Source organism: Methylocaldum sp. (genome assembly GCF_035627495.1).
Lineage (GTDB): Bacteria > Pseudomonadota > Gammaproteobacteria > Methylococcales > Methylococcaceae > Methylocaldum.
Map to the genome: position 1 here is coordinate 57,672 of NZ_DASPLO010000158.1, position 57,671 is coordinate 115,342.

General features: G+C 59.2%; 48 protein-coding genes (2 of these 48 cut by a window edge). 38 read left to right on the top strand and 10 right to left on the bottom strand.

Annotated features, from left to right (window positions below; translation table 11 throughout):
- On the bottom strand, window positions 1–133 hold the 5' portion of the coding sequence (locus tag VEB01_RS13430; protein ID WP_324876243.1) for a hypothetical protein. 227 nt of this gene lie to the left of the window's left edge; only the first 133 of its 360 coding nucleotides appear in the window; its start codon is at window positions 131–133; its stop codon lies beyond the left edge, outside the window.
- A 244-nt stretch (window positions 134–377) separates the two neighbouring features.
- Window positions 378–1,013 carry a DUF2076 domain-containing protein gene (locus tag VEB01_RS13435; RefSeq protein ID WP_324876245.1) on the bottom strand — a complete coding sequence of 212 codons (636 nt, stop codon included), beginning with the start codon at window positions 1,011–1,013 and terminating at the stop codon, window positions 378–380.
- Between the two features lie 127 nt (window positions 1,014–1,140).
- Between VEB01_RS13435 and VEB01_RS13440 the strand changes: the two genes are divergently transcribed.
- From VEB01_RS13440 to VEB01_RS13490, 11 genes are all read left to right on the top strand, one after another.
- Entirely contained in the window at window positions 1,141–1,836 is a 696-nt protein-coding gene (locus tag VEB01_RS13440; protein WP_324876247.1) for an SDR family oxidoreductase, read from the top strand.
- 169 nt (window positions 1,837–2,005) lie between these two features.
- Window positions 2,006–2,377, top strand: a complete 372-nt coding sequence (locus VEB01_RS13445; RefSeq protein ID WP_324876248.1) for an exosortase system-associated protein, TIGR04073 family — start codon at window positions 2,006–2,008, stop codon at window positions 2,375–2,377.
- 272 nt (window positions 2,378–2,649) lie between these two features.
- Entirely contained in the window at window positions 2,650–2,850 is a 201-nt protein-coding gene (locus tag VEB01_RS13450) for a hypothetical protein (RefSeq protein WP_324876249.1), read from the top strand.
- The gene (locus VEB01_RS13455; RefSeq protein WP_324876251.1) at window positions 2,843–5,476 is read left to right on the top strand and encodes a PAS domain S-box protein; all 2,634 of its coding nucleotides are present in this window, start codon (window positions 2,843–2,845) and stop codon (window positions 5,474–5,476) included. Before VEB01_RS13450 ends, VEB01_RS13455 begins: the two co-directional genes overlap by 8 nt.
- 480 nt (window positions 5,477–5,956) lie before the next feature.
- Window positions 5,957–6,316: a c-type cytochrome gene (locus VEB01_RS13460; protein ID WP_324876253.1), complete on the top strand. Its 360-nt coding sequence runs from the start codon at window positions 5,957–5,959 to the stop codon at window positions 6,314–6,316.
- A 228-nt stretch (window positions 6,317–6,544) separates the two neighbouring features.
- Complete coding sequence (locus VEB01_RS13465) at window positions 6,545–8,080, top strand: sensor histidine kinase (protein WP_324876255.1); 1,536 nt, start codon at window positions 6,545–6,547, stop codon at window positions 8,078–8,080.
- A 276-nt stretch (window positions 8,081–8,356) separates the two neighbouring features.
- Entirely contained in the window at window positions 8,357–8,695 is a 339-nt protein-coding gene (locus tag VEB01_RS13470; RefSeq protein WP_324876256.1) for a hypothetical protein, read from the top strand.
- Window positions 8,696–8,961: 266 nt separating this feature from the next.
- A complete protein-coding gene (locus tag VEB01_RS13475) occupies window positions 8,962–10,263 on the top strand; it encodes an ABC transporter substrate-binding protein (protein ID WP_324876258.1) in 1,302 nt (433 codons plus the stop codon).
- A 1-nt stretch (window position 10,264) separates the two neighbouring features.
- Window positions 10,265–11,158 carry a carbohydrate ABC transporter permease gene (locus tag VEB01_RS13480; protein WP_324876260.1) on the top strand — a complete coding sequence of 298 codons (894 nt, stop codon included), beginning with the start codon at window positions 10,265–10,267 and terminating at the stop codon, window positions 11,156–11,158.
- Entirely contained in the window at window positions 11,155–11,988 is an 834-nt protein-coding gene (locus VEB01_RS13485) for a carbohydrate ABC transporter permease (protein ID WP_324876262.1), read from the top strand. The genes VEB01_RS13480 and VEB01_RS13485 overlap by 4 nt, the downstream gene beginning before the upstream one ends.
- 34 nt (window positions 11,989–12,022) lie before the next feature.
- The gene (locus VEB01_RS13490; RefSeq protein WP_324876264.1) at window positions 12,023–12,166 is read left to right on the top strand and encodes a hypothetical protein; all 144 of its coding nucleotides are present in this window, start codon (window positions 12,023–12,025) and stop codon (window positions 12,164–12,166) included.
- Here the strand turns inward: VEB01_RS13490 and VEB01_RS13495 are convergent.
- The 3 genes from VEB01_RS13495 to VEB01_RS13505 all read right to left on the bottom strand — a co-directional run bounded on the left by VEB01_RS13495 (window position 12,145) and on the right by VEB01_RS13505 (window position 13,848).
- Window positions 12,145–12,498 carry a hypothetical protein gene (locus VEB01_RS13495; RefSeq protein ID WP_324876266.1) on the bottom strand — a complete coding sequence of 118 codons (354 nt, stop codon included), beginning with the start codon at window positions 12,496–12,498 and terminating at the stop codon, window positions 12,145–12,147. The two genes, VEB01_RS13490 and VEB01_RS13495, sit on opposite strands and share 22 nt — an antisense overlap.
- 85 nt (window positions 12,499–12,583) lie before the next feature.
- Window positions 12,584–13,258, bottom strand: a complete 675-nt coding sequence (locus tag VEB01_RS13500; protein WP_324876268.1) for a Crp/Fnr family transcriptional regulator — start codon at window positions 13,256–13,258, stop codon at window positions 12,584–12,586.
- Window positions 13,259–13,320: 62 nt separating this feature from the next.
- Window positions 13,321–13,848, bottom strand: coding sequence for an REP-associated tyrosine transposase (locus tag VEB01_RS13505; protein WP_324876270.1), 528 nt, complete (start codon window positions 13,846–13,848; stop codon window positions 13,321–13,323).
- Window positions 13,849–14,209: 361 nt separating this feature from the next.
- Here VEB01_RS13505 and VEB01_RS13510 point away from each other — a divergent pair, with 361 nt between their 5' ends.
- The 24 genes from VEB01_RS13510 (at window position 14,210) to VEB01_RS13625 (ending at window position 47,378) form a co-directional block, all read left to right on the top strand.
- Window positions 14,210–15,034, top strand: a complete 825-nt coding sequence (locus VEB01_RS13510) for an SDR family oxidoreductase (RefSeq protein WP_324876272.1) — start codon at window positions 14,210–14,212, stop codon at window positions 15,032–15,034.
- Window positions 15,035–15,215: 181 nt separating this feature from the next.
- Window positions 15,216–17,261 (top strand): amylo-alpha-1,6-glucosidase, encoded by a 2,046-nt coding sequence (locus tag VEB01_RS13515; protein ID WP_324876274.1) that lies wholly within the window; start codon window positions 15,216–15,218, stop codon window positions 17,259–17,261.
- 253 nt (window positions 17,262–17,514) lie between these two features.
- Window positions 17,515–18,447, top strand: a complete 933-nt coding sequence (gene msrP, locus VEB01_RS13520) for a protein-methionine-sulfoxide reductase catalytic subunit MsrP (RefSeq protein WP_324876276.1) — start codon at window positions 17,515–17,517, stop codon at window positions 18,445–18,447.
- Window positions 18,448–18,899: 452 nt separating this feature from the next.
- Entirely contained in the window at window positions 18,900–19,589 is a 690-nt protein-coding gene (locus VEB01_RS13525; RefSeq protein ID WP_324876278.1) for a protein-methionine-sulfoxide reductase heme-binding subunit MsrQ, read from the top strand.
- Between the two features lie 233 nt (window positions 19,590–19,822).
- Window positions 19,823–22,942 carry a response regulator gene (locus VEB01_RS13530; protein WP_324876280.1) on the top strand — a complete coding sequence of 1,040 codons (3,120 nt, stop codon included), beginning with the start codon at window positions 19,823–19,825 and terminating at the stop codon, window positions 22,940–22,942.
- Window positions 22,943–22,950: 8 nt separating this feature from the next.
- Window positions 22,951–23,769 (top strand): CheR family methyltransferase, encoded by an 819-nt coding sequence (locus tag VEB01_RS13535; protein ID WP_324876367.1) that lies wholly within the window; start codon window positions 22,951–22,953, stop codon window positions 23,767–23,769.
- A 29-nt stretch (window positions 23,770–23,798) separates the two neighbouring features.
- The gene (locus VEB01_RS13540; RefSeq protein WP_324876282.1) at window positions 23,799–24,395 is read left to right on the top strand and encodes a chemotaxis protein CheB; all 597 of its coding nucleotides are present in this window, start codon (window positions 23,799–23,801) and stop codon (window positions 24,393–24,395) included.
- Window positions 24,392–25,546, top strand: coding sequence for a sensor histidine kinase (locus tag VEB01_RS13545; protein WP_324876283.1), 1,155 nt, complete (start codon window positions 24,392–24,394; stop codon window positions 25,544–25,546). The genes VEB01_RS13540 and VEB01_RS13545 overlap by 4 nt, the downstream gene beginning before the upstream one ends.
- A gap of 289 nt (window positions 25,547–25,835) precedes the next feature.
- Window positions 25,836–26,705 (top strand): SDR family NAD(P)-dependent oxidoreductase, encoded by an 870-nt coding sequence (locus tag VEB01_RS13550; protein ID WP_324876285.1) that lies wholly within the window; start codon window positions 25,836–25,838, stop codon window positions 26,703–26,705.
- Between the two features lie 470 nt (window positions 26,706–27,175).
- Window positions 27,176–28,831, top strand: coding sequence for a sensor histidine kinase (locus VEB01_RS13555; protein ID WP_324876287.1), 1,656 nt, complete (start codon window positions 27,176–27,178; stop codon window positions 28,829–28,831).
- A 242-nt stretch (window positions 28,832–29,073) separates the two neighbouring features.
- The gene (locus tag VEB01_RS13560) at window positions 29,074–29,793 is read left to right on the top strand and encodes a response regulator transcription factor (RefSeq protein WP_324876289.1); all 720 of its coding nucleotides are present in this window, start codon (window positions 29,074–29,076) and stop codon (window positions 29,791–29,793) included.
- A 178-nt stretch (window positions 29,794–29,971) separates the two neighbouring features.
- On the top strand, window positions 29,972–31,789 hold the full coding sequence (locus VEB01_RS13565; protein WP_324876291.1) for an autotransporter family protein: 1,818 nt from the start codon (window positions 29,972–29,974) through the stop codon (window positions 31,787–31,789).
- A gap of 122 nt (window positions 31,790–31,911) precedes the next feature.
- Window positions 31,912–32,430 carry an REP-associated tyrosine transposase gene (locus tag VEB01_RS13570; protein WP_324876293.1) on the top strand — a complete coding sequence of 173 codons (519 nt, stop codon included), beginning with the start codon at window positions 31,912–31,914 and terminating at the stop codon, window positions 32,428–32,430.
- Between the two features lie 363 nt (window positions 32,431–32,793).
- A complete protein-coding gene (locus VEB01_RS13575; RefSeq protein WP_324876295.1) occupies window positions 32,794–34,221 on the top strand; it encodes an undecaprenyl-phosphate glucose phosphotransferase in 1,428 nt (475 codons plus the stop codon).
- 31 nt (window positions 34,222–34,252) lie between these two features.
- A complete protein-coding gene (locus VEB01_RS13580) occupies window positions 34,253–35,401 on the top strand; it encodes a polysaccharide biosynthesis/export family protein (RefSeq protein ID WP_324876296.1) in 1,149 nt (382 codons plus the stop codon).
- Window positions 35,402–35,542: 141 nt separating this feature from the next.
- Window positions 35,543–37,783 carry a polysaccharide biosynthesis tyrosine autokinase gene (locus tag VEB01_RS13585; RefSeq protein ID WP_324876298.1) on the top strand — a complete coding sequence of 747 codons (2,241 nt, stop codon included), beginning with the start codon at window positions 35,543–35,545 and terminating at the stop codon, window positions 37,781–37,783.
- A gap of 632 nt (window positions 37,784–38,415) precedes the next feature.
- Window positions 38,416–39,672, top strand: a complete 1,257-nt coding sequence (locus VEB01_RS13590) for an O-antigen ligase family protein (protein ID WP_324876300.1) — start codon at window positions 38,416–38,418, stop codon at window positions 39,670–39,672.
- Window positions 39,662–40,990 carry a lipopolysaccharide biosynthesis protein gene (locus tag VEB01_RS13595; protein ID WP_324876302.1) on the top strand — a complete coding sequence of 443 codons (1,329 nt, stop codon included), beginning with the start codon at window positions 39,662–39,664 and terminating at the stop codon, window positions 40,988–40,990. Before VEB01_RS13590 ends, VEB01_RS13595 begins: the two co-directional genes overlap by 11 nt.
- A complete protein-coding gene (locus VEB01_RS13600) occupies window positions 40,991–41,986 on the top strand; it encodes a class I SAM-dependent methyltransferase (protein ID WP_324876304.1) in 996 nt (331 codons plus the stop codon). It begins immediately after the preceding gene.
- A gap of 35 nt (window positions 41,987–42,021) precedes the next feature.
- Complete coding sequence (locus tag VEB01_RS13605; protein ID WP_324876305.1) at window positions 42,022–42,861, top strand: glycosyltransferase family 2 protein; 840 nt, start codon at window positions 42,022–42,024, stop codon at window positions 42,859–42,861.
- Window positions 42,862–42,881: 20 nt separating this feature from the next.
- Entirely contained in the window at window positions 42,882–43,736 is an 855-nt protein-coding gene (locus tag VEB01_RS13610; RefSeq protein ID WP_324876307.1) for a glycosyltransferase family 2 protein, read from the top strand.
- A 4-nt stretch (window positions 43,737–43,740) separates the two neighbouring features.
- A complete protein-coding gene (locus tag VEB01_RS13615) occupies window positions 43,741–44,961 on the top strand; it encodes a glycosyltransferase family 4 protein (protein WP_324876309.1) in 1,221 nt (406 codons plus the stop codon).
- 177 nt (window positions 44,962–45,138) lie between these two features.
- Complete coding sequence (locus VEB01_RS13620) at window positions 45,139–46,065, top strand: glycosyltransferase family 2 protein (RefSeq protein WP_324876311.1); 927 nt, start codon at window positions 45,139–45,141, stop codon at window positions 46,063–46,065.
- Window positions 46,066–46,091: 26 nt separating this feature from the next.
- Window positions 46,092–47,378: a HEAT repeat domain-containing protein gene (locus VEB01_RS13625; protein WP_324876313.1), complete on the top strand. Its 1,287-nt coding sequence runs from the start codon at window positions 46,092–46,094 to the stop codon at window positions 47,376–47,378.
- 154 nt (window positions 47,379–47,532) lie between these two features.
- Here the strand turns inward: VEB01_RS13625 and fae are convergent, their stop codons facing one another.
- The 3 genes from fae to VEB01_RS13640 all read right to left on the bottom strand — a co-directional run bounded on the left by fae (window position 47,533) and on the right by VEB01_RS13640 (window position 50,515).
- Entirely contained in the window at window positions 47,533–48,057 is a 525-nt protein-coding gene (gene fae / locus VEB01_RS13630) for a formaldehyde-activating enzyme (protein WP_324876315.1), read from the bottom strand.
- A gap of 260 nt (window positions 48,058–48,317) precedes the next feature.
- Window positions 48,318–49,094 (bottom strand): hypothetical protein, encoded by a 777-nt coding sequence (locus VEB01_RS13635; RefSeq protein WP_324876317.1) that lies wholly within the window; start codon window positions 49,092–49,094, stop codon window positions 48,318–48,320.
- 203 nt (window positions 49,095–49,297) lie between these two features.
- Complete coding sequence (locus VEB01_RS13640; protein WP_324876319.1) at window positions 49,298–50,515, bottom strand: TolB family protein; 1,218 nt, start codon at window positions 50,513–50,515, stop codon at window positions 49,298–49,300.
- A 364-nt stretch (window positions 50,516–50,879) separates the two neighbouring features.
- Here VEB01_RS13640 and VEB01_RS13645 point away from each other — a divergent pair, with 364 nt between their 5' ends.
- Window positions 50,880–51,404: an REP-associated tyrosine transposase gene (locus tag VEB01_RS13645; protein ID WP_324876321.1), complete on the top strand. Its 525-nt coding sequence runs from the start codon at window positions 50,880–50,882 to the stop codon at window positions 51,402–51,404.
- Window positions 51,405–51,468: 64 nt separating this feature from the next.
- Here the strand turns inward: VEB01_RS13645 and VEB01_RS13650 are convergent, their stop codons facing one another.
- Window positions 51,469–51,957 (bottom strand): hypothetical protein, encoded by a 489-nt coding sequence (locus VEB01_RS13650; RefSeq protein WP_324876322.1) that lies wholly within the window; start codon window positions 51,955–51,957, stop codon window positions 51,469–51,471.
- Window positions 51,958–52,129: 172 nt separating this feature from the next.
- Complete coding sequence (locus tag VEB01_RS13655; RefSeq protein WP_324876323.1) at window positions 52,130–55,819, bottom strand: hypothetical protein; 3,690 nt, start codon at window positions 55,817–55,819, stop codon at window positions 52,130–52,132.
- A gap of 156 nt (window positions 55,820–55,975) precedes the next feature.
- On the opposite strand from VEB01_RS13655, the gene VEB01_RS13660 reads away from it, so the two are divergent.
- Together VEB01_RS13660 and VEB01_RS13665 are read left to right on the top strand one after the other, a co-directional pair.
- Window positions 55,976–57,451, top strand: coding sequence for a sensor histidine kinase (locus VEB01_RS13660; protein ID WP_324876325.1), 1,476 nt, complete (start codon window positions 55,976–55,978; stop codon window positions 57,449–57,451).
- Window positions 57,452–57,671, top strand: the beginning of a protein-coding gene (locus tag VEB01_RS13665) for a hypothetical protein (protein ID WP_324876327.1). It continues 392 nt past the right edge of the window; 220 of the gene's 612 nt are visible here — the first part of the coding sequence; its start codon is at window positions 57,452–57,454; the stop codon falls past the right edge of the window. It begins immediately after the preceding gene.

Here is a 57,671-nt window from a genome sequence, read left to right on the forward strand (position 1 = left end):
AAATCAGGAATCCGGGACGGCGCGTCAGCTTGCCCCAGGCAAAAAGCGCGGCATAAGAGGCGCCGGCGAGGATGATCGCAGCGGCTGAGAAGACGTTGAGAAAGAAATCCTTAAGCTCGACCGGTTCTATCATCGGCGGCGGATCTTCCCGTAATGATCAGAGTGTGGAGGGCCTCATACTAGGCTAGTCGACATTTTTCCATGGAAGCGGACTCGGAGAAAAAGATGTGTTTTTTGGCGCGCAACGCCCGCGATTCGTTCGCCGTGTACCGCCGTCGAATGGCCCAGCTGGAATGCTTCTGTCAGAGGTCGGCGCCACCCCTAATCGAGCGGCGCCGTGAGCGTATCTGTTTGCGTGTGTTTAACCGAGTCGAAGGCTACACGTCCAAGGATCCGTCGTTGTCATAGTCGTCGAATCCCTCGCTCGAGTCGTCGAAGTCGGCCTGTTCGAATCCCGGATCGGCAGCCGGCTCGTCGGTGTTGTAGTACTCGTTGATGGTGATGTTTTCGACGTTTTCAGGAGTTGTCGACGCCGAATCGAGGAATCCGCCACCGGAGCCGTGGTGCAAAAGACTTTCGATGCCCTGGAACAGGAATGCGCCGCCCGCGATCCCGGCCGCGGTCGCTGCCGCCGTGCCTAAAAAGCTCATGCCGGCGCTTGGCCCGGCCATATTCGGAGCATGGGGCGATGCCGGCGGACCGCCTGCGGGCGGTACGGGCGCCGCGCGGCTCGGGGATGCGTTCCAAGGGTCCGTGCCCAGAAAACCGCCGCCCTGAGAGCTCTTCGACTGTAACTGGTTGATCTGGTTTTGCAGTTGCGCGATTTGGGCTTTGGCGGCATTCAGCGCTTGCTCCTGCAACAGCGCTTTCTGCACGAGCAGATAAGTCGCATCCGGCTGCTGCGCGACGGCTTGATTGATTAGGGTATCGGCTTCGGGATCTTTGCCGGATCCTTTAACCTGCTTGAGCTGATCGAGAAAATCGGTCAGCAGACGTCGTTCTTCGGTGTGCATTAAGATCTCCACATGGATTAGGTCGGGGTGTCGCTGAGTTGGGGATTTATCGGGTATTTTACAAGGTCCAATGAGCGGCGCCGCTATCGGGCGCCAGTTTTATAGACAGCTTCCAAGGAGAATCAGCATGGCTACCGTACTGGTAACCGGCGCCAATCGCGGCATCGGCCTTGAATTTTGCAGGCAATACGCGGAAGCGGGCTGGAAGGTCCTCGCGTGTTGCCGCCGTCCGGAGAAAGCTTCGGATTTGAACGGCTTGGCCGTTCATCATCCGTCGGTTTCCATCCATCAGTTAGACCTCGGCAGTTTCGATCAGATCGATGCGTTGGCCCATGCCTTGGCGTCCGAGTCGATTGACGTGTTGATCAACAACGCGGGAATCTATGGCGACTCAAGCCGGAATGCGTTAGGTGCGTTGGATTACGAGCATTGGGCACGGGTTCTGAAGATCAATGCCCTGGCACCCGTCAAGATGACCGAGGCGTTTCTTCCCCATCTTTTGCGCAGTGAACGCAAGTTGGTCGCGGCGATAACCAGCCTCATGGGCAGCATGGGCGACAACACGAGCGGCGGCTCGATCATGTACCGCTCCAGTAAAGCCGCGCTGAATGCCGCCATGAAGAGTCTCTCGATCGATCTCGAGGACCGCGGCATAGGGGTGTTGATCCTGCATCCCGGCTGGGTCAAAACCGATATGGGCGGGTCGAACGCGCCGACCTCGCCGGTTGAAAGCGTCGCGGGCCTGCGGCGGGTGATTGACGGGTTTGGGTCCGGCGATTCGGGACGGTTCCTGGATTTTCGCGGCCGTGAGCTGCCCTGGTAGAGACGGCGACAAGGCCGCAGGTTCATGGGGATTATTTGAAAAAAAACAGACCTTTGCCTACGCTTGATGCAGCGAGAGAACTTCGGAACGAGGCAAGCTTCGAGAGTCAATGAGCTTTCTCGTAGCCGTGGTCGCGAAAAATCAACACTCAGCCATCAAGGGGCCACTCATGTCGAGATCAATAAGAACCATTTTCCTTTCGGCGACGGCGGCATTATTTATGTCGTCCACGTCGATGGCCTCGGACAATTACGGTCGTGACGTCGCCGTGAAGCTGGGTTCGGGACTGAGCAATCTGGCCTTGGCATGGGTCGAGTTTCCCAAGAACATCATCAACACCACGAACGAAACCAATGTGACATTCGGATTTGCCGGCGGCGTTCTCAAAGGCGGTTTGCACACCCTAGGCCGTATCGCATCCGGCGTAGTCGATGTCATTACCTTTCCGTTGCCCACTCAACCGATTGCAAACCCGACTTTCGTCTGGGAGAACTTCAACGTCGAAACCCAATATGGCCCCGTCTTTCAATTGAAAGACTAACTCTGAGCGCGGCGGGCTTCTCGTTAAGGCCCGCCTTTTTTTGGGCAAGAGTGGTGCGGAAAGCAAGATCACATCTCAACCCAGTCCGTTTCATTCATTACCTTTCCAGCGTTATTTCCGGGTTCCCCCCAGGCGGAGATCTTCGCCAGAATTGATAAACCTCGATCGAAATCATAACGGCCCTGACGAGTCCAAGAAGATAAGGGACAACCTACGGCGTCGATTACCCGAAAATCGCTATCAACCTGGAATTCGAGCGGATTCTAGGTTGATTGAAATCGCCGTCTAAAACAGGGACTCCGGGAATTCCTGGATCTGCATCGGCTGATCCGGTTTTTAATTTTGTTTATGCGCCGGGCGTGATACTCGACTCCGATCCTGGACGGGCGGACGGTTTTCTTTACGATGAGTTGGTATATGCCAAAGGAAAAAAAGGGCAATCCGGCATCAATGTTCCTAAACGGGATGTCTGAATTTAAATCAATCGATCGCTTTACCCGAACATTGCTGGACGGCTTCGACGATGCCGTGTGCATGCTCGACGACGCGGGCCGCCTCATCTTCATGAATCGGGCGGCGGAGAGGCTATTCGGTTATTCCGAAGAAGAGCTTCGTGGCCGGCCGGTGTTTTCGGAACTGGAGGTGCGGGCGGAATCCATGCCGCTTCGATGGGGCCGCAAGTCTCCATCGATTGCGCAGGAACGTTTTTTCCATGCCGACGAGACCCGGTTCCGCCGTAAGGACGGGACGGTATTCGCCGCCCGCTACAGGCTGACGCCCTTAAAGGAAGGTGACGTCCGTTTACATCTTCTTCACCTTACCTGTACCGGGCCGCATGTGATAAGCGATACCGCACTCGATACGGAGTCAAACCTCAAGGCGATACTCGACACCATCAGCGATGGGGTCATCGTCATTGACGAGGTCGGGATTATTCAATTGCTCAACCCGGCCGCCGAGCGATTGTTCGGATACAAACGGGAAGAGTTGATCGGGGAGAATGTCAAACGACTCATGCCTTCGCCGTATCGTGAAGAACACGACGGCTATCTCGCCAATTATCGTAAAACCGGCATAAGAAAGATTATCGGCACCGGCCGGGAAGTCGCCGGTCAGCGCAAGGACGGCAGCGTCTTCCCGATGTATCTATCCATCGGCGAACTTCGGCAAGCGAATCGCCGGTTATTCGTCGGCATCACCCATGATTTGACCCGGCGAAAACAGAACGAGGAATATCTATCGATTCTCTCCGGGGCGGTGGAGCAAAGCCCGAACGCGATCATGATCGCCGACCTCGAAGGGCGGATCACCTTTGTGAACCGGGCGTTTTGCCGCCTGACCGGCTACAGTATCGACGAAGTCATCGGACAGAACCCGCGCCTGTTGCAATCGGGCCAGACGCCTCCGGGAATTTACCGGCGGCTGTGGGAGATGATTCAGGCGGGCAATGAGTGGCAAGGAGAGATCCAGGACCGGAAAAAATCGGGCGAGCTGTATTGGGCTTTGGAAACGATCACGCCGATTTGCGATGGCGCCGGAAAAATCGCCCGTTATCTCGCAACCCAACGGGACATCACCGAGCAGAAGCGCAATAAGGAAGCGTTACAGGAAAGCGAGGAGCGCTTTCGGCAAGTCGCCGAAATGGTCGGGGAGTGGTTATGGGAGCAGGACTCCGAAGGCCGCTACGTTTACAGCAGCGGCTCGGTCTACGCCATTCTGGGCTTGAAACCCGAGGAAATCATCGGCAAGCGCTATTTGGATCTCCTGACGCCCGAGGATCGCCAGCACTGGACCGGTACTTTGCCGCCGACCAAGCGCGTTCACGAGTCCTTTTACAAGTTGATCAATCATTACCGTCACCGCGACGGGCACGAAGTTTTTACCGAATCCACCGGAGCGCCGATATTCGACGAGCAAGGCCGCGTCATCAAGTGGCGCGGCATGGATTTGGATATTACGGCACGCAAGCGGTTCGAGGACACGCTACGGCTGCGCGAGCGGGCCATCGAAGCGGCGAGCGTCGGGATCGTGATCGCCGACGCTCGGCAGCCGCACTATCCGAATATCTACGTCAATCCGGCGTTGAGTCGGATTACCGGCTACTCGCAGGAGGACCTGCTGGGACGGAACCTCAAGATACTGCAGGGTCCGGAAACCGAGGAGACCGCCAAAGAAGAGATTCGCGAAGCCTTGCAGCAAGGGACCAGTTGCGAGGTCGTGCTACGAAATTACCGCAAGGACGGGACGCCTTTTTGGAATGAGCTGCTGCTCTCGCCGGTTCGGGATAATCAAGGTACCGTGACCCATTACATCGGCATCCAAACCGATGTGACCGAGCGTCGGCGGGCGGAAGAAGAACGGCATGAGCTCGAAATCGCCAAGCACATTCAGCTCTCGCTGCTCCCGAAAAAACCGCTGAATCTCCCGGGTGCCGAGATCGCGGGTGTCTGCGTGCCGGCAACCCACGTCGGCGGCGATTATTTCGATTATTTCCATTACGACGACAACGCCGACATCGTCATCGCCGATGTATCGGGCCACAGTGTGGGCGCCGCCCTCATCATGACCGAGATGCGCAGCACCTTGAAGGCCGAGACCCGCAAGACGCCGGACAACCCGTCGCCGCAGAGCACCGCCGAGGTTTTGCGCGCGCTCAACCAGTTGCTCTACGAAGACTTGAGCGCGGCAGAGCTTTTCATCACGATGTTTTACGTGAAATACGATCTCGAAAAGCGCGTGCTGCGCTATGCCAATGCCGGCCATAACCGTGCTTTATTGCTGAGACAGAGCGACTGGATCTGTAGCGAGCTGGATGCGGACGGATTGATTCTCGGCGTCAAGCGAGACGTGATTTTCGAGGAGAAAACACTGATCCTGGAGCCGGGCGACCGATTACTGCTCTACACCGACGGGGTGATCGAGGCGCAAAACGAACAGGGAGAATTCTTCGGTATCTCTCGATTGTGCAACGTCTTCTCCGCCGATCGCTCGGAATCGCCGGAAACGACCATCGGAAAACTGTTGGATGAGCTGCGGGCATTCTGCGGCAAGAGCGAATTCGAAGATGACATCACCATGGTGATCTTGCAGGTTCGCTGAGACGCTGAATTTCGATGGGTACACCCCGCTTTGTCCGGCTCCGAAATCCCAATCTCGCCGAGCGTCAAAACAGTACCGGTGCCGGAAACGCTGAGCCCTTCGACCACGCTCAGGACAAGCTTGTTCCGGTCTACAGAGACGCCTCATTCAATCAATATAGCCTTCGTAGGCCGGGATAAGGCGTTAGCCATTCCCGGCGTTCGAGTGCCGTATCGATCACTGACGCTTTCATATCCAAGAAACCGCCATACCGTAGTAAAAAATGCTGTAATGATCCGGGCTTATCACTTGAAGCTCTGAAGAAATGTAGAAACCGTTCGTGTTGAGCCCTTCGACTGCGCTCAGGATGAACTCCGCGAAGCGGCGTCGAAACACGAAAATCCGACACTTCGACGCCGCGCTAGCGCGCTACGCTCAGGGCGAACGGATTGGTTCAGAGCTTCCTTAACTTAACTTTACCGCGATTCACTTCTTATGCGCATGGCACCAAATCGCTCTATTACTGCTCTTTTTTGCGTCCTGGCCTTAGCCAGCTGCGCGGAATCGGAGACCAAAACCTCGACGCAGTCTACGTCCCGCCAGCCGGACTATACCCGGGGCAGGCATGTCTATAACGCCTTTTGTGCCGAATGCCACGACTCGGGCCAAGGCGGAGCTCCAAGGCTGGATGATTCGGGAGCCTGGGAGTCGCGCGCCTTAGGGTTTCCATCGTTGCTGACGGACCATGCCACGAACGGGTTCTTGGACATGCCGGAAAAAGGCGCCCGTTCCGACCTGAGCGGCGAAGCCGTTCAGGATGCCGTCCATTACATGATCAGGCAGATCGCGAGCGGCGAGTAGAAACGGTGTAGACTCGGCAAGAATATGAGGCCTGCGCTGCTGTTTGCCCCGGAATTGCGGGAATAGCGCGGCCGGACCGATTAATGGAAAATGACGGCCGCAAAACATGTCGGGCCATGAAACTTCTCATTTGCCTTTACTGTCTTATCGGGGTTTATTGTCTTAGGTAACTCTACTTATCTGGCAGGGAGCGCTTTTAACCAGGAGTGCATCCACATCAAACGGTTCTTGTCGAATGGCTATGTTCTAGGGGTGCTCGCAACATTAGGCATATTGGCCATTCTGGCGTTTTTCAACCCGGTTTTCATGGGATCGCCCCCGCTGCTGCTGTTCCTGGCGGCGGTGATGCCCGCGGCTTGGCGCGGAGGGGTCAGGGCAGGTTTTTTTGCCACGGCATTGAGCACCTTGGTCGGCATTTACTTCCTGGTCGAGCCCGGTTATTCGTTCTATGTCGCCGAGACTGCCGAAAGGCTGCGGTTGCTCCTTCTGTTCAGTGTCGGAGCGCTGCTCAGCTTCGTCATCGATCGGTTGAGAAAGTCGGAAGCCCGAGCGGTGAGAACGACTCTCGATCGCGAGAGACAGTTGAAGAGCGAGATGGCCGAGCATTGGGAGACCGAGCAGAAGCTCAAGGATGGCGAAACCTTCGCCCGTAAAGTGCTCATGTCCTCTCTGAACGGTCTTTATATCTATGACATAAAGACCGGTACCGATACGTTTATCAATGCCCAGTACACGAGGCTGACGGGCTACACCCTCGACGACCTTCGCGCCATGAGCGGACCGGAATTTTTCGCCTTGTTTCACCCGGAGGACCAGGCGCGGGTCGCCGCACACCTGGAAGATCTCACGCGGATCGTGAACGGCGACGTGTCGGAGATCGAATACCGCTTCAAAACGGCGGATGGCCGCTGGATATGGTGCTTGTCGCGCGATTCGGTCTTCTCGCGGGATCCGGATGGAGCCGTCCGCCAATGCATCGGGGCGTTCCTGGATATCACGGAGCGCAAGCAAGCCGAAGAGGCACTTCGCGAGTCCGACCGCCGCAAGGATGAATTTCTGGCGATGCTGGGGCACGAACTCCGAAATCCCCTGGCTCCGATCCGAAATGCCGTAATGGTGATGAAAAAGATCGGCCTGCCCGATCCCAAACTGTCTTGGGCAGGGGATGTGATCGACCGGCAGGTCAATCAACTGGCGCACCTGGTGGACGATCTTCTGGATGTCTCGCGTATCGTCCAAGGCAAAATCACCCTACATAAAACCACGGTTGAGGTTGCCAAGGTAATCGAGCTGGCACTCGAAACCAGCCGGCCGCTGATCGAAGCCCGCCATCACGAGCTCATCCTCTCGATGCCCGAGGACCCTCTGCGGCTGGACGGGGATGTCATACGCCTGGCGCAAGTCGTAGCCAATTTGCTCAACAATGCCGCGAAGTACACTCTGGACGGTGGCAAGATATGGGTGACCGCTGCTCGTAAGAACGGCGAGGTGATTATTTCCGTGCGCGATACCGGCGAAGGCATCCCCAAGAATCTATTGCCCAAGCTCTTTAAGCTTTTCACACAAGCCGAACGCACCCTGGATCGCGCCCAAGGAGGCTTAGGGCTGGGCTTGACCATTGTGCAAAAGATCGTCGAATTGCATGGCGGCTGGGTTGAAGCCAACAGCGAGGGGCCCGGCACGGGCAGCGAATTTACGGTATGTCTACCGGTTTCCGGAGCGGCGTTCAAGCCCGACTTTCCCTGTAAGGAAGCTTTGAACTAATCCGGAAGCCGCTCGTGTTGAGCCCTTCGACTGCGCTCAGGATGAACTCCGCGAAGCGGCGTCGAAACACGAAAATCCGACACTTCGACGCCGCGCTAGCGCGCTACGCTCAGGGCGATCGGATTGGTTCGGAGCTTCGTTTGTAACTTCCGCAACGAGTAACCGCACACCAAAAACTTTGTCCCGCTTCGGATGCCTATAAGTAAAGGTCATTCGGGAGCAGGATCATGATTCGACTCGCATTCGGGAGTACTGAGCCGGGGTACGGTGTAACGCTTGGGCCGTCGCCGTTATTCCGGGTCGGAGGCACTCATCCGGCAAGGGCCGGAAAAATCCATCGTGGCGAAATACAAGAATCACTTTTGGGAGATTCAGGGCCAGCACTTTACGCGCTACGACTGTTTGGATATGGTGTCGATCCATTTCGAGGATGTCGCCGGCGATCCCTCGGAATCGTTCGGACCGTTTGCTTACTTCTGGGTAACCGACGGGGCGATTTATGCAGAAAGGGACCTCTTTGCCAAATTCATGGAAGAATCCCAGCTTTGGCATTGCTATCCGGCGGACACCTATTGGCCGGTCATGGTGGTCACGCAAGCCGAGCAGGCTGCTTAGAAGCTGTTTAGAAACCGTGATGAGCGAGTGTCAGCCGGGCGCGGCCGGAGCGCAGAAACCGGAGCCTACATGAGCGTAGGTGAGGATTTCGAGCACCGCCCGCGTCCGGATCACGCTCGCGTAGTAGGTTTACAAACAGCTTCTTAGTTTTCCTTTGGCTTAAAACTTCGCACCGGTCGCAAATTCTTAACCGTCTGAATTTCCGTGGCAAGGAGCGCTATGGACGCTGGACATGCTGCAAATCTCAAGGAAGATGGGATGAATCGATGAGCCGCGTCGTGCTTTTTAGTTCGAATTCGGGCGCGTTGATCGTCTTACTCCTCGCGCTCTCGCTATTCGGGTGCGATCAACAAGATTCCGATTCGCTCCGCCTGACGGGCTGGATTTCGTCGCCGGTCGAAGAAACCCTCACCCGATCGTTCATCGATACCTTCGAGCGGCGGCACCCCGGCCTCCCGGTTCACTACGAGCCGATCACGGCCAACTACATGGATAAGCTGCTGCTCATGCTGGCCACCGGGACCGCGCCGGATGTGGTGATGCTGGAAGCGTTCTGGATTCCGCTGCTGGTCGACTACGACGTCTTGTTGCCGCTCGACGATTTCGTTGCTCAGGACCCCGGTTTTTTTCCGGAAGACTTCGAGCCGGCGCTGCTCGACGCCTTTCGATTCAACGGGAAGCTCTACGGCTTGCCCAAGGATTATTCAACCCTGGTGCTCTACTTCAACCCGGCGATGTTCGCCAAGGCCGGACTCGCGGGAGCCCCGAGGACTTGGGACGAGTTCGCCGAGTATGCGCGGCGGCTCACCCGGGATACCGACGGCGACGGCATCGTCGACCAATACGGGTACTGCCATGCGGAAGCCTTCGAATACTCGCTGCCTTTCGTCTGGCAGAACCGGGGCGAATATTTCGATGCGCAAGGCCGAGCCGCCTTTGACGAGCCCGCTTTTGTGAAGGCGCTGAGCTTTCTTCAACGGATGAAGACCGACGGCGTCGCCGTCATGCCCTCGGATGTCGGGGCGGCGTGGAACATGGACGCCTTCGGCCGCGGGCGCGTCGCCATGGCGATCTCGGGACTCTGGGCGGCGAATTTCATGAAAGAGACTTATGCGCGCACCCCGTACCGAGTGGCGCCGCTGCCCGCCGGAAAGCAGGCCGCTTCGATCGCGTTCGTGGCCGGCTATGCCATTCCCAAGGCTACCCGGCATCCGGACAAGGCATGGCAGGTGCTTCGGTATCTCACCGGACCTGAAGGTGGGCGCATTTGGGAAAAATCCGGTATCGGGCTGCCGGCGCGGCGTTCGGTGACGCGGGATTTGGAGCTTGAGCGCGATCCGTTGAAGCGGGTTTTTCTGCGGAGCCTCGATCACGCGCGGGTCTGGCAATTTCGGGTGAATCAGCGCGTCTTGGACGAAACTCAAAGCGCGCTGCAAGCCATCTTTCTCACCGGCGCAGCCATTCAGCCGACGCTGGCCGATTTGAAACGCCGCTTGGAGCGAGGACGGCTGCTGCAGGCCGATTCTCGAAGCCGTGAATCGCAAAACCGATCCGAGGCGTCCCGCTGACATGCCTAATTCAAGAAGGTCAGGGACGACCGAGCGCTACAGGGAGGCCGTAAGCGCCTATTTCTTTCTGCTTCCGTCCCTAGTCGTTCTTTCCCTTTTCGTGTTCGGCCCCTTGGTCTTTATCCTCGCCGTTGCCTTTTTCGACTGGAATCTCTTCAGACCCGAGCAGCATTTCCTGGGCGCGGCAAATTTTGTCGAGTTGGCGGGCGACGAGCTGTTTTTCACCGCCTTGCGGAACACCGCGGTCTATGCCCTGGGCGTCGTACCGATCCAGACGCTTTTGGCCTTGTTGCTGGCTCTGGCCGTCAACCAGAACATTCCCGCCCGGGGATTTTTTCGCGCCGCATTTTACATCCCGGCCATCACCTCCTCGGTGGTGACCTCCATCATCTTTCTGTGGATCTACTCGAAACCGGGCTTGCTCAACTACGTCCTGTCATGGTTCGGAATCGTGGGCCCCGACTGGATCGGATCGCCCAAATACGCGCTCGGCGCCATCATGGCACTCAACGTCTGGTCGACCTCGGGGTATTTCATGGTGGCGTTTCTGGCGGGGCTCCAGGCTATACCGGTTTCGCTTTACGAAGCCGCCCGGATCGACGGCGCAAGCTCCTGGGGACGTTTCCGGCATGTCACGGTGCCCGGCCTCAAGCCCACGCTGTTTTTCGTGGTGACCCTGGGGATCATCGGCACCTTCCAGGTGTTCGATCAAATTTACATGATGAGCGCGGGCGGGCCCGTCAACGCCACCACTACGCTCAGCTATTTCATCTATATCAGCGCCTTTCGGTACTTCCGGTTCGGCTATGCCGCGGCGGCGGCCGTGGTGCTGTTTGCGATCATTCTGCTCGTCACCCGCGTGCAGCAGAAGATCGCTCGCCCGGAAGCGCCATGACTGGGCGTGTTCGAGACCTGAGCCGGAGGGCGATCGTCCTCGTTCTTCTGCTCGTGGCCACCGGCATCTTCACGCTGCCGTTTCTTTGGTCGCTGTCCATCTCGTTTCAGCCGGCGGGGGATGTCTTCCGTTGGCCGATCGAGCTCATTCCCGACGAGGTCACCTTGCAGAATTACCGGCGGCTCTGGACCGAAATTCCGTTCGCCCGGTGGCTGCTCAATAGCAGCGGCGTCGCACTGGCCGTGACGCTGGCAAACCTTTTTCTCGATGCCCTTGCGGGCTACGCCTTCGCCCGTTTGCGTTTTCCGGGGCGCAACCTCCTTTTCGCCCTGTTGCTGGCGACGCTGATGGTGCCCGCCCATGTGACTCTGGTGCCCAAATTCATGCTCTTGAATGCCTTGGGTCTGGTGAATACCTATACCGCTCTGATCGCGCCGGCCATGGTTCAGGTGGTCGGCATTTTCCTGATGAAGCAGTTTTTCGAATCCATCCCCCGGCAATTGGAAGAGGCGGCCCGCATCGACGGCTGCAACCGGTTCCAGGTGTTTTGGCGAGTGGTGTTGCCGGCCTCCAGACCCGCGCTGGCGGCACTCGGCATATACACCTTCCAGGGCAACTGGAACGAGTTCCTGTGGCCCTTGGTGGTGACCACCACCAGCGACCGGTTCACCCTCCCGGTCGGCCTTGCCATGTTCCGCTACGAATTCCGGGTCGAATGGACCATGCTGATGGCGGGCGCCGTGCTCATTGCCCTTCCGACGCTGCTCATATTCCTGGTCTTCCAGCGCCTTTTCATTCAAGGCATCGCCACGAGCGGATTGAAAGGGTGAATCGGATGGCCGAAACCATTCGGAAGCTCAGAACATGATCGAGCGGACGGCCTTGCCGGCAAAAACGCCGCTGATCGACATCGACCTCAAGCTGGTTTACCTGATCGCCCGGTCGCTTGTAAGGCGGGTTACGCTCCGCCAATCCGCTCTACATACTTACTCTACCGGCGCCCGATAATTCGTCAGCCAGCTCACCAGGACTATTCCCAGTCCCATCAGGATGAAAAAGAACCGAGCGGCTTCGATATCCGAAAAACCGAATAGAAACGGCAAAACCACCAAAGCCGGCCCGACGACCCGTTCGATCAGGCCGTGTACCGGAAAGGGGAGGCGCCGGTACGCGCCGAGGGGAAAGTCCGAAATCAGGGTGACGGCAAGATGCACGAAGGCGAGGGTCCGGGAAATCACGGCCGGGAGCCCGTCGAATCCGAAAAGCGTCGGCGCCAAAAGGAAGAAAACCACGGTCGCATAATCCAGATAGCCGTGAAGGCTGGCGGAAATCGGCTTCATGAACGGTCCTCCTATCGCGTTGAATGGACGAGGACATGCAGCGTAAAACACGTCTCCCGGCCTGTCTGTCATCTTGATTACATATTCAGCGGCGGCTCGTTGCTTGGGCTTGTTCGAGAGCCGAATCGTTGAGACAGATCAGGTCTCTGGTATAGTCCAGAAAACCGCCGCGGCGAAGCTCGTTCATGACCTTGGTCACCACGGGGCGGGTCGCGCAAACGAGATCGGCCAGATCCTGCTGGGTCAGCCGGATTTCCAGCGCATAGCCATGAGAGCAGCGCGTTCCGAACGCGGCCGCCAAATCCTTCAGAACGGCGACGAGACGCTGGTCCACGGTTTTCGTCAGGATTTCGATCAGCCTCCCTTCGGCGCGCTGCCGGGCTTGGGCGATTCGGGTCAGCAACCCTGCGGCGAAGTCCGAATCGGAGCGGATCAGCCGATCGATGTCGGTCTGCCCGATGCGAAACAGACGCACGTCGCCGATCGCGGTTGCCGTATGCTCGGCCGTGACGCTCTCCAGCACGTTCCCGAAAACGTCCCCGCGCCGCAGGATAGCCGTAGTCACCTGGCTCCCGTCCTCGTCGATATGGGCCAGCTTGACCAGACCGCTCAGCAGCCAATATTGGTCCTCCAACCGCATGCCCTGGGCATAGATTTCCGCCTTATCCCGGAATTCCAGCACGGTCAGCGAGCTTGCCGAAGCCTTCCACGCGTTCAGTTGAGATTCCAGGACCTGTGCATCGACTGCCGGTGGTTTCATGATGGACCTCCATAGTTTTGTAGGGCGGGTTAGCGCAACCCGCCTTCCGAGACATTCGAACCTCACTCCAAATCCCATGCCTGAATATCGACCGGCGCCGCCAATTCCAAGGGATACTGCCCCAACCGGACAAATCGGTGAAAGCTCGAATGCGGCCAATCGGCGGCACGTTGCGCCCAGCCGTGTTTAACCGGGTTGTAGTGTATGTAGTCAAGATGAGCGTCGAAATCGGTTTGATCCCGAATGGCATGCTCCCAAAACCGTCGCTGCCACACGCCGCGTTCGCGTTTCATCTCCCTTCGGGTTGATAGCCGTTCCCCCGGCGCCATGGCACGCGCGAAAGCCGACTTGATCAAGCGCCAGCGCGTCGAAAAATCCACATCGTCCGGCGGCAAGGTCCAAAGGCAATGTAGATGATCGGGGAGTATGACGATGGCCTCGATCCGGAACGGGCGATGATGGCGCACGGTACGAAAGGCTTCGCGTAAAGCGTCGATGTTTTCGGTCAGCAAGCGACGTCGACGTTCCAGCACCGCCACGGTAAAGAAGTACGAACCGCTGGGAACATAGGCGCGAATGTAGTTGGGCATGGCGGCAAGTTTGCCTGATCTTCCGGTCGCTCGGAAGGCGGGTTACGCGAGTACGCTAACCCGCCCTACAAAACTAAACGCAATGCCTACCCCACAACCCCTACCCGCAAATACCCGCGGCCACCCACAACTATTAGTGGCCTCAGCGCTCCCCAATTTTTCATGCGTGCTCATGCATCATCGATAACGATTTGTAATTAAATGAATTTTTCTCCTGATCCAACGGTGGCGCGGCGGTTGCCATAGAGAGTATGTCGCGAGTCGGTCTCGCGCAGAAAACACTTCTAAGCTGGGCCGGCCGGTGACTGATGCTTAGTGACGCTGTCGAATAGCTAGACCTTCGTTGATGAGGAGACAAAACATGGATTCGACCGCACACGCGAAGAAGCGCCTGCTGAAAGGCCAGCGGGCCATCGTTACCGGCGGCAACACCGGCATCGGAGCGGCCATCGTCGAAGGCTTGGCCGAAGCCGGAGCGAGGGTGGTGGTGAACTACGTGACCGAACGGGACAAGGCGGACGCCCTGGTGGAGCGCATCCGCGGAAACGGCGGCGAAGCTATCGCCGTCGAGGCCGACGTGAGCCGCGAAGAGCAGGTGCGGGCGCTGTTCGGCGCTGCGCTGGAAGCGTTCGGAAGCGTGGACATCCTGGTGAACAACGCCGGATTGCAGAAGGACGCGCCCTTGACCGAAATGAGCTTGGACGACTGGGAAACCGTGATCCGCGTCAACCTGACCGGACAGTTTCTGTGCGCACGGGAGGCGGCGCGGGAGTTCATCCGCCGGGGAGTGAAGCCGGAGCTCTCCGTATCGGCCGGCAAGATCATTTGTATGTCCTCGGTGCACGATGTCATTCCCTGGGCCGGCCATGTCAACTACGCGGCTTCCAAGGGAGGCGTGGCGATGCTGATGAAAACCCTGGCCCAGGAACTGGCGGTCCACAAGATCCGGGTCAACGGCATTTCGCCGGGAGCCATCAAGACCTGCATCAACTACGACGCCTGGATGACCCCGGAGAAGGAAGCCGAGCTGCTGGAGCTGATCCCCTACGGGCGGCTCGGGCAGACCAAGGACATTGCCAAGGCGGCGGTCTGGCTGGCGTCGGACGAGTCGGACTATGTCACCGGCGCCACCCTGTACGTGGACGGCGGCATGACCCTGTACCCCGGCTTCGACACCGGGGGCTGAGGCGGCGATCCGAAGAGGAGGCCTGCAGCGTGGTAGGGCGCAATAGGGTATTCCCGTATTGCGCCAAATGGTCGGTGGCACGCATACGGCGGAATACGCTGCGCTATTCCGTCCTACAGACTTGAAGGAGCCAGGGTGCGCATTGCGTACCTTTTCAAATTTCTTCGGTAAGGAGAGGAGAATGAACGTCATGACTAGACCCGACTTCATCCGCTTCGGCCGGGAAATCTGCGGCAACCTGATCGAAGCCGAACGCCGCGAATGGTGGCTGGCGGACGGCCTGGGCGGATACGCCGCCGGCACCGTCGCCGGCACGCTGACCCGCCGTTATCACGGGTTGCTGGTGGCGCCCCTCGCCCCGCCTCTGGGCCGTTCGCTGGTGTTCGCCAAGGCCGACGCATGGCTGGACCTCGACGGGCATATCTGGCCCCTGTGCAGCAACCGCTGGCCTGGGGAAATCATCGATCCTGCCGGCCATATCCATATCGAGAGCTTCCGTTTGGACGGGCGCATGCCGGAATGGATCTATGCCTTCGGCGACCTCCGGCTGACCATCCGGGTCTGGCTGGAGCCCGGCGCTTCCACCGTATACCTGGCCTACCGCGCCGATTGGCCGAAGGCGCAGGCGCGGGACCTGGCGCTCCGCATCAAGCTGCTGGCCAACGCCCGCGACCACCACGGCAACGCCGAGCCCCGGCGGTTCAATCCGGTGATCGAACCGGACGGAGCGGACGGGCTGATCGTGCGGAATCCGCCGGGCTCCGGCTCCGCCCCTTACCGGCTTTGTTTCAAGGCGCGGGGCGGCGTCATTCGGCCGGGTTACACCTGGTACGACAACTTCGACCTTCCGCTGGAGCGGGCGCGTGAGCTTCCCGACTGGGACCATCACCTGTGCGTGGGCGAATGCCGCCTGCCGCTGGTGAACGGCGAGTGGAGCGGCCTGACCGCCAGCCTGCATTCCGACGCTTCGCCTTACGTCGAGGAGGCGATGCGCCGCTGCCAGGCTCACGACGACGGCGTGCTGGCCCGCGCCGAACTGCGCGACGCGCCGGACTGGATTCGGCAGTTGGCGTTGGCGGCCGACAGCTTTCTGTTCGCCCGGCCGCTCCCGGACCGATCCGATGGCGTATCCGTGATCGCGGGTTATCCGTGGTTCGGGGACTGGGGCCGAGACACCATGATCGCGCTGCCCGGGCTCACCCTGGCCACGGGGCGCTACGACGACGCCCGGCGCATCCTGCAAACCTTTGCCCGTTTCATCGACCGGGGCATGCTGCCCAATGTGTTTCCGGAAGACCGCATAGCGCCGGAATACAACACGGTGGACGCGGCGCTCTGGTACATCGAGGCCTGGCGCGCCTATGTGGATACCACCGGCGACTTGGCGGCGCTGCGCGCGGCATTCCCCGCACTGCAAGAAGTCGTCGCGAGCTACCGCGAAGGAACGCGGTACGGCATCGGACTGGACGAGGGCGACGGCCTGATCCGGGCCGGCGAGCCCGGCATGCAGCTCACCTGGATGGACGCCAAGGTGGGTGACTGGGTGGTCACGCCGCGCATCGGCAAGCCGGTGGAGATCAATGCCCTCTGGTACAACGCGCTGCGCGCCATGGCGGACTTCGCCGGCCGACTGAATCTGCCTGGCGACGAATACGAGACGCTGGCCGAGCGCGCCCGGACCGGGTTTCAGCGGTTCATCAATCCGAGCGGCGGACTGTTGGACGTGCTGGACGGCCCCGGGGGCGACGATAGCTCGGTCCGGCCCAATCAGATCCTGGCCGTCAGCCTGCCCCACAGTCCCCTTGTATCCGGCGAGCAGGTCGCGGTGTTGACGGCCTGCGGCGCCACGCTGCTGACCTCCTACGGCCTTCGCTCCCTGGCGCCGGAACATTCCGACTATCGCTCCCAATACCGGGGCGGCGTGCGGGAGCGGGACGGGGCTTATCACCAGGGTACGGCGTGGACCTGGCTCCTGGGCCATTGCGCCCTGGCCGAATTCCGGGTCAGCGGCGACGCCGGCCGGGCCTTGAGCCGCCTCGAGCCGATCCGCGATCACCTGCTGGACGCGGGCCTCGGTACGGTAAGCGAAATCTTCGACGCCGATCCGCCGCACGCGCCGCAGGGCTGCCCGGCCCAAGCCTGGTCCGTGGCCGCCGTGCTGGAAGCGTGGTGGCGGATCAGCAAATCCAAGCGACCTGACGACCGAATCCGAAGGGAGAGACCATGAACCGCTACGCACGAACTGGATTACGAGGTCAATGTCCACTCCTAGAGCGTTTTCGGAAACGGTATGCGGTTGTGGGAGCGGGCTTTAGCCCGCGATCGATCGACTATCGCGGGCTAAAGCCCGCTCCCACGCCAAGGCTATACTGCACTCAATCCTTACATACGAATAAAAACTGCTCTGTCGAAAAATTCTGGAACTCGAAAAGCGCTTGGATGACTTTTTCAGGCCCATTCCGTTCAAGAGGTAACTCGCCATGCTGATTAAGAAACCTTCCGACATCCGATTTTCGGAAATCACCCCGCGCGAGCTGTTTCATGGCCGGCGCCGGTTTCTGCAACTTGCGGCCGGAGCCTCGGCCTTGGCTCTCCTGCCGCCGGGGCTGGCTGCCGGGCAAAAGCTGTCCGAGGTCCGGAAAACCGACTATGTGCTGCCGGACAAGACCACGCCTTACGAATACATCACCCGCTACAACAATTTCTACGAGTTCGGCACCGACAAGGAATCGCCCGCCGAGTTGGCCGGCAGCCTGAAAACCCGCCCCTGGACCGTGGCGGTGGAGGGCGAAGTCCGCAAACCCAAGACTTACGATATCGACGAGCTGCTGAAACTCGTCCCGCTGGAAGAGCGCGTCTATCGGCTGCGCTGCGTGGAGGCTTGGTCGATGGTGGTGCCCTGGGTCGGCCTTCCTCTGGCTGAACTGATCAAGCGTGTAGAACCCACCGGTAATGCCAAGTTCGTGGAGTTCACTACCTTATTGGATCCCGCGCAGATGCCGGGCCAGCGATCGGCGGTGCTGGACTGGCCGTACGTCGAGGGCCTACGGATGGACGAGGCCATGCACCCGTTGACCATCCTCGCGGTAGGGCTTTACGGCGAAGAGCTGCCCAATCAGAACGGCGCGCCGATCCGGCTGGTGGTGCCGTGGAAGTACGGCTTCAAGAGCGCCAAATCCATCGTGCGCATCCGCTTCGTGGAAAAACAGCCGGTATCCACCTGGATGAAGGCGGGCGCCGCGGAATACGGCTTTTACGCCAACGTGAATCCCGAGGTCGATCATCCCCGCTGGAGCCAGGCGAAAGAACGGCGCATCGGCGAGTTTCTGAAGCGCCCTACCTTGCCTTTCAACGGCTATGCCGATCAGGTGGCGCAGCTTTATGCTGGTATGGATCTGCGTAAGTTTTTTTAGAGCGTCTCCAGCTCTGATGTACGATCTGAATCGTGTGAATCATGACGTGGAAAAGGAGGCCACCGTTGGCGGCGCCTTGTTTGAGAGCGGGTCTCGCCCCGCGGGCGAGTTACTTTTCTTTGCTTGCCCAAAGAAAAGTAACCCAAAGAAAGGGCACCCGGATGGCGCGCTAGTCCTGCGCGTCGCCGCCTGGAACCGGGGGCGACAAAAGGCACGTTCCCTGTGCCTTTGCCGCCGCGCGCAATCCATTGCGCGCCCCTTCGGGCTGGTCCGGTTCCAGGCGGCGATGCTCGGGCGTGCCATAACGGGACTATACAGCGTGTAGGCCGGAATAAGCGAAGCGTTTCCGGCATTTTCGTTCGTCGAGTACCGGGAACGGCTTCGCTCCTTCGGCCAAGCTTAGGACAGGCTTATCCCGGCCTACAAAGGCTTGGCAAGCTCTTATATAAGGTATGAATATTCGAAATCCCAGTCCCAAGACGTTAACCGCCCTCAAGCGGGGGCTCTTCCCGATCTTGTTGATCCCCTTGTTCAACCTGATCGGCAATGCCGTACTCGATCACTTGGGGGCCAATCCCATCGAGAAGATCACCCGGACCACGGGCTACTGGACCTTGACCTTGCTGTTCGTCACCTTGGCCGTGACGCCGCTCCGGCGCATTTCGGGCTGGCCCTGGCTGGGCCGCTTTCGCCGGATGCTGGGGCTGTTCGCCTTCTTCTACGGATGCCTTCACTTCTTCACGTATCTGGTCTTGGACCAGTTCTTCGATTGGCCGGGAATCGTCAAAGACATCGCCAAACGGCCTTATATCACCGTGGGATTTACCGCATTCCTGTTGCTGATACCGCTGGCGGTCACCTCCACCGATGGCATGATCCGCCGGCTCGGCGGGAAGCGCTGGCGGCTGCTGCACCGGCTCGTTTATGTGATTGCCATCCTCGGCGTCGTGCATTTCTGGTGGCTGGTCAAGAAAGATATCACCGCGCCCGCCGTCGATGCCGCCATCTTGGCTATATTGCTGGGATTTCGAGTGATCTACGCGGTTCGGGGACCAGGTGCTGCGGCCAATACGGCGGCGAACCGAACATCGCCGCGCCGACCGGCTTTGAGTGGAAATGCCCGCTCCGAGACTTCGCCGTAGACCTGCTTGTCAGCTCGGGCTGCCAGATCTCTCCCGTTTCGGCTTCCCGATCCGCTTTTTGGATCTTTTCTTGCTTGACAGCACCTTGCCCAAGACGCACTCTCTCCCCGGAAAGGCCCAGCGCCTGTTGAAACTCCTATCCTTTCCCGGAAAAACATAGTGTTACTGGAAATTCCCATCCTTGCCATCGGCAAGGAACCGCGCGTCGCCTCTGGGGAGCCGGGAGCCGCGCGATGACAAGGTTCGAGAAACAGCGCTCTCCGGTAATCGAGGTCGCCATCGTTCTCAGCTTGGCGGTTGCCTTCGCGAGCGATGTTCTGACCCCGCCCGGTGTCGCGATATGGGCCTTCTACTTCGTTCCGGTCGCTCTCAGCCTCTTTGTCTGGCACCCGCGGATGCCCCTGCTCGTGGCCCTCGCCGCAACGGTTTTGATCGTTGCCGGCCGATTGCTTTCCTTGCCGGCCATCGACACCCCGATAACAATTTCATGGCTGAACAGAACCCTGGGCGTGCTGGCCATCTGGACAGTGGCGGTGGTCGCTCGACATACGATCCGCGCGAAGCTCAGGCTTCGCGAGCAGGAGTGGATCCGCACCGGGCAGCGGGATCTAAGCGTCCGCATGCAGGGGGAGCAGAATCCTCAGAGTCTGGGCGACAATATCCTGCGCTTTCTCTGCGAGTATCTCGAAGCCCCCGTCGGCGTTCTCTATGCGGCAGACCAGAAAGGCGACCTTCGCCGCTTGGCATCGTATGCCGTGGGACCGGATTTGGCTTGTCCCGAGCTCATCGAGCCCGGCGACGGGCTCATCGGCCAGGCGGTCAAGGATCAACGGGTTCTGCGCTTCGATGACCTTCCCGAGGGCTATCTGCGGATTTCGTCGGCACTCGGGGAGGCCGTTCCGAGGCACCTCGTCGTGGCGCCGGCGATCATCGACGGGAAGGTCAAGGCGGTGGTCGAACTCGGCTTCATTCATCCGGTGGGCATCTCCGACATGGGTCTTCTCGGCGCCATGGCCGAGCCGGTAGCCAGCGCGATTCGCTCGTCCCTGTATCGGACCCGGCTCGAGGATCTCCTTGCGAAAACGCAGCGGCTGGCCGGCGAGTTGCAAAGACAGCAGGAAGAGCTGAGGGTCGCCAACGAGGAACTCGAGAGCCAGAGCAGGACGCTGTCCGAATCGCAGGCACGTCTCGAGGCGCAGAATGCCGAGTTGGAGGAAATCAACGTCCAACTCGAGGAACGGCGCGACGAGCTGTCGCGGGCACAGATCGAGCTTTTAAGGCACTCGGACGAACTCGCCCGGGCCAGCCAATACAAGTCGGAATTCCTGGCGAACATGAGCCACGAGTTGCGCACACCGCTCAACAGCACGCTTATCCTCGCTAAGCTCCTCGCCGACAACAAGGACGGCAATCTGACGCCGGATCAGGTCAAGTACGCCTCGGTCATTTACTCTTCGGGCAACGACCTGCTCGACCTGATCAACGACATTCTCGATCTCTCCCGCATCGAGGCGGGCCGCCTGGAGATACAGCCCGAGCCAATCGAACTCGGTAGTCTGGTGGAGACGCTCCAGCGGACCTTCCAGCCGGTGGCGTCCCAAAAGAACCTCGCTTTCGAAGCGCTCGTCGAGCCGGGGACGACGGGTGCGATCACCAGCGATCCGCTCCGGCTGCAGCAGATCCTCAGGAACCTTCTCTCGAACGCCTGCAAGTTCACCGAGGCGGGCGAGGTCAGCCTGCGCGTGGCGCAGGCCGGCCCGAACCGGGTAAGCTTTGCCGTCCGCGATACCGGCATCGGCATCCCTCCCGAGCACCAGGACGCCATTTTCGAGGCATTCCGGCAAGCCGACGGGACTACCCAACGCAAGCACGGGGGCACCGGTCTCGGCCTGGCCATCTCGAAGGAACTCGCGCACCGATTGGGCGGCGAGCTCTCGGTGGAGAGCGCTCCCGGCAAAGGGAGCACCTTCACGCTCGTTCTTCCCATCGAATTTGTACAGCAAACTGGCCAGGAGCCGCCTTCCGAAGCGGAGGTGATTCCCCTGCGGAAGGTCCGTCCGGCGGCCGGAAGTTCGGCACCGAGTCCCGAAAAGCCCGCGCGGAAGCCGCCCACCGAGCCGCCGAGAAAACCGTTGCTCGACGATCGCGAGCATCTGGCGCCGAACGACCGGAGCATCCTCATCATCGAAGACGACGAAGCCTTCGCAGGCATCGTGTGCGATCTCGCGCGCGAACTCCGCTTCCGCTGCCTGATCGCGGCCAGCGCGGGCGAGGGCCTCGAGCTCGCGGAGCAATTCCTGCCCAGTGCCATCGTCCTCGACATCCACCTGCCGGACCACTCAGGTCTCGCCGTGCTCGAACGCCTCAAAGGCCACGCCGCGACCCGCCACATCCCGGTGCACGTGGTCTCGATCGCCGACTATACCCAGCAAGCCCTCGAGATGGGCGCGATCGGGTACGCGCTCAAGCCAGTCATGCGCGAGCAACTCGTGAGCGCTTTCCGGAAGCTGGAGCAGAAACTCGAACAAAACGTACGCCGCGTTCTGGTGGTCGAGGACGTCGCGGCCCAGCGCAAGAGCCTCGATCACCTCCTCCGCACCGAGGGCGTCGAAGTCATTCCGGTCGGAACCGGTGGCGAAGCGCTGAGCCGGTTGAAGGAGGCCAGCTTCGACTGCGTGGTCCTCGACCTGAGCCTGCCCGACATGTCGGGTTACGATGTGCTCGACAAAATGGCCACGGGCGAGGCGTTCTCGTTCCCGCCGGTCATCGTGTACACGGGGCGGACGCTGACGCGGGAGGAGGAGAAGCGGCTGCGCCGCTATGCCAGTTCGATCATCGTTAAGGGCGCCCGCTCGCCCGAGCGTTTGCTTGACGAGGTGGCCCTCTTTCTCCATCAGGTCGAAGCCCGGCTTCCCCGGGAGCACCAGCTTATGCTGCGGGAATTGCGTAGCCGGGAGGCGGCGCTCGAGGGCCGGAACATCCTGGTAGTCGAGGACGACGTGCGCAACATTTTCGCACTGTCGAGCGTACTCGAGCCGAAGGGCGCGAAGGTGCGCATCGCCCGCAACGGCAAGGAGGCGCTAGAGGTTCTCGAGCGCGCCTTGCACGAGCCCGACACCGCGGTGGATCTGGTTCTCATGGACATCATGATGCCGGAGATGGACGGTCTCACCGCAACGCGGGAGATCCGCAAGCGCCCCGAATGGAAGAAGCTGCCGATCATCGCGCTCACCGCGAAGGCGATGCCCGACGACCGCGCGCTGTGCCTTCAGGCGGGTGCCAACGACTATATCGCGAAGCCTCTCGATGTCGAGAGATTGATTTCGCTCATCAAGGTCTGGATGCCCAAGTAGTGGACGCCATGCACGACGGCAGCTTCGAAATCGAGCTCAAGCTCCTCCTCGAGGCCATCTATCTCAGGTTTCACTACGACTTTCGCCAATACGCGACGGCGTCCCTGAAGCGCCGGCTGTCCCAGGCCATGGACCGGTTCGGCTGCCGGTCGCTGTCGGGGCTCCAGGAGCGAGTCCTGCACGAGGCCAAGGTCTTCCCGGAGCTTTTGTCATTTCTCACCATCACGGTGAGCGAGATGTTTCGCGACCCTTCCTTCTACCGGGCGCTGCGCGAGAAGGTGGTTCCGTTCCTGCAGACCTATCCCTCCATCAAGGTCTGGGTCGCCGGCTGCAGCACGGGCGAGGAGGTCTATTCCCTGGCCATTCTGTTACGCGAGGAGGGGCTGCTCGAACGCACCCTGATCTATGCGACGGACATCAATGCGGAAGCCCTCCGAACGGCCAAAGCGGGCATCTACGAACTGGACCGGATCGCGCAGTTCAGCGAGGCCTATCAGGCGGCGGGCGGACGCGCGTCGCTCTCCGACTACTACACGGTCGGCTATGGCTCGGCCGTGTTCGACAAGACCCTGCGCAAAAACATCGTCTTTTCCGACCACAGCCTTGCGACCGACAATGTCTTTGCCGAGGTCCATCTCGTCACCTGCCGAAACGTCCTCATTTACTTCGACCGCGCATTGCAGGATCGGGCGATCGGGCTGTTTCGGGATTCGCTTTGCCGAAAAGGTTTTTTGGGCCTGGGCGCCAAGGAGACGCTGAGTTTCTCGAACCAGGCCGTGGATTTCAGCGAGTTCGTACGCGAGGAAAGGATCTACCAAAAGCGATGAAACCCGAGATCCCACAACCAGTAACTCGGATGCAAGCCGAAGCGATCGTGGTGGGCGGCTCTGCCGGAGCTTTCGACGCGTTCTCGACCTTATTCGCCGACTTGCCCGGCGAGTTCACCATCCCCATCGTCATCGTCCTGCACTTGCCGCGGCGCAAGCCCAGTGCGCTGGCCGAGGCCTTGGCGACCCAGATAGGTCGGCCGGTGCAGGAGCCGCTGGATAAAGAGCCGATGGCACGCTCGATGATTTATGTCGCTCCGGCGGACTATCATCTGCTCATCGACCGGGGGTTGGCGTTCGCCCTCTCGGTGGACGAACCGGTCAACTTCAGCCAGCCGTCCATCGACATTCTGTTCGAGTCCGCGGCCGATGCTCTCGGCGCCCGACTGATCGGGATCCTGCTCTCCGGTGCGAATGCCGACGGCGCGCAAGGTCTCAAAGCCATCGAGGATGCCGGCGGGCTCGCCATCATCCAGGCCCCGGAAGACGCCTCAAGTCCCGCAATGCCGAACGCCGCCATTGCCCTATGCAAGCACGCCCGGGTGTTGCCGGCCAGGGACATTCGCGAGCACCTGCTCCAGGCGGCGGGCTGCGGTGGAGCGGCCGAGCAACGAGGAATGCCATGATGGCCAAACCGAAAATCCTGCTGGTCGACGACCGCAAGGAGAATCTCGTGGCGCTCGAGGGCCTGTTGCGCGGGCATGAGGCCGACCTGCTATGCGCCCGATCCGGAGAGCAAGCATTGGAGCTCCTGCTCGATCACGAGGTGGCGCTTGCGCTCGTCGACGTGCAGATGCCCGAGATGGATGGGTTCGAACTGGCCGCACTGATGCGCGGAACCGAGCGTACCCGCGAGGTCCCCATCATTTTCATCACCGCCGGCATCCGCGACCAGACGCGCATATTCAAAGGCTACGACTCGGGAGCCGTGGACTTTCTGTTCAAGCCCTTGGATCCTCACGTCCTCTCCAGCAAGGTTGCCGTCTTCATGCAGCTCTACCGGCAAAAGCGGCAGCTTGCCGAACGCGTGCGCGAGCTGGAAATAGCGCTCGCGGAACGCCGGCAGATGGAGAATGCGCTAAAGGCGGCTGATCGGCGCAAGAATGAATTTTTGGCCATGCTCGGCCATGAACTCCGGAATCCGCTGGCACCAATCACAAATGCCGCACAAATCATGAAAAGAATGAATGTGTCGGACCCAAGGCTCCAGATGGTTCAGCAGGTCCTCGACCGCCAAGTCGGCCATTTGGCCCGCTTGGTAGACGATCTCCTGGATATCTCTCGGATCGAGCAGGGCAAGATCACGTTGCGGAAAGAGAAACTCGAAATCGCCCCGGTTCTCGATCAAGCCCTGGAAAGCAGCCGGCCCCTGATTCAGTCCCGTCAGCATGACTTGCTCGTTTCGGTCCCGAACACGCCCATTACGCTCATGGGGGACGGCGAGCGCCTGGCACAACTGATCTCGAACCTGCTGAATAACGCCGCCAAATACACGCCCACGGGAGGGACCATTTGGCTGACCGTGACACGGGAAAACGGTGAAGCCCTGATCCGTGTGAAGGACACGGGAGAAGGCATCTCGCAACCGTTGTTGTTGCAGATTTTTGATGCTTTCACTCAAGCGGAGAGGACTTTGGACCGCTCTCAAGGGGGGCTTGGACTCGGTTTGGCCATCGTCAAAAAACTGGTGGAGCTGCACCAAGGACGAATCGAGGCGCGCAGCGAAGGACCGGGGAAGGGGAGTGAGTTCTTGGTATGGTTGCCGCTGCTGCCTTAAGGAAGCTCTGATTAAGTCCTTCGACAGGCTCAGGACGAACGGCAACGTATTGATTTCGTTCGTGGTGAGTTTGTCGAACCATGAACGAAATCCACTTGTTCAGAGTTTCCTTAAGGAATTTTTTACGTTCTTTGCCGTTACGGCGAATGGAACGATACTCATCCCCCGGCCAGGGCGAACGTCGTTACAGGTTCTTTTGACAGGCACTAAGAAGGAGACCTGAAGACGAATTCTGTCTAATCTCGAAATCACCTGTTGTTTCGAGTTCTGAGCAAGGAGGAGTCGCGTCATGGCCGATACACGAATCAATCCCGCGTCGGAAGACAAACTCGTCGCCTTGGTAACCGGCACGTCGTCGGGCATCGGGAGGGCGACCGCCCCTGCTCTCCGGGAAGCCGGATTCTTGACCGTTGCGACCGCGCGCCGGCTCGCCGATATCGAGGAGTTGAAGGCGAAGGGCTGCGAGACGGCGCAGCTCGACGTGACGGACGAAACCTCGATGCGGGAAGCGGTTAAAACTGCCGAGGATCGTTATGGACCTGTTTATGTCCTGGTGAACAATGCGGGATACGGTCAATACGGGCCTCTCGAAGAGGTGCCGATGGATGCGGTACGGCGGCAGTTCGAGGTCAATGTTTTCGGGCTGGTCCGGATGTGCCAGCTCGTGCTGCCTGGAATGCGCCAAGCGGGCCGGGGCCGCGTCATCAATGTCAGTTCGGTAGCCGGGGAAATCAGCCAGCCGGGAGCCGGTTTCTACCACGCGACGAAACACGCGGTGGAGGCGATCAACGAAACCCTGCGCTTGGAGGCGAGCGCATTCGGCATCGATGTGGTGGACATCCAGCCGGGGCCCGTCGCCACCAATTTCGCCGAAGTGGCGGTCAGCACCATTCCCGACACGGGGGCGGACAGTCCCTACCGCGTGTTCAAGCAGAATCTCGCCGAGACGACGCGGGAAATGCTCAAGTTCGGCAGAACCGGGGTGTTGACGGCGCAGGAGGTTGCCGAAGTCATCGTCGAGGCGGCGACGGCATCGAAGCCGGATACCCGTTACCATGTCGGCGCGCCTTCCAAGTTGATGTCCGTGTTGCACGGCCTGATGCCGGATCGCGTGTGGGATGCGGCGGTCTCGCGGATGGTGCCGTTCGAACGGAAATAGACTCACGCCAGCCTTTGCCTTAGAGCCTAACCTATCGTTCGAGAGCCTGGGTAGGCTGGGAAGAGCGAAGCGAATCCCAGCAAAGCGGGTCTCACTCGCATTGACATGGCGCAACATAACTCTTCCCCGGCCCGGGGGAGTCAAGACCAGCCAGACGCATTTGTCGGCAAAGGATTGCCGACCTTACGAGATCTTAGCGCTCTAAAATCCGGTTCGCATTTGTAGTTGTAGGCGGGGATAAGCCTGTCCTGAGCCCGGCCGAAGGGCTTATCCTAACCTACGATCTCTGGCGTCTGCCTTGATCCCGCTAAATTCGGCATTCGGCGCTTTTAGTATTACCATGCCTCAAACCGAAGCTTGGGAAGGCTTGTTGTTGCTTATCGTGTGACGATAACGGTCGGACGGAATCCGAATTCGATTACAACACCATGCAGGGCACGCCCTGCTTCATCCTTCGGGTGGGATAGTTCATGTTGCGTGTTAGATTGGCGCTGGTTGTCGCCATCTCCTTGTGTTTTGTCTTCGTTCTCGGTTTTACGCTGTACTGGGGGTCTCACAAGATTGCCCTGTACTCGTCCCGCAGCCAGATGGCCTATGAGGCTTTCGACCGGTACCAGCAACTGTATCGGGAAGCTTATCGTTATTTTAAGCAGCGCATGGATTTGCTCCTGGTCGACCGGCAAGGTACTGCGGCCGATGTGGAAATGTCCCGGCAGCGTCTGCAAGATGCCATCGAGCGGCTGAGAAAGGCCACGGCGAAAGACATAGACGGAACCGGCGATATCGAAGCCTGGCGGGGACGCGAGAGCGAGCTGGACAGCATCGCCCGTCTGAGCGCTTCGCTCGAAGCCGGCATGCACCGGTTCGACCAGGTCGACCGCCTGCGCCAGGAAGACCGGCGCGACGCGGCATTGCTGCTGCTGTCGGAGGTGCTGGAGGAAGACATCGACCGAAAGTTCGACCCGCTCATCGATGACGCGATCAACCGCGAGCGCGAGCAGGCCCTGGTGGCGAGGGAGAGATTGATGGGGCTGGTCGGGCTTTCCAGTTGGATTTCCATCAGCACGGCGCTCGTCTCGGTGGTCTTCAGCATCGCCGCGGGAGCCTTGCTGTTTAGAGGCATCCGGAAGCCGATCGAGGCCTTGATGCGAGGCACCGACGAAATCGCCGCGGGCAATCTGGTTTACCGCATCGCCATCGATAGCCGCGACGAGTTCGGCTATCTGGCCAAGCACTTCAACCAAATGGCCCAGGAGCTGGAAGTTCAGCAGCGGAAGCTCGGCGAGGCGCGAGCCGTGCTGGAGCAAAAGGTGGCGGAGCGAACGCTCGAGCTGAACCACCTCAACGGCGAGTTGCAACGCATGGACCATGCGCGGCGGCAGTTTTTCGCCGACATCAGCCATGAGCTGCGCACGCCGATCACGGTGATCCGCGGCGAGGCCGAAGTCACGCTGCGGGGTCGAAACAAGGAGGCCGAGGAGTACAAGGAATCCTTGCAGCGGGTCCACGAGCTGTCGCTGCAACTGGGCAAGCTGGTCAACGATCTTCTGTTCCTCGCCCGGGCCGAGACCGCTCACATGCAGTTCGAGTGGGAAACGCTCGATCTCGCCGAACTGGTCGTGAACGCGGCGGAGGACATCCGCGTGCTGGCGCAAGACAAATCGATCGTGGTGACCCTGAACGTAGCGGATACGCCGGTGTGGGTCCGCGGCGACAAGCAGCGACTTCGGCAGATCATTTTCATTCTGGGGGACAATGCCTGCCGGTACTCGAATGTCGGCGGGCGGATCGCCATCGATCTGGCGGCCGATGGAACGGAAGCGACCTTGCGCGTCAACGATCACGGCATCGGCATCCCCGCCAAGGATTTGGAGATGATCTTCGACCGCTATTACCGCAGCTTGAACGCCCGCCGTTCGAGCGATGACGGCACCGGCCTCGGACTTCCGGTCGCCAAGGCCATCGTGGCGGCGCATGGCGGGCAGATTTCCGCGGACAGCGCGGAGGTCTCTGGCACGACATTTGCCGTCACATTGCCGCAAGTTGAATGGAGCGAGAGCGCTCTTGCGGCAAGTGCCGGCGATTTTGACGTTACCCAAGAGTACGTTCGGGAATCGGCCGCATAATTCAATGGATATTTTCTTGCGGGAGCGGGCGTTAGCCCGTGACTGGAGAGCGCCCGAGATCACGGGCTAAAGCCCGCTCCCACAGGGGTATGCACAACTTCAGCGTGGACGTGGCACTACCAAACGGAAAATTCTCCCAGGGATCTCCGAAGCTGTAGCGGACATCCGTTCGCTGCCGGCTTCGGGACGGAACTTTTTATGGCTCATTCAATAAAACGCTTTTTAGCCGAGGTAACAAGAGCTTGGATATTCTGCTGGTGGAAGACGACGAGCGTATCGTTGAGTTCGTCAGGAGAGGGTTGAAGGCCGAAGGTTACAACGTGGACGTCGCCCGCACGGGACAAGAGGCGACCACGCTCGGTACGGCGGCGGCTTATCAACTGATCATCCTGGATCGAAAGCTGCCCGATCTTACCGGTCTCGAAGTGTGCGAGCGCCTGCGCGCCGGCCTTATCGACACACCTATACTGATGCTTACGGCCATGGATACCGTGCAGGACAAGGTGACCGGTCTCCGCTCCGGGGCGGACGACTATATGACCAAACCCTTTTCGTTCGAGGAACTGCTTGCGCGCATCGAAGCGCTGATGCGCCGGCGCGGGGGAGGGCTCAAGGCAGAGCCCAAAGAACTCCGCATCGCCGACCTGGTGCTGAACCAGGAGACTCACGAGGTGCGGCGCGGCAACCAACTGATCGACCTCACGCCCAAGGAGTTCGCATTGCTGGAGAGTTTCATGAGGGCTCCCGGCAAGGTTCTGAGCCGGACGAGAATCCTGGAGCAGGTTTGGGGCTACAGCGCCGACCCGATGACCAACGTGGTCGATGTGTACGTCCGCCAACTGCGGCGGAAGATCGACGAGGGCTACGATCACAAGCTTCTGAAAACCGTCCGGGGTTACGGTTACAAGCTCGATGCCTCGCGGGAATCCGATGTGATTGCCCAGGACGGAGCGGAGGCTTGAGCAAGGCGCCGGGAACGGCTTCGCCCCTTCGACCGGGCTCAGGACAGGCTTATCCCGGCCTACAATTCGACTACGGCAATGCCTGCGCGGTTGAACTTGGCTTTCAGGGGCCGGTAACCTACGCGCCGAAAATTTTTAGGCAAATCGATTGCTTCGGACTCATCACCAGATGTATTTCATGAACGGGGTTACCTATTGCCTGTACGCAGGCGCGTTTCGCGGTGGAATTTCCCGCAAGGAAGGCTCAAGTCCGAGTGGACTCCTTTTTTTTCTCGCAGTACCTCCGCGATGGTTGCTCGCGGCCATTGCGATCGCCTTGGGCGGATACCAGGACCTGGCGCTGGGCGATGCCGTCGCGATCAATCCCACAGCGGCATCCGTGGCCACGGATGCCGGGACGGTGGACATCACTCTCACCTATTCGCGAGGGCCGAGTGAACAGGTAACCGGTACTCTGGACGTGAACTGGATCACGCTCGACGGTTCCGCGACGGCTCCGTCGGACTATACCGGGGTAAGCGGATCGGTGAGCTTCGATCGCGGAGGAGCATCGACGCAAACCCAGACCGTCACGATTCCCATCGTGAACAATCCGAGCCTGACTTCATCAAGGGCATTCACACTCAGCTTGAGTTGTCTCGATAACGGTGATGGACCCTGCGCCGCCGCCCAGTTCCCGGCAAATTCCGTCACCATCACCATCACGCCTTTGCCGCCTACGCCGCCCCCGGAGCCTCCACCGCCTCCGGAGCCTACGGCAACACCGCTCAACCAACTTCCCGGACTCACCGAAAACCAGCGGTCCGTGGCCGATGCCCTGGTAAACGCCTGTGACGGCGCCGCCGGTGAGCTGGCGCAGCGCTGCTCGGATCTCTTGGGTTCCGGACTGACCGACGCCGAGAGGATCGCCGCCCTGAGCCAAATCACCCCCGAACAAGTGGCTTCCCAAACCAGCATGCCCCTGCGCATCGGCACCGGACGCACGGCCAACCTGCAGCAGCGCCTGACCCTGCTGCGCCAGGGCAACGGTGGGTTCGACCTGGCAATGAATATTGACGGCCGAAAGATCTCCTACGACACGATTGCCCGCGCGCTCCGGAACCAGTCCGGCGGGGCCGCGGGCGACGGGCCCGACGATCCGTTGCGGGACAGCCCCCTGGGAGTTTTCGTGCAAGGCCGGTTCAATGGCGGCGATCGGGACAACACCGGTGCGGAGCGGGGCTACCGGTTCACTACCGGCGGCCTTACCCTGGGCGCCGACTATCGGCTGACCGATCAGTTGATCCTGGGGCTGGCGTTCGGTTACGACGGGACGTCTGCCGTCTTCAGCCAAAATTCCGGTGCCATGGACACCGATTCGTACCACGGTTCCTTCTATGGCAGCTATTACCTGCCCGAGGATTTTTACGTGGACTGGATCGGGAATTTCACCCGGCACGACTACGACATGAAGCGCAATATCCGCTATACGGGGTTCTCGTCGCGGGCGCGCAGCAATCCGGAAGGCAACCAATACGGTTTCGCCGTCAGTTTCGGCAAGGATCTCGCAATCAGCGAATGGAACCTGAACCCGTATCTCCGCATGGAGTATGCCAAGCTGCAGATCGACGCCTACCGGGAACAGGGCGGCGGCGGCCTGGGCCTGGCCTTCGGCAGCCAGGACGACCATTCCCTGACCACGGACCTCGGCGCGCAGTTCGGCCGGGCGTTCAGCCTGCCTTGGGCCGTATTGACGCCGTCGATTCGCTTCGAGTGGGAGCATCAGTATCAGAACGGCGCGCGCGACACCAAAATCCGCTTCGCAGACGCGACTCTCGGCACCGGCGGCTTTTCCATCTCCAACTCGACCCCCGATCGCGATTATTTCAATCTGGGCGGTTCGTTGGCCGCCACCTTACCCGGCGGCAATGCCGCCTTTCTGCGCTACGAAACGCGCCTGGGCCAGCAGGCCGTCTCCAGCCATATCGTCGAGGCCGGCGTCAGAATTTCGTTTTAGACATTACGCGATGTTACGCCGGGAACGGCTGACGCCTTATCCCGGCCTACAACTACAACATTGTGTAGGCCGGAATAAGCGGCAGCGTTTCCGGCAAACTGGTTTGTAACATCATCCGAAGTATGAGCGATTATCGGCGGCTCTATCGTCCCGGCGGGACCTACTTTTTCACCGTCGTTACTCACGGACGGCGGCCATTATTCGCGGACCATCAAAATGTCGAAAAGCTGCGCTCGGCATTCCGTTATGTAAGGACACTCCGCCCTTTCGAAATCATTGCCGCCGTGGTCTTGCCGGATCATCTGCATTGTCTGTGGCGATTGCCGGTTGGGGATACCGACTTTTCCGCGCGCTGGCAGATGATCAAAACCGATTTTTCACGGCATGTGCCGGCTCCGGCAAACAAGGACGGTTCGAAAAGCCTCTGGCAACCCCGCTATTGGGAACATTGGATTCGGGACGAAGAGGATCTCCGCCGGCATCTCGATTACATTCATTACAACCCGGCCAAACACGGGCTCGCATCCGCGCCGCTCGAATGGGAACCCGGTTCATTCAGACGATTTGTGAAAATGGGATGGTACGAGGCGGCTTGGGGCGCGAGCGAGCCTGAGAATATCCGCGGAATGGAGCTCGAGTAAACCGACACTCTGAAGGCCGTGGGTATTCCGCCGGGAACGGCTTCGCCCCTTCGACCGGGCTCAGGACAGGCTTATCCCGGCCTACACCCCCTGTCTCCAAAAGATGGTAGATACCGGAATAAGCGATAGCGTTTCCGGCAATGTGGCCGGCATTTCCCATCCGCATCAAAACCTTCTTCCAAAAATAATCCAATCCTCATCTGATTTTAATTTTTCCCTCGGCTGTTCGCTCATGTTGCTCCCGTAGGCTAGTGATCGAAGGCTGCTTCCACTCCCGAGGTTGTAAAAACACCTACTGCGCAAGGATGTGCAACGGAAGCAGCCCTCTTGATATTACGAGAAGTAATTAAGAGGTTCACGAACATGCCACTCGGTGTTGGAAACATATTCAAAGGACTTTTCAAACAGTATGGGCACACGGTGATCGTGCTGCTGAGGTTTCTCGACATCACGATGCTGCTGACCGCTGCCTGGGTTGCCTTTTATTTCTGGCATCAGAAGCTGGTCATCGATCAGGACCACCGGGTCGTGATCGCGCTAGGCATTCTGGGGGCCATCATCTTCTTCGAGATCGGGCAGATCTATCGTCCCTGGCGGAACGATGCGATGCGGGGAGAAGTCGTCCGGATCCTGCGTGCCTGGCTATTCACCTTGATCTCGGTCGTGTCCATCGTCGCCCTGGTCCGGTTGCATGTCTGGCTCGGTTCCAGCTATCGCTGGATTGCGACCTGGGGGGTACTGGGTTTTCTGTTCGTCATTCTCTCGCGGGCGGTGCTTTCGCGGGTGCTGCAGGTATTGCGCGCACGGGGCTGGCCGCAAGGTCGTATCGTGATGGTCGGGCTGAATCAGATGGCGATCGCCGCGAGCCGGCAGTTGAACGAATCGCCGTGGGCCGGTTTGCAGGTGATCGGCTATGTCGATGACCGCTCCAAGCCCAGGGTTTTGGCCGGAGATGTTTCGTTGCCCCGGCTGGGCGGTTTGAAGGATTTGGCTGCTCTCGTGACGCGCGAAGCCGTCGATGAAGTGTGGGTGGCGTTTCCGTTCAAAGGCGAATCGCGTGCGGAACAGGTGCTTCACGAATTGCGGCATCTCCCGGTCAGCATTCGGTTGGTGATCGACTGCTTCGCCTTCAAGATGAGCAAATTCCTGAACCTGAACGAAGTCGCCGGCATCCCGACGCTCGATATTTCCGTATCGCCCCTGCACGGCATCAATCGCTACATCAAGGAAATCGAAGACCGTCTTTTGGCGCTGGTGCTGCTGATCGTGGCGAGTCCCGTGATGCTGGTCGTCGCCGCCGGGGTCAAGCTGAGCTCGCCGGGTCCGGTGTTCTACCGGCAGGAGCGGGTGGGCTGGAACAACCGCTCGTTCGTCATGCTGAAGTTCCGGTCCATGCCGGTGAATGCGGAGTCTAAATCAGGGCCGGTCTGGGCGAAGCCCGGCGAAAACCGCGCGACGCCGTTCGGGGCTTTCCTGCGCAAGACCAGCCTGGACGAGTTGCCGCAGCTGATCAACGTGCTCAAGGGCGACATGTCGCTGGTGGGCCCGCGGCCCGAGCGCCCGGATTTCGTGGAAGTGTTCAAGGACCAGGTGCCGAATTACATGAAAAAGCACATGGTGAAAGCCGGCATCACCGGTTGGGCTCAGGTGAACGGCTGGCGCGGCGACACCGACCTCACCAAGCGGATCGAGCACGATCTTTACTACATCCAGCATTGGTCGGTGTGGTTCGATCTGGAAATCGCCATGAGAACCGTCGTGTCCGGCTTCGTAAACAAGAATGCCTACTGATGTGGGTCTCGCGGGAAAGGGGTAAAAATCCATGATTGCATCGTCATCCTTGAATTCGCCGGCCGGAAGGCCGGGGGCGCTGGCCGGGATTCTGGCGCTGTGGCTGGCCGTTTTTCTCCCTGGCTGCTCGCTGACGCCCGGTATGGATATGAAGAAGGGCAGCGATATCTCGGACGCGACCGTGCCGGTCATGAAGGACGGCAAGCTGGTCAAGGAAAAGGTGAATATCGTTCCGATCACCGCCGATTTGATCATCGAGCGGGAAAACGCGAGGCTGCAAGACGCCAGCAAACTCTCTCTGCCGAGCTCGGAGGCGGGGCCGTACCGGGTCGGGCTGCACGACCGGTTGCAGATCACGGTTTGGGATCACCCCGAGCTCAACGATCCGGGTGGAGAAAAGATTCTTCCCGAACTGGCGGGCAAAGCCGTTGGAGATGACGGCACGATTTTCTACCCCTACATCGGCACCATTCACGTGGCGGATAAAACCGTGTCCGAGATCAGAGACCTCTTGAGCCAGGGGCTTTCCAAATATTTCAAGAAGGTCAAGCTCGACGTGCGCGTGATCTCGTTCCAGGCCCACAAAGTCAACGTGGTCGGCGAAGTGAAGTATCCGGGCGTCCAGTCGATGGTGGATACGCCGCTCAATATCGCCGAAGCCATCAGCCGCGCGGGCGGCGTGACCGCGGAGGCGGATTTGAGTCACGTGACCTTGTCGCGCGGGGACAAGCTCTATCCGATCAACCTCCAGGCTCTTTATGAACAGGGCAACAATGGCCAGAACCTGCAGCTGATGCCCGGCGACGTGCTCAATGTGCCCGATCGCTACAACAGCAAGGTGTTCGTCACGGGCGAAGTGGGCCGGCAGCAGTCGCTGCAAATCCACAAGGGCAAACTGACGCTCGCTCAGGCGATATCGGAGGCCAACGGGGTCGATTTCAACACCTCCAATGCGGAGGAGATCTACATCATTCGGGCCGGACAGGCCAAGCCGGAAATTTTCCAGCTCAACGGGGAATCGCCCGATGCCATGATCCTGGCGGAGCAATTTTCGCTGAAGCCGCACGACATTGTTTTCGTGGGTACGGCGGGCGTCACCCAATGGTCGAGGGTGCTCAACCAGTTGCTGCCATCGTCGTTTAGCCAAGTCATGACGCGCGGAGCGTTCTACGGGTTCTGACGGGTTCGTAGGCCGGGATAAGCCTGTCCTGAGCCCGGCCGAAGGGGCGTCAGCCGTTCCCGGCAAATAGTTCCGCGAATTGTTTCAAAGGCGCGAACGGACTTCGGCCTCTTTCAACCCCATCAATATGTGGATTGAGTCATGAATATGCATGGTCAAAACGAGATTAGCTTGCTTCCGCCACCGAACTTGTCGCGGCTCGAGGAGCCGAGCGTCAGCATCAGGGACTATGTCGACCTGCTTCTCGAGGGCAAGAAGATCATCCTGTTGACGCTGTCGTCGGTCTTGCTGGTGACGATGGTCTATCTGATCTTCGCGCCCCGCACCTACAAGGCGGATTCCCTGCTGCGGATCGACAAGAACAAAGCGCTGCTCACGGCCCCCCTCCGCAGCGAGGCCAGCAAGTCCCCGGCCGAGGCGGAAAACCCGAGGGCGCAGCGGGAAGTCGAAATTCTCCGGTCGCGCTCGGTCCTCGGCAAAGTCGTGGACGGGCTGAGCCTGACGGTGGAAGTCTCGCCCCGGTATTTCCCTCTCGTCGGCGAGACGCTCGCGCGCTGGCACGACGCCCATGACGGTGTGGCGGACGCCTGGTGGGGCTTCGGCCGCTGGGCCTGGGGGGGCGAAAAGCTCAAGATCGCCAGCTTCACCGTTCCGGATCGTTACCTGGGGAAAGATTTCACCTTGATCGCTCTCGAAGGGGCGCGCTTTCGACTGTTCGGCCCCAAGGATGAACCGCTGGCCGAGGGGCGGGTAGGCGATGCCGTCGAGGTCGACATGGGTGAAGACAAACCCCTGGTCGTCCAGGTTTCGGAGCTCAAGGCCCATCCCGGCACCCATTTCGATCTGAGCCGGAAGAGCCAATTGACGGCCATCGAGAAACTGAAGAAGGCGATCACCGTCAAGGAAGCCTCCAAAGACACGGATATTCTCAATGTCGAACTGAAAGGGCGCGATCCGGAGCAGCTCGCCAAGTCGGTCAACGACATCGCCACTACGTATGTGAATGCGACGGTCAATTGGGAGTCGGCGGAAGCCGGGCAAAAACTGGCTTTTCTGGAGGGCCAACTGCCCGTCATCAAGGAGCGCCTGGAACGGGCGGAGCAGGCGTTGAGCGCTTACCGGCAACAGCATGGCGCGGTCGACATCTCCACCGAGGCCGAGGTGTTGCTGAAGCAGACGGCGGAAATGGAAACCCTGGGCATCCAGCTCAAACAAAAGTACGAGGAACAGAGCCAGCGTCTCGAGGACGCGCATCCGGACATGGTCGCCACCAAGGCCCAGATCAGCCGGGTCGACCGCAAGCTGTCGGATCTGAACAAGCGCATCAAGGACCTGCCGCGCACGCAGCAAAACATGGTAGGGCTATCCCGGGACGTCCAGGTCAACACCGAGCTGTACACCTCGCTGCTGAACAGCGCCCAGGAACAGCGGGTCGCCGCGGCCGGATCGATCGGCAATTCCCGCATCGTCGACTTCGCCGTGATACCGGAAAAGCCGTACTGGCCGAAGCCCATTCTCTTGTTGGCCATCGCCACCGTGCTGGGTTTGACCTCGGGTTCGGCGATCGTATTCCTGCGAAACTCCTTGCAGCGCCATGACAATTACCCCGCGCTGCTGGAATACCGGGTCGGGATTCCCCTTTACGCGGCGATACCGCACAGCAAGAAGCAGAAGCGCCTCGCAAGATCGATCGATCAACACAAGGATAAACCGGGCGTATTGGCCAGCCAGGAACCTCACGACATCTCGGTCGAATCGTTGCGCGGTCTTCGGACAACGCTGGAAGCCACCCTGGCGAGCAGTGAAAGCAAGGTCATCATGATCAGCAGTCCCGCGCCCAGCATGGGCAAGTCTTTCGTCAGCTCGAATCTGGCGGCGCTTTTAGCGAGCATCAAGAAGCGGGTGCTGATCATCGACGCCGACCTTCGGAATGGTCGGCTGCACGAGGCCTTTTCGGTCCAGAAGGAGAAGGGACTCTCCGAACTCCTCAGCGGGTCGGCTTCGCTGGGCGAGGTGATCACCAGTCTTCCCGGCGTGGGGGTCGATTTCATCTCGAAAGGGCGGAATGTCTCCAATCCGGCAGAATTGCTGGTGCTCGGCGATTTGGAATCGATCCTGGAGGATCTGAAGGCCTTCTATAACCACATCGTGATCGACTCGCCGCCGATCCTCGGCGCCACGGACGCCGCCATCATCGGAAAGCACGCCGACGCCACGTTCCTGGTGGTCAAGGAAGGGCGCTACACCGCGCAGGAGCTGGAAGTCAGCTTCCGGCGGTTCCAGCACGTGGGCATCAAGCCGAACGGCTTCATCATCAACGATATGAAGGAAGGTTCGTCGTATTATCCGTATTACGGGTATGCGTATCCGAGGGCGGTTTAGAGGGAGGTTTCGGCTCTATGTTGGGAGAAGGAGATGTTCGCCTTCGGCGAGAGTTTGTTTTAAAGCGGGGAGCCGCCCCGCACGCGGGTTACTTTTCTTTGCTTGCCCAAAGAAAAGTAACCAAAAGAAAGGGCACCCGATTGCCGCTTGATTCCTGTGCTCCTCGCTTTCGGCGGGAGGCGATCGAAGGGTCATCCATGACCCTCGATCGCCGCGCAGAATCCATTCTGCGCCCCTTACGGGTTATTCCCGCCGAAAGCTCCGGTGCTCGGCGCGGCAAACGGGAGAAAAACACACATCTTTGTTCGCTTAAACAACTCTATCCGCACTCCACTGGCGGGAACGGCGACCGCCTTATCGCAGCCTGCTTCGGGGTTGAGCATTATTCGGTCAAAAGGATTGCGGTCTGTTTCCCGTATGGCGACCCCGAGCATCGGAGCCTCGAACCGGGGGCGAGAAGCGCAGGATCAAGGGCGCCATTCGGGCGGCTTTTCTTTTGGATACTTTTCTTTGGCCGCGCAAAGAAAAGTATCTCGCCTGCGGGGCGAGACCCGCATTCAAATTAAGCCGCCGCGTTAGCGGCACCAAAACAGCATCGGTTGGCATTACCACCGCCAAGAAACTCTTAAACGATGAAAATCCGAGTCGAAAAGCACCTGCCCATACTCCTGATCGCGCTGGTAAGCGTATCGGCGCTTGCGTCGCTGCCTCAGGTCGAATCGGCGTGGAATGGGGTCAAGGAGGTTTACGGGGAGCAGGATTTCGGGTTGCGCATATTGCGCGAAGTGATGCTGGTGGTCGTGATCGCCTACGCGGCGCTCGAACGGCGGTTCTGGAACGGCGCGGCGACCGGTGCGATGTTCGCCTTTCTCGCGGTGGTCGCGAGCTATGCATTGTTCGAGGTCGCCTACGCGCTGTTTCTGGATTTGCCGCTGGTGGTGCCGCTGTCCGGGCTCCGCGTGTTCGAATACCTGCCGCTGGCGCTGATCGGCTTCATGACGGCGAGGCTGGGTGCGGGGGAGCAGGTCGTCCTGAAGTTCACGTCTTTTCTTCGTTATTACATCGTCCTGCAAGGTGTACTGGCCATCGCCCAGGCGCTTTGGGCGCCGCCCTTGGTCGGCGTGTCGATTCTGGGCGGCGGTCGTCCCTTCGGCACTTTCGTCAGCCCCAATCTGTTCGGCGCGGCGATGTCGACGTGCACGCTTTTCTTTGCGCTGGCAAAGGCCCCGAACCTCCGGAAATGGATGTATGCAACTACTTTTCTGGCCTTGTTGAGCGGTTCCCGGACGGCTTTGCTCAGTTCTTTTTTGGTCCTTTTCTTTCAGTTCTATTCGGCGGTGCGTCCCCGCGACCGCTGGGCATTGGTTCTACCCGCCCCGGCGCTCGCGGTGGGAGCGCTGCTGTTGGCCTCGAGTCCGCTGCTGAGCGGCCGGGATGATGCCGATCCCACGCAGGACGGCCGCATCGCGCTGTGGCAAAGAATGCTGGGCGGCAATATCAATGACCTGCCGGATCTTCTGTTCGGCTGGGGGCTCGGGCTCGGCTCGAACACCATCAATGTCTTGTACGGCGCCGAATACTTTCCGGGCCAGTTCGATTCGGACAGCCTGTACCTTTTTCTGCTTAACGGCTACGGGCTGATTGGCCTCTTGGCTTATCTGGTGTTTGTCTGGATGTCCGCAAGGGTGTCCGGTTATCCCCAAAAGGGATTGGTGATGACCTTCATTTTCATGGCGGGTTTGCCATTCAATCTTTGGGAGTATTTTCCCCAGAATGCGATGCTGATGTTTCTCTGGGGCGCGGTGCTGGGAACCGCGCGCGAGCCGAGTTCACTGCCGTCGCGGGTGACGGCGGCGAGCTACCGCGGCTATGGCGAACATGCCCGCTAAAACCGCGTCCGGCCGGCGAATCTTCGGCGATGCCTCGTGGGCATTGCTCGGCCAGGTGGGGTCGGGCGTCGTGCTGCTGCTGGGCACCCGGATCATTACCGAATTGGTTTCGCCCGAAGTTTACGGGCAGGTTGCTTTGTTGACCGGCATCGTGGCGCTCGGCGTCAGTATTTTTGCCTATCCGTTTATCTGCGCGGGAATGCGGATGCTGCCGGAGTGCCTGGAGACGGGACAACGGTCGGCGTTGTACCGGGTCGTCCGCGGCCTGTCCACGCGTTCAAGCACAGTTGCCGTGTTGTTTCTGGCGCTTGGAGGGGCGGCGTACAGCCATATAACCGGGAGTGATCCCTGGTTGTTTGGGGCCGCTGCCCTGCTTTTTGCAGCCACCGTGCGCCGGGAAATGGGGTTTCAGTTGTTGATCGGCGAGCGCCGGCAACGCGAGGCCAGCCTTTGGCAGACGAGCGACAGCATTCTGCGGCCGCTGCTCGCCATCCTGCTGGTGTGGCTTTGGGGGGCAAACGCCGCGTGGGTGTTGCTAGGTTACGCCTTCGCCAGCATCGCCGCGAATACGCTCTGGTCGTTCGTTCACCGGCCGAAACGGAGCGAAAAGGTCCGACATCGCCCGGTAATTCTGCGAAACCTCAAGCGGGACGTTTGGGCTTATGCGGTGCCGCTGATTCCGATGGAACTGCTGTCCTGGTTCAGCGGCCTGGGCGATCGGTATATCGTCGGCTACCTGATGACCGCGGCGGACGTGGGCGTCTACGCAGCCGCCTACACCCTGACCAACGAGGCGTTCAACCGGAGCGCCATCGTGTTGCTGCGCACCTTTCAACCCGTGTATTTCCAACATTTCTCGGCGGGCCAAAAAGCGCAGGCGTTCAGGATATTCTGGATCTGGCTGGGCTGCGTGGCCGCCATGGGCATAACGGGCGTCGTGGCCTTGGTGCTGCTGAAGGACTGGGTGGCCGCCTTGCTGCTCGCGGAAACCTATCGTTCGGCGGCCGTTCTGATGCCCATCATTGGGGCCGGCTGCGCGCTGCAAGCCTTGGGAATGGTGGCGGCTCAACCGCTGCTGGCCATCAAACGGACTCGGCCTTTGCTGGCGGGCCGCTTGTGCGGGGCCGTCACCGCCGCCGTCGCCATACCCTTGATGATTCAGGAGTACGGTTTGATAGGCGCGGCCATGGCAGCGCCGATTTATTTCGGTGTGGAGGCGTTCATCTTGGCCATGCTGGCGAGACCCTGGCGGATGATCGGCGTCCGGAAAGCTCAGTTTTCGAAAGCGATTCAATCTAATTCCGCGGGAGCTCGTTAAATGCCTGTACCTCTGTACTTTTTCTCTGAAATGGCCTGGGGCGAGAGCGATGCGGCGCCGGCATCGGCAAGTTCCGCCGTTTACGGAGAGCTTTTGTACGAATGCGTGGCCTGCGGCGGCAAGAATCTCCGTTTTTGGCGCACGAAACGGTACCAGTACACGCAGGACAACAGCGTCGAGGCGTTTCATATATGCCGCTGCTCCGATTGCGGCACGGGCTTCTTGAATCGGCCGCCGCATGCGGATTGGCTGAAAACCATCTACCAATACTCGGGGCAAGCGCTTACCCAGCCGGTGACGGTCGCCGAAATATTGGCCCGGGAAGTGAAGTTCCCGAACATCACGGTGGACGCCGCGCGCATGGCTCGCGATGCGGATCGGCTCAACGGCTCGGGAAATAGAACAGCGCTGGATATCGGTTCGGGGTTCGGCTTTTACACGCGAGCCCTCAGAAGAGAGGGATACTGCACGGTAAGCATCAATCCCGGTAAATACGAAAATACCGTTTTCAAGGAGCTCAACGGGGATGAGCCGATACCCGTCATGTTCGAGTCTTTTCAGGATTCAGATCCTTTTGGTGTGGTGGTGATGTCTCAAGTGCTCGAACACCTGCTCGATCCGGAACAGGCGGTAAGGAAAGTATCCAGACTGTTGGCATCGGGTGGCGTTTTGGCGTGCGCGGTGCCCAATTTCGAATCCTTCGCCGTGAAGCTGCTCGGCGCTCGGGATAACGCCTGTTTATGGGTGCCCGAGCACGTCAATTACTTTACCGAGAAAGGGTTAAGGGTATTGCTGGAACGTAATGGATTTAAGGTAATGAAAATGGAACAGACAACCCGAATTCAACCGAATGCATTATCCAAACGCATTAAAAGTGGAGAAAAAATATCATCCGTCCTGGAATCCCTGGTAATGCGCTTCCAAAGGCCGTTTTCACGGATCGTGAATTCGCTTGGAATGGGCACGTACATCAGCATATATGCCGTCAAATCATAGCTTCGGCCATAAGCCGGTTCAGCGGGAGAGATCGTATGAATGACCGTATGTTGACTATCGTTATCTTGACCAAGAACGAGGAAGATAATCTCCCGCGTTGTCTGGATGGAATCCCCAGCCGATACCCCATTGTCATCGTGGATTCCGGGAGCACAGACCGGACGATCGAAATCGCAAAACGGCGTGGCTGTACGATTTACAAGAATCCCTGGCCGGGATTTGCGGAGCAGCGTAACTTCGCGCTTCAGCGCTGTGATATCCCAAGCCGCTGGGTATTATTCATCGATGCGGACGAGATTTATCCGACGAAATTCTACAACTGGTTCGAGTCTCAGATCGCGACTTCGGACTCGGCCGATGTCATCATGGTGCCGTCGATTCTTTATCTTCGCGGAAAGCGGCTTAATTACGCACCCGGTTACCCTATTTATCACCCGAGACTGGTGCAGAGGGATACCACGAAATTCGTCACCAATCATACCGGGCATGGCGAAGCCGTACTCGAGACCTGCCGTATTTCGTATTCGCCCATTCCCTATGACCATTATTTCTATCACGGCGAAATCGTCGAATGGATGCACAAGCATGTCGAGAAAGCGGCGCAGGAGGTGCGTTTGTATCCCACCGCGGGAGCCGCGATGACGACGCGCGGCCGCTTGAGTGTGTGGCTCGGGCGGTCCGCGTTCAGGGTATTCGCCAGATTCCTCTATCACTTCGTGCTGCGGCGGGGATTTTTGGACGGCGCCGCAGGGTTGGAGTTCGCTCTGATGTTCACCTGGTATGAAGCCACGATATACGCGCAAGCAAGGGCAGGGCGTGAATCGGAGGCAGGTTCCTTCCGAGAGCACGAAACCCTGGCCGAAGATAATCCTTGAGTATACGAGAGGTGTTGGTTATGAAATGTTCACTTATTCTGGCGACTCTAGGAAGGGATATAGAGCTGACCTATTTTTTGAATTCGTTACAGAATCAGACCTTTCAAGATTTCGAGCTGATCATCATCGACCAAAACAGAGACGGAAAAATAGATTCGATCGTTGCTCCGTATAAAACTCGTTTTCCGGTAAATCATGTAAAAGTGGTATTTACGGGGAATTCGAGAGCCAGAGACTACGGAATTCGCTTTGCGCAAGGCGATATCATCGCATTTCCGGATGATGATTGTGTTTACGAGAAAGACGTTCTGGAAAAAGTGGTTGAAGAATTCGGCAATAAACCGGAAGTCGCTATTTTATCGGCCGCTTCTTACGATTTTTCCGAAACCCGGTTCAGCATAGGCGTGAATTCGAAATGGCCGAGATATTTCTCGCAGTTCTACATGATGGGGGTCGAGTTTACCCACTTTTTCAATCTGGAAAGGATGGACCGGAGCGAGTTTTGTCTGGATCACGATTTCGGGATAGGGTCTAAATATCCCGGCGCTGAAGGGTTTGAACTTTTGTACCGATTGCTGCGCGCCGGAAACAAAGCCTTTTATAACCCCGAGATAAAGATATATCACGCCGATAAGGACAACTATAAAGTCGGCACCAAGAGGATGCTCATGTATTCCGCAGGCGTTGGTGCCTATATCCGGAAATTCACGAACGAATATGATTTATCGATGCTGTATTACATCCTGAGAAAGATGTTTATCGCGCCCATGGTGAAAATGGCGGTGGCCGCGGTGTTGCTCAACCGGAAAAGATTCGTGTATTCGTTCAATAACCTGGTCGGCATATGGCGCGGCTTTTGCGCGTACGGGAGATAAAGCCATGGGCAGCGAGAATACGGTGATGGATGTGGGTGTCGTTTCGACGCATATTCCCCCGGCCAAGGGTTACGGCGGGGTATCGGTAACGGCCGGCGTTTTGACCAGGGCATGGGCGGAATTGGGCCACAAGGTTTCGCTGGTGACTTCCAGCGAATCGATCGATCGCCGGCTGGAGCCGGAGGATGTGCGGCTGGGTGATACGGTCGAAGTCAGTCTTTACCGTTCGTACGGATTCAAGCGATGGGGATTCGGGCTCGGGGCGATTCCCAAACTGTTTGGGCTGTGCCTCAAGGCGCCGGTCGTCTATATCCACGGCATCGCCACCTGGCCCAGTACGCTCGCAGCCATTTTCTGCGTGCTGCTTCGGCGCCGCTTTACGGTTGCGGTGCACGGCGGTTTGATGCCCGAGCATGTCGGCTTGATTCGCGAGCGAAAACCGCACAAATGGCTGTTCTATAAATGGCTGACGTTTCCCACGCTGCGGCGCGCCATCGCCATTCATTGCACCAGCGACACCGAAGCGGAAGGGGTAAGGAACGTTCTCGGCGAGGATGCCCGTATTCTGCTGGTCCCGAACGGGATCGACAGCCGGGCTGTGCCGATCGCGGGTTACCCCGCCGGAGAGGGAATCCAGATCTGTTTTCTCGGCCACATCCAGCAGGAGAAAGGCATCAACGCCTTCATCCGCGCCTGGCTCAAGACCCGGCGTGAAGCCGACCGCCTGGTGGTCGCCGGACGAAGCGTGGACGGAGCGTATTTCCGGGAGTTCCAGGCGCTGGTCGAGCAAGCTGGCGGCGCCATCAGCTACCGGGGTTATCTGGGGCAGACCGAGGTTGCGGCGCTGTTGGCGGATAGCCATTTCCTCGCGCTTCCGTCCGGGCTCGAAGAAACGGGCGGCATGCGCGAGAACTTCGGCAACGTGGTGGCCGAGGCCATGGCCGCGGGACGGCCGGTCCTGGTCGCCCGAGGCTTGGCCTGGGATCATGTCGAATCGATAGCCGCCGGTTTCATCTTCGACCGCACGGAAGATTCCGCATGCGAAATCCTGCGCCGGGCCCAGTCGCTGAGCCGAACGGATTGGCAGCGGATGTCGGAAAACGCTCGGCAGTACGTCGAGACGCATCTCGATCCGGTAAAGCTCGGGGAGCAGGTCTGGCGGGTATTGACGGGCTCCAGTGCGGTCGCTTCGCCTCAAGAAATAGCCCTTTGTAGGCCGGAATAAGCGAAGCGTTTCCGGCATGTTGATATGCCGAGCGCCGGGAACGGCTAGCGCCTTATCCCGGCCTACGACTGGGCTCAGGACAGGCCCTTCGACAAGCTCAGGACAGGCTTCGCGTATCCGGCATTCTCCCGGAGCAATACTCAATTCATCCGCAACACCCATGACGGAGTTTTCTTTATGACCAAGATCGGTCTGATCGTTCCCACACTGAACGCGGGCAGTCTCTGGAAACCCTGGCTCGCCGCATTCGCGCGGCAAACCCGAAAGCCCGATTGCCTCCTGGTCATCGACTCTTCGTCCGACGATGACACGGTTGCCTTGGCGCGTTCCCACGGTTTCGACGTGCAGGTCATCCCCAAGGCCGAGTTCAATCACGGCGGAACCCGCCAGATTGGGATCGGCATGCTGCCCGAAGCCGAGATTATCGTGTTTATGACCCAGGATGCGCTGCTGGCCAGACCGGACGCCATCAAGCGCCTTTTGGCGGCATTTGCCGACGAACGCGTCGGGGCGGCATACGGCCGCCAGCTTCCCCATCGGGATGCCAAGCCGATCGGCGCGCATGCGCGTCTTTTCAATTATCCGCCGCAGAGCCAGGTGCGCAGCCTGGACGACCGCAGCCGGCTGGGCATCAAAACGGCTTTCATATCCAACTCGTTTGCCGCCTACCGGCGTAGCGCGCTGCTCGAGGTAGGCGGGTTTCCCACCGACACCGTCATGAACGAGGATACTTTCGTTGCCGGCAAGATGCTGCTGTCGGGCTGGGAAATCGCTTATCGCGCGGATGCCCAAGTCCGCCACTCGCACGATTACTCTTACGCGGACGAATTCAAGCGCTATTTCGATATCGGCGTCTTTCACGCCCGGACTCCCTGGCTGCAACAGACCTTTGGGCGAGCAGCCGGCGAAGGTCGGCGCTTCGTCCTGTCCGAACTTCGTTATCTCGGCAAGCGGGCGCCATGGCTGATTCCGTCCGCTTTGCTGCGCACCGGCCTCAAGTGGCTGGGCTTCAAAATGGGAAGCTCCTTGCATCGGAAATTGCCGTTGTTTCTCAACAGGCGTTTCAGCCTGCACCGGGCCTACTGGCATCGTGCGATGCCCTGAGTCTATCTTCCGGCGGGATATCCGGGATGATCGAATCGCGAGGAAAATGCCGGCTGGCATTGCTCTTGGGGTGGCTCTCTTCCGCCGGACTTGGGGCAGAGGACTCTCGGCCGGTGGGCTCTTTGATCGATGCCGCGAAAGAGGGCAATTCGGTCATCCGCCGCGAGGCGGTGGAGAGGCTGGGAGAAACGGGCGATCCGCGGGCATTCGATTCCGTCGTCGGCGCCTTGCACGACGATAGCCCCGAGGTTCGGCGGAAGGCCGCGGAAGCCTTGGGCGATCTTAAAGACCCGAGAGCAATCGAGCCGCTCATCGATGGCTTGAAGGACGGCGACTCGGCGGTCCAATGGGCGGCTGCCGTGGCGCTGGGTGAAATGGACGGAGCGGCGGTCGAACCCCTGGTTGCCGCTCTCAAGGATAGTGAACCCTCGGTCCGCTCGGGCGCGGCGAAAGCGCTGGGAGAAATCAAAGATCCCTCGGCGGTGGAGCCGCTGATTGGCGCTTTGCAGGATAGTGACGCCAAGGTCCGCCGGGAAGCCGCGGAATCGCTTGGGAATTTTCGGGATCTTCGGGCGCTGGAACGTTTGGCCGAAGCCTTGAAGGACGACGATCCCGCGGTCCAATGGGATGCCGCGGTTGCGCTCGGACGCCTGAAGGATGCTCGGGCGGTCGAGCCCTTGATCGCGGCGTTCAAGGACAGCGAAGTGGGGTTTCGCACCACGCTCACCGAATCGCTGGTGGAGATAGGCCCGCCCGCAACGGAGCCCCTGGTGGCGGCGTTGAGGAATAACGATCCGGGGGTTCGTTCCGGGGTGACGGAAGCCTTGGCGAGCATGGGCCGGCCGGCTATCGAATCCCTGACCGGTGGGTTTAGGAACGGCGATCCCGAATTTCGGAAAGCAACTAGGGAAGCGCTGCTGGCGATAGGGCCTGACGCGATCGGCCCCTTGATAGCCGCTTTGGAAGATACGGATTGGCGAATTCGCTCCGGGGCGGCATTGGCGCTAAGGAAAGCCAAGGATTCGCGCGCGGCGGATGCCATCGCCGCGAAGACCAAGGATGCCGTCCCCGCGTCCGAAACCTATGACGAACTGATCAAAAAAGGAGGGTCCGGAACCGAGGACCGGCTCATGGACGCTCTAGGCTTCCTGGGAAATGCCGGGATGGCCAGGGATTTCATCAAATGCGGTAATCCGGAACTGGAAGAGGCCGGGCGCAGATGGCTGGAAGACCATGGCCAGACGGCCTCGAATTTGCCGGAGAAGGAGAAAAGGAAAGGGCCACGCTGGGGAGAGTATCAAACCATTCCGTAATCCTACGGGAGTGCTTGTTGCTTGTAGGCCGGGATAAGCCTAGCCTGAGCCCGGTCGAAGGGGCGTTAGCGTTTCTGGTGCACGACGCTGCCGGAAACGCTTCGCTTATTCCGGCCTACGAAATTACAGTGACGGCGACCCAACCGTGCTTTTTTTAATCGTGCGCCGCGAGCGGATGATGCGCTATGTTCTCCTGCGCAATGACTTCGGCGGGCGTGGGAGAGCCTTCGACCGCGCGCTTGATCGCCAGTTTGGTCGCCTCGTAATTCCAATCCTGGATCTTGTTGTCATCGTCGGCTTCCCAGTGGATGAAGACGCCGACACAGATGAAAATATTATCGGCTTCGTCCATGGGTATGACGCCCTCCCTGACACTGTCCACCACGGCTTTGCCAACGGCGCGTTCCGCCGGCCCGAACATCTGGGTGGCCTGCTTCTCGTTCTTGATTTCGACCTTGTTGAATAACACCGTGGGGGGCTTGGCCATGAGATTCGGCGCGACCAGCGCCAGCAAAGCGTTGTCGCCCCGCTTTTGATTCGTCAAAGCGATGCAGAATGCGATTTCTGCGCCACTGCCTCGCGGTCCCATGATCAAATCGATATGCGCGACCTCCTTGCCTTCTCCCACCAGGGCTTCGCCTATCAGCACTCGATCAATCTTTTGCGCTTGTATTTGCATGGTATTCCCTCCTTTGGATGCACTTATCGAGCGAGACCAAATATCAGATTCCGACTGCAAAATCGTACGGAAACTCTGCCTTCGGCATGTCAACCTTAGAGCATGCGTCAAGGGAAATCGTTGCAGGTCTTTGTTCAAATAGCTTGTAGGCTGGGAAGAGCAAAGCAATCCCGGCCAATGAGGCGTCATTCCCATTGATCCGCCGGGATATCCGGCGAGATCGCGTAGGATGGGTAGAGCGTAGCGAAACCCATCATTTCCTAAGCTGCCAATTCCTCCCCCTGTTTAGGCTCATTTCCGGATTGGAAAGGATTGCCCTTTACCGATTCCGGGGCGGCCGGGCCGAAGCTCAAACGGATCTCGCGCACTTCGGCCATTAGGTATTCCAGCAGTGCGTGGATGAAGATCACTATGCCCGACATCTCCATGTACTCTTCGAGCGTCACTAACAATACATAACCGATATTCTCTTTGCCGTGCCAGTCGGCCTGAAGTCCGCCGAGCATTTCGACGCCGATCGCGCCGCCGACGAACACTGCCCCAGCGAGCAGAAAACGCCTTCGAATGGCCGGCGGCAGATCAAACAGGAATTTCGCGAACACCAACCCCACCGCGGCCACAAATATCGCCCCAGGAATCACCCAGGTGTAGTACAGCAGTCCACCGGCATGCAGGAACTCGCGAAGCGGCGCAATGAGCAACTCGTGGAACGTGGCTATTTCGTCGAGCGACAGGAAAAAGAACAATCCCGCCAGCCCCGCCCAGTGGAAGCGATAGCGGTCTATTTTTGCGAATTTGGCGGCGGCGATGATTCCCAACAGGATGCCGGCCAACCCTAGTGCGCACGCGGAATACCAGGTGGGTACGCTCGATTCGTGTTCGAGGTTGAAGATTGGCACCAAGCCTCTGAGTTGGCCATGCCCTAGAAAATACTTGACCGACTGTCCGGCCAGGTGCAGCGCGACCAGGCTAAGCACGATAGTCATAAGCCAGCGTCTCACACGGTCGGCCGAGGGAACCCAAATTCGCAACTTCATTATGAGATAGCCTCCGTTGTTGAATGTCTGGAAACGGGCTGATAAGGGTAGGGCGTTACCGTGCGCGTTGCCGCGTTTTACGGAAAAAAGGATGTACTTTGCCGTGACACAGTGTCAAGCACGGTGGAAGGCTGGGTTGAGGAACGACACCCAGCTCTTTCAGGCGTGGATTAGTTGGATTTTCGCTACCGCTACAACCCGGTCTACGGTCCTAAGCCGCCTGTAACGATGCCGTACGGCCCCGGTACCACGGGTACCACGGGTACCACGGGTTCTTCACAGCTTGCCAGGAATATTTCATCGAAGTTGTCGGTGTTGCCCCCGGTCAGGTCCGATCTCGACACAAAGGCAATGCGTCTCCCGTCGGAACTGATCGACGGACTGATACTGCTGCCCGCGGGGGCATTGGTGACCTGCGTAAAGGTGCCGGTGGCGGCATCGAACAAGACGATTTCGAGGCTGCTGTCGGGATTGGTCCCGGTTAGATCCCGGCCGGACACAAAGGCGATGCGGGTGCCGTCGGCGTTGATCGAGGCAGAGTAGTTCTCGAGGAGGGGATCGCCCCCGGTGGAATTGGTGATCTGCGCGAGTGCGCCGGTCGTTGCGTCAAACAGGAAGATCTCATCGTTGCCGTCAGCGTTGCCTCCCGTCAAGTCTTGGTTGGAGTGAAAGGCAATGCGGGTACCATCGGCATTGATGGATGGAGCGAAGTTGCCGATGCCGGGCCCGCTTGCGATGGAGTTGGTAAGCTGCGTTGTGGTGTTGGTCGCTGTGTCGAACAGGAATATCTCCCGGTTGAAGTCAGGATTCCCGCCGGTCAGGTCCTCATCGGAGTCGAAGGCGATGCGGGCACCGTTCGCGCTGATCGACGCATTGAAGCTGCCGATCCTGGCGGGGGAGTTGGTGATCTGAGCGATGCTGTTGGTCGCCGTGTCGACCAGGTCTATTTCAGAGTTGCCGTTAGGGTTCTGACCGGTCGGATTTGCGTTGGATTCGAAAGCGATACGGGTGCCTTCGGCGTTTATGGATGGCAGGAAGGCCTGGCCGATTCCGGCGTTTTCGGTGAGCTGCCTGAAGGCAACCGCCGTAGCGTCGAACAGGAAGATCTCTCTGTTCAGCTCGGGATTCTGCCCGGTCAGATCGGCGCTGGACTCGAAGGCGATGAGGGTGCCGTTGGCGTTGACGGAAGGAGCATGGTTGGTGGGCGCTGCTCCGCTCGTCGTATTGGTGACCTGGGTGATGGTGTTTGTGTTGGCGTCGAACAGGAAGAGCTCGAAATTGCGGTCGGCGTTGCCGCCCGTCAGGTCCGCATCGAGATGAAACGCGATGCGAGTGCCATCGGCGCTGATGGACGCATTGTTTTGTTGGATGATGGCTCCGAATGTGTTCCCGTCGGTGATCTGTGTAATGCCACAGGTCAATTGGGCGAGGGCAGTCTGCGACCATATCCCGATCAAAGGCAGGGCAACCGACAACCCTGCGCGGAGATGCCTCTTCGCTCTGCTTGTTCCCTGCTTGTTATTCCTTAACGTCTTCATGATTCCCTCCTTCCTTTATCAGGACGAATCTTTTTAATTCGAGAACTATTTATTTACGGTAGTTCCTCATTTTTGTGACAAGTTTTGGTTGGGGGTAAGCAAAAGGCGGCTGTCACTCTCATTGACACGCCGGGACATCCGGCGGGATCGTGTAGCGAGATCGTGTAGGATGGGTAGAGCGAAGCGAAACCCATCATGCCAGAGCCGTGATACACCATGGACGATTCTAAATGACACCAGGTAGACCATGACCGACTATCGCCGTTTCCGTGTCGAGGGAGGTACATATTTCTTTACGGTTAACCTGGCAGAGCGGCATCGCAAGCTGTTGACGGAACATATCGGTGCCTTGCGCGAAGCTTTTCGTGTGGTCAAAGGAGCGCATCCGTTCACGATCGACGCGGTAGTGATTTTGCCGGACCACCTCCATACGATTTGGACCCTGCCAACGGGCGAACAGGATTTCAGCCTACGCTGGCGGCAAATTAAATCAGCCTTTTCCAGAGAGATTGAAAAGGGAGAACGCATTTCCAAAAGTCGTTCCCGTAAGGGTGAGCGCGGAGTATGGCAACGCCGATTTTGGGAACACGTCATCCGCGACGAAGAAGATTTCGCGCGGCACGTCGATTACATTCACCATAATCCGGTAAAACACGGATATGTAAAGGCAGTTTCAAACTGGCCTTATTCCTCATTTCATCGGTATGTCGGATTGGGCATTTACTCGAAGGACTGGGCGGGTCCGGAAATGGATGATTTGGATTTGGAATAGGCTTTTCGGATTGATGGGTTTCGCTACGCTCTACCCATCCTACGTAGGCTGGGATTCGTTTCACTCATCCCAGCCTACGGGGCTTGTCAGCGCCTGGTGTCCGCTCGATGGACGGGTTAGTAGGGCTCTCCGGTGGTACGCCAGATGCCCACAAACGTATTCTAAAAGTCGCTTCATTGTCCTTTGGCACGACCTCAAGGTCTTTCCGAATTTCATAGAAGAGACGAGACATCAGTTTGTCGTGCCGCTCGTTGCTCCGCTCGGTGTTGCTTATTTTGATTTCCTGTTGGAACTCTTGCAGGGCTTGGAGAACCGCCTGGGGAGCTACAAGATTGAGCTTGTTGCATGCTCTAGAGAAAGCGCGCTGACCGTCGGCTGTCCATTCGCCCGAGATGATACTGCTGAGACTGGCTACAAAGTCCTTGTAATGATCAAGCTTCTCTTTGCGCAGCTCGGCGTCACGCTCACGTTTCTTAGTGAACCAGTAACTTGCTCCGGCTAAGACGACTGCACCGGAGGCTGCGATAACCGCTGTAACGATCTCGGCTGCCATGCGGGGACTCCAAAAGTAGACGTCTTAATTTTATGTTAAAAACGGCATATGAATTACCTAGTTTGCCGTTTCTGCTTCTAGGAAGCTGGGGCCATATCGATATTAGATGTCGATAAATTTGATTGTCTAGCACTGTAGGCTGGGAAGAGCGAAGCGAATCCCAGCAAACAGCCTACCGACCACGTGTCAGCCGTTCATAATCCGCCTTGCTCAGAATATACAAGGGACTCGGCGATACCCTGACAGTCGCCTTGCCATCCTTATCGACCGCAAGAGCCTCTGCGTGTCCCACCACGTCCACCATAACCCAAGCCTTGGCCGGATCGAGTTTTAGCGGCCAATCGCCGGACTGCTCGTCCGTCCGCCAGATCATGAAGGTTTCGCCGAAATAGGCGGCCTGAACGTTGGCGTCCCGGGTGTCCACGGCCTTGTAGGGCAGGCCGTCGATCAGGGCGCCGGCGGTGTATAGCGCCGCTTCGGCGGGCTTGTGGCCCATGGAGTAGTCCCAGAGCCGGCCGTAGCCCCAGTCGTATTCGTGTCCGAGGCAGAATGCCAAGCCTAGATAGTCGCTTCGGCTGTTGGCCCAGGCGATCATTTTGGCGGCTTGCTCCGCTTGCCAGCGGCGGCCGGTGAAGCCGTGGGCGGTCTTGGCGCCGGCTTCGCCCAGCCAGAAGGGAAGGTTATTGTTTCGGCTGAGGCTTTCGTAAGCCGCCAGGACGCCGCGTTCGTCTTCGGTGGAGCTGTTGCCGATGGGGCCTCCGAAACGGGGCGGGCGTTGCGGATAGGCGTGGACGTCCCAGGCGTCCTGGTACTTGTCGAGGCCGAGCTTGAGCACTTCGGCGAACCATTTTCCCGAACTCAGTCCGCCGGAATAACTTCCGTTGTCGGCGGTATCGCCGGGACGCACCAGGCTGCCTCCAACATAGTGACCGTCCTTCCGTGCCTGGTGCACTGCTTCGTACTCCCAACGGGCTCGCTCGACCCAGTGGGCGGGATCGCGCAGCTTTTGCCATTCCCCTTCGCGGCGGATGTCGATTTCGTTGGTGGCCTTGAAGAAGCGGGTATAGGCCGAGGCCTTTTCGATGAAGGCTCGCCCGTCTTCGGGCTTGTCGTTGAGCCAATGGCTGTCGCCGGATGTGTCTCCGAAGAAGACGAGTCCGCGTGATTTGGCGCGTTCCCACTTGGCCTGATGTTCCGGCGGGAATCCGGGATAGGAGCCGTAGCTCTTGTAGATGCCCATGCGCTCCAGCCAGGCGAAATAGCCGCCTTCCTGCCGGAAGCCTTTATCGCCGTCGAAAAAGGCGTAATAGTCGTTGTTCCAAAGCTTTTTCTTGTCCAGCCGTTCCTTCTGGGCGGCGTTTCCGCGCACCACGGTGAAGCCGTCGGCGGGATAGGCCATGATGAGCTTGCCGTCGGGCGTGTGCAGTGAAGGGTAGACAGCGTAATAGCCCGCTTCCGGCGTTTTTCCGAAATCGACCTTGGCTTCGCCGGGGAAGAGACCATCGACCTCCTTCGCGGCGACTTCGTTGCCCCGATAATCCGTCACGCGCAGGCGCAGCCTGGCGCGGAAACGGGGCAGGGGAGCGGACAGCTCGGTTTCTTCCAGAATCGGATGCCAGCGGATGTCGGCGCGCAGCTTGAGCGGGTCGCCCGGACGAGTCAGGTTGGCCGGCGCGTCGACATAGACGAGCGTCCTGAGCTTCGCGGCCACGGCGTTGAGCGCCAGGTCGGCACCGGGATCGGCGAGTTGCGTCTTGATCGGATCGATCGGACGACCGTTCGTGTCGGTAAAGCGCGCGGCAAAGAAAAAGCTTTGATCTTTGTCGTGTTGCATGGCCAGCTTGACCAGCAGGCTGTGCCAGCCGGGCGCAAGCGCCAAAGCCGCGGCCTTTGGCGGTTCGGCGCGTTCCGGCAGGGCGGTGACCGCAAGACCTTCGGTGGTGAGGCCCTGGAGCGCGGTCTTGGCCGGTTCGCCCGGAGTGGGAAAGTCGGCCGGCGGATTCTGATCGTCGGCGAAGGCGAGGGGTTGCCCGTCCAGCCATCCGGCGGTTCTGATCCCGGACTGGCGCAATTTCAGCAGCGCCTGGGTAGGCTGATCTATGTGAAGATAGAGTTGGGCGTAGCCGGTTCCGCGCGACCAGCCGTAGGAGTGATCGGTAGCGGGTTCGATGACCGTAACGCCGTTGGATGCGGTCGGGGCTTTTTGCCAGGTTTTGATTTTGCCCCCCATCATCGCCGTGCTGAGGTAAGGCTGATCGGGATTCGCGCGCAGTATGGTTTCGGTGTCCAGGCCGTAAATCGAAACACCCGCCAAGCCGTCCTGCAATCCGCCGACCAGCCAGGCTTCCGGGACGCCGTTACGGAGCGGGGTAGCCGCCTCGGGCTTCACGGCCGGAATCGTGAGCATTGTGCCCGCATGTTCCGGATCGGCGAGAAATTTCGCCACGGCTGCTTCGTTTTTGGGCGCGGCCAAGGCGCCGAGCACGGAGTAATGGTTGTCGGTCACGAGCGCGGCGGGCAGCGCGGGGAGATTCAAACGCCGAGCCATGTCCTCGGCTTCGGGGCCGATCGAATAGTTCACCCGGAGCTTTTGAACCCGCTGGCGGGCGGCATCGGCAGCTAATCCGCGAAACAGCGTCTCGCCTTTATCGCCTTTACCGTCGAGCACGTAGAGTTGTCCGCTCGGGTTGGAGACTGTTTTGGTCTGCGCCAGAAAGCGGTTTCGAGCCTGAGCCGCCGATGCGCTCATCCAATCGCCGAGCGGCGTTTCCAGCTTGAGGAGAAAGGCATCGAAGACCTTCGCGCTGTCGGCTTTGCCCGCGTTTTCGATTTGCAGCAGCTTGTCGCCCGGCAAAATCGCCACGGTGGCGGCGCCTTTCACCCATTGGTATTCCCAGGGCGAAGTGTTGGTCACAACGAAGTCGCCCCGTGCGGCCAGTCCGTTAGGATCGGCGCCGGCTTTGACCGTGAACGTCTGGGCGACCTGCGAGACTTCTCCACCGCTCTTGTACCGCGCGAAAAAGCGGTACAGGCCTGGCGGAACGGCGGGGTCGAGGTCGAACCGAAAGCTCGCGCCCCAAGCGCCGAAGCCTGGGTGGAAAACCTGGACCTCGTCCTTTTCGGTCAAGATCGAATCCGCTCCCTCCTGCCCCGCAGTAGTTCCGGCATGGACCCGGACCGAAGGATTTTTCTCGGCGGAGGTCCAAAGCGGCGTCTTGCCCAATTCGAGAAGCACGACGGGTAGTTCCTTCGTGCCTTGTTCCGGAAGCGCCGTCGCCGGTTGTGGGCTCCCAAGCATAAAGGCGTCGAAAATCTTGCCGTCGTGGCCGGCCCCGCTGTCGCGAACCTCGACCACGACATCGTCAGCCTTGAGCGTCAGCGGGGTTTCCGCGCCGACCCAGGCGTATTCCCAACCCTTGGGTTTCAGCTTTACGACGGCGCGTTGTTCGAGTTTCGAGGCATCGGGTCCCGCCCAAATCTCGAAGGTCTGCACGCAAACATCGGGTTCGCCGCCTTGCCGCCAGCGTGCCCAAAAGGTGTATGGATTTGCATTCGGCCGGGGCTCCAGCTTGAATCGGAAAGCGACATTCCATGTGCCGAATCCGGGATGCAGCGAGCTGATTTCATCCGGGCCAGTCTGAATCGAGGCGTCTCCCTTGTGCGCGCTGATATCTCCCTTATAAACCCGCATTGCCGCGTCCTGGGTTGCGGCCGACGGCGGCTGGCTGCCGAGTTCGAGCAGAAGAAGGGGATTTTCGGCGCTGCCTTGAACCGGCAATCCCGAGAGTTCGGCGCCGTTGGCGAAAGTCAGCCAGGTTGCCGCCAGGACCGTGAATCCGGTTTTCGAGAAATATGTTGTCATCTAATTCACCTCGCGGAATGCGCTGCCGTGCCGGAAATCGTTCAAAAAGCGATCACGTCATTCAACACGACCGGACGATAAATCCCTATCATAGGGGGTGGTCACAAGAGTGTTACGGCATCGTTGAGTTCGCTTTATGAATCCGACGATGCGGCAATGATTGATTTGAAGCGGATGAGATTTGAAAAGTTATTCTCGCTGAGATACCTGATTCCCATCGGGTTCGTGGTCGTACTGGTTCCCTTGCTGTTTGCCGTGATGTACGCGGCATTCGCCATGCGCGACATTGCAAAGCTGGAGCAGCGGACCTTTTATCAAATCGTCGAACAGGTGAAAACCACCCGCTCGGCACTACAGATAGTTTCCGATATCGAGCGAAAAGCCAAGCTCTTCGTTATTTTGGCGCATCCGGCCTTGCGCCAGCCCTATGAGCGCCAGTCTTACGAGAGCGTTCGGAATTCCCTGAGGCAAACCTTGGGAGAACTGCTGAAACTGGGCGTGGATGAAAAAGTAAGCCTTTCGATCAACCAACTGTCGGAACAGGAGCGGCTGGTTTACGAGCAGATCATCAGTTCCGAGACCGGCGATCGCGTTACATCGCCCGATGACCAAGCATTTCAGGGTTTGCATACAGCGGCCAATACCTTGTGGCGCGAAATCTCCGAACAGGTCGATCGGGAGGCGAGCGAGCTCTACGCGCAATCGAAAACGGTTCAGCAAGACCTTCTGATCAAGGCAGGTTTTTTGTTGCCCATTTCCGTTGCCGTTATCCTGTTTCTGTTGACCTTGTTCACACGATCGGTTCGGCAATTGGACGAGGCGATCCGAAGGTTGACGGCGCGGGATTTCGCGAAGCCCATAACCGTCACGGGGCCGCAAGATCTTCGCTATCTGGGCGATCAACTGGAGTTGCTGCGGACGCGCCTGCGCTCGCTCGAGGAGTCGAAACGGCAGTTGATGGACAATGTCTCGCTCGAGATCAAGACGCCGCTGGCCCGCATCGTTGCAAGCGCGGAACTGCTCGAGAACATGATGGTCGATGAACTCGGCCCGGATCAGCGCGAAATCGGCAAGACGCTAACGACCAATACCCAAAAGTTGCAGGACTTATTGGGAGAGCTGACCCGTTACAATCGGCTCCATGAGGAACCCGAACAGCACGCCGAGGAAACCGTTAACATGCAGGAGCTGTTAAAGTCCGTCATCGAGGATCATCGACCTCATATGGTAGCGAAGTCTTTGAAGGTCAAAGAGCTGGTCCAGCCGGTCGAGGTGTCCGGCGATCGGGACCAGCTACGAACCATTATCGATAACCTGATTTCCAATGCCGTGCGCTATTCGCCGGTAGGCGGCGAGATTCGAATCATTCTCCGCACCGTGGGGAATAGCATGGAACTGGAGGTCGAAGACGACGGTCCCGGCATCGACGAAGAGGAGAGCAAACATGTATTCGAACCGTTTTACCGGGGCAAGGCCGCGTTCAGCCTCGGCACCGAGGGCTCCGGAATGGGATTGGCCATCGCCAGCGAGTGCGTCGCCAACCAGCGCGGGAAAATCGAAGTTCTCGAACCGCGACAGGACAAGCAAGGCGCCCGCATCCGGGTTCAATTTCCGCTGGTCGAGGCTGCCTGAATGAAAACGCTAGTCCGCAGTGCAGCTTTAATGGGGTTGTCGGTGCTGACCGGCTGTGCCGAATACTACGCCGATTGGCCCAGGGCTTCGTATTACACACCGTCCTACGATGCGTATTCGCGATCGGATATCGACGAACTGCTCGGCTTCGGGGCCGCGTTCGCCAACAAAACCGGCGCGTCGCGCGCCGAAGAGTGCCGGCGGTTGCTCAAACATTACC

Bases quoted from the DNA above. Each gene is read 5' to 3' on its own strand.
- VEB01_RS13435 (WP_324876245.1), bottom strand. From the start codon at position 1,013: ATGCACACCGAAGAACGACGTCTGCTGACCGATTTTCTCGATCAGCTC.
- VEB01_RS13440 (WP_324876247.1), top strand. From the start codon at position 1,141: ATGGCTACCGTACTGGTAACCGGCGCCAATCGCGGCATCGGCCTTGAA.
- VEB01_RS13445 (WP_324876248.1), top strand. From the start codon at position 2,006: ATGTCGAGATCAATAAGAACCATTTTCCTTTCGGCGACGGCGGCATTA.
- VEB01_RS13455 (WP_324876251.1), top strand. From the start codon at position 2,843: ATGTCTGAATTTAAATCAATCGATCGCTTTACCCGAACATTGCTGGAC.
- VEB01_RS13460 (WP_324876253.1), top strand. From the start codon at position 5,957: ATGGCACCAAATCGCTCTATTACTGCTCTTTTTTGCGTCCTGGCCTTA.
- VEB01_RS13475 (WP_324876258.1), top strand. From the start codon at position 8,962: ATGAGCCGCGTCGTGCTTTTTAGTTCGAATTCGGGCGCGTTGATCGTC.
- VEB01_RS13480 (WP_324876260.1), top strand. From the start codon at position 10,265: ATGCCTAATTCAAGAAGGTCAGGGACGACCGAGCGCTACAGGGAGGCC.
- VEB01_RS13485 (WP_324876262.1), top strand. From the start codon at position 11,155: ATGACTGGGCGTGTTCGAGACCTGAGCCGGAGGGCGATCGTCCTCGTT.
- VEB01_RS13490 (WP_324876264.1), top strand. From the start codon at position 12,023: ATGATCGAGCGGACGGCCTTGCCGGCAAAAACGCCGCTGATCGACATC.
- VEB01_RS13495 (WP_324876266.1), bottom strand. From the start codon at position 12,498: ATGAAGCCGATTTCCGCCAGCCTTCACGGCTATCTGGATTATGCGACC.
- VEB01_RS13500 (WP_324876268.1), bottom strand. From the start codon at position 13,258: ATGAAACCACCGGCAGTCGATGCACAGGTCCTGGAATCTCAACTGAAC.
- VEB01_RS13505 (WP_324876270.1), bottom strand. From the start codon at position 13,848: ATGCCCAACTACATTCGCGCCTATGTTCCCAGCGGTTCGTACTTCTTT.
- VEB01_RS13510 (WP_324876272.1), top strand. From the start codon at position 14,210: ATGGATTCGACCGCACACGCGAAGAAGCGCCTGCTGAAAGGCCAGCGG.
- VEB01_RS13515 (WP_324876274.1), top strand. From the start codon at position 15,216: ATGAACGTCATGACTAGACCCGACTTCATCCGCTTCGGCCGGGAAATC.
- msrP (WP_324876276.1), top strand. From the start codon at position 17,515: ATGCTGATTAAGAAACCTTCCGACATCCGATTTTCGGAAATCACCCCG.
- VEB01_RS13525 (WP_324876278.1), top strand. From the start codon at position 18,900: ATGAATATTCGAAATCCCAGTCCCAAGACGTTAACCGCCCTCAAGCGG.
- VEB01_RS13530 (WP_324876280.1), top strand. From the start codon at position 19,823: ATGACAAGGTTCGAGAAACAGCGCTCTCCGGTAATCGAGGTCGCCATC.
- VEB01_RS13535 (WP_324876367.1), top strand. From the start codon at position 22,951: ATGCACGACGGCAGCTTCGAAATCGAGCTCAAGCTCCTCCTCGAGGCC.
- VEB01_RS13540 (WP_324876282.1), top strand. From the start codon at position 23,799: ATGCAAGCCGAAGCGATCGTGGTGGGCGGCTCTGCCGGAGCTTTCGAC.
- VEB01_RS13545 (WP_324876283.1), top strand. From the start codon at position 24,392: ATGATGGCCAAACCGAAAATCCTGCTGGTCGACGACCGCAAGGAGAAT.
- VEB01_RS13550 (WP_324876285.1), top strand. From the start codon at position 25,836: ATGGCCGATACACGAATCAATCCCGCGTCGGAAGACAAACTCGTCGCC.
- VEB01_RS13555 (WP_324876287.1), top strand. From the start codon at position 27,176: ATGTTGCGTGTTAGATTGGCGCTGGTTGTCGCCATCTCCTTGTGTTTT.
- VEB01_RS13565 (WP_324876291.1), top strand. From the start codon at position 29,972: ATGAACGGGGTTACCTATTGCCTGTACGCAGGCGCGTTTCGCGGTGGA.
- VEB01_RS13570 (WP_324876293.1), top strand. From the start codon at position 31,912: ATGAGCGATTATCGGCGGCTCTATCGTCCCGGCGGGACCTACTTTTTC.
- VEB01_RS13575 (WP_324876295.1), top strand. From the start codon at position 32,794: ATGCCACTCGGTGTTGGAAACATATTCAAAGGACTTTTCAAACAGTAT.
- VEB01_RS13580 (WP_324876296.1), top strand. From the start codon at position 34,253: ATGATTGCATCGTCATCCTTGAATTCGCCGGCCGGAAGGCCGGGGGCG.
- VEB01_RS13585 (WP_324876298.1), top strand. From the start codon at position 35,543: ATGAATATGCATGGTCAAAACGAGATTAGCTTGCTTCCGCCACCGAAC.
- VEB01_RS13590 (WP_324876300.1), top strand. From the start codon at position 38,416: ATGAAAATCCGAGTCGAAAAGCACCTGCCCATACTCCTGATCGCGCTG.
- VEB01_RS13595 (WP_324876302.1), top strand. From the start codon at position 39,662: ATGCCCGCTAAAACCGCGTCCGGCCGGCGAATCTTCGGCGATGCCTCG.
- VEB01_RS13600 (WP_324876304.1), top strand. From the start codon at position 40,991: ATGCCTGTACCTCTGTACTTTTTCTCTGAAATGGCCTGGGGCGAGAGC.
- VEB01_RS13605 (WP_324876305.1), top strand. From the start codon at position 42,022: ATGAATGACCGTATGTTGACTATCGTTATCTTGACCAAGAACGAGGAA.
- VEB01_RS13610 (WP_324876307.1), top strand. From the start codon at position 42,882: ATGAAATGTTCACTTATTCTGGCGACTCTAGGAAGGGATATAGAGCTG.
- VEB01_RS13615 (WP_324876309.1), top strand. From the start codon at position 43,741: ATGGGCAGCGAGAATACGGTGATGGATGTGGGTGTCGTTTCGACGCAT.
- VEB01_RS13620 (WP_324876311.1), top strand. From the start codon at position 45,139: ATGACCAAGATCGGTCTGATCGTTCCCACACTGAACGCGGGCAGTCTC.
- VEB01_RS13625 (WP_324876313.1), top strand. From the start codon at position 46,092: ATGATCGAATCGCGAGGAAAATGCCGGCTGGCATTGCTCTTGGGGTGG.
- fae (WP_324876315.1), bottom strand. From the start codon at position 48,057: ATGCAAATACAAGCGCAAAAGATTGATCGAGTGCTGATAGGCGAAGCC.
- VEB01_RS13635 (WP_324876317.1), bottom strand. From the start codon at position 49,094: ATGAAGTTGCGAATTTGGGTTCCCTCGGCCGACCGTGTGAGACGCTGG.
- VEB01_RS13645 (WP_324876321.1), top strand. From the start codon at position 50,880: ATGACCGACTATCGCCGTTTCCGTGTCGAGGGAGGTACATATTTCTTT.
- VEB01_RS13650 (WP_324876322.1), bottom strand. From the start codon at position 51,957: ATGGCAGCCGAGATCGTTACAGCGGTTATCGCAGCCTCCGGTGCAGTC.
- VEB01_RS13655 (WP_324876323.1), bottom strand. From the start codon at position 55,819: ATGACAACATATTTCTCGAAAACCGGATTCACGGTCCTGGCGGCAACC.
- VEB01_RS13660 (WP_324876325.1), top strand. From the start codon at position 55,976: ATGATTGATTTGAAGCGGATGAGATTTGAAAAGTTATTCTCGCTGAGA.